General features: G+C 41.7%; 37 protein-coding genes (1 of these 37 only partly in view). 18 read left to right on the forward strand and 19 right to left on the reverse strand.

What is annotated here, in order from left to right; genetic code table 11:
- On the reverse strand, window positions 1-246 hold the 5' portion of the coding sequence (locus tag DMZ48_RS15295) for an ABC transporter permease (RefSeq protein ID WP_143956037.1). Its footprint begins 990 nt before the window's first position; only the first 246 of its 1236 coding nucleotides appear in the window; the start codon lies at window positions 244-246; the stop codon falls past the left edge of the window.
- Window positions 247-249: 3 nt separating this feature from the next.
- Between DMZ48_RS15295 and DMZ48_RS15300 the strand changes: the two genes are divergently transcribed.
- Window positions 250-1512 (forward strand): exo-beta-N-acetylmuramidase NamZ family protein, encoded by a 1263-nt coding sequence (locus DMZ48_RS15300; protein ID WP_143956038.1) that lies wholly within the window; start codon window positions 250-252, stop codon window positions 1510-1512.
- Here the strand turns inward: DMZ48_RS15300 and DMZ48_RS15305 are convergent.
- Together DMZ48_RS15305 and DMZ48_RS15310 are read right to left on the reverse strand one after the other, a co-directional pair.
- Window positions 1503-2351: a sterol desaturase family protein gene (locus DMZ48_RS15305; RefSeq protein ID WP_143956039.1), complete on the reverse strand. Its 849-nt coding sequence runs from the start codon at window positions 2349-2351 to the stop codon at window positions 1503-1505. The two genes, DMZ48_RS15300 and DMZ48_RS15305, sit on opposite strands and share 10 nt — an antisense overlap.
- Before the next feature lie 24 nt (window positions 2352-2375).
- Entirely contained in the window at window positions 2376-2870 is a 495-nt protein-coding gene (locus DMZ48_RS15310; RefSeq protein ID WP_143956040.1) for a YkgJ family cysteine cluster protein, read from the reverse strand.
- A gap of 419 nt (window positions 2871-3289) precedes the next feature.
- Between DMZ48_RS15310 and DMZ48_RS15315 the strand changes: the two genes are divergently transcribed.
- From DMZ48_RS15315 to DMZ48_RS15325, 3 genes are read left to right on the forward strand one after another with little or no spacing between them, the layout of a single operon-like run.
- Window positions 3290-3970: a hypothetical protein gene (locus DMZ48_RS15315; protein ID WP_143956041.1), complete on the forward strand. Its 681-nt coding sequence runs from the start codon at window positions 3290-3292 to the stop codon at window positions 3968-3970.
- A gap of 9 nt (window positions 3971-3979) precedes the next feature.
- Window positions 3980-4663 (forward strand): hypothetical protein, encoded by a 684-nt coding sequence (locus DMZ48_RS15320; protein WP_143956042.1) that lies wholly within the window; start codon window positions 3980-3982, stop codon window positions 4661-4663.
- Window positions 4664-4665: 2 nt separating this feature from the next.
- Window positions 4666-5373, forward strand: a complete 708-nt coding sequence (locus tag DMZ48_RS15325) for a class I SAM-dependent methyltransferase (protein ID WP_143956043.1) — start codon at window positions 4666-4668, stop codon at window positions 5371-5373.
- Window positions 5374-5476: 103 nt separating this feature from the next.
- On the opposite strand, the gene DMZ48_RS15330 is transcribed toward DMZ48_RS15325, so the two are convergent.
- Complete coding sequence (locus DMZ48_RS15330; protein ID WP_143956044.1) at window positions 5477-6109, reverse strand: 7-carboxy-7-deazaguanine synthase QueE; 633 nt, start codon at window positions 6107-6109, stop codon at window positions 5477-5479.
- A gap of 141 nt (window positions 6110-6250) precedes the next feature.
- Here DMZ48_RS15330 and DMZ48_RS15335 point away from each other — a divergent pair, with 141 nt between their 5' ends.
- From DMZ48_RS15335 to DMZ48_RS15350, 4 genes are all read left to right on the forward strand, one after another.
- Entirely contained in the window at window positions 6251-7765 is a 1515-nt protein-coding gene (locus tag DMZ48_RS15335) for a helicase HerA-like domain-containing protein (RefSeq protein WP_143956045.1), read from the forward strand.
- Between the two features lie 173 nt (window positions 7766-7938).
- Window positions 7939-9777, forward strand: coding sequence for a sodium:solute symporter family protein (locus DMZ48_RS15340; protein ID WP_143956046.1), 1839 nt, complete (start codon window positions 7939-7941; stop codon window positions 9775-9777).
- 46 nt (window positions 9778-9823) lie between these two features.
- Window positions 9824-11071: an ATP-binding cassette domain-containing protein gene (locus DMZ48_RS15345; RefSeq protein WP_143956047.1), complete on the forward strand. Its 1248-nt coding sequence runs from the start codon at window positions 9824-9826 to the stop codon at window positions 11069-11071.
- An 82-nt stretch (window positions 11072-11153) separates the two neighbouring features.
- On the forward strand, window positions 11154-11522 hold the full coding sequence (locus DMZ48_RS15350; RefSeq protein WP_143956048.1) for a cupin domain-containing protein: 369 nt from the start codon (window positions 11154-11156) through the stop codon (window positions 11520-11522).
- 406 nt (window positions 11523-11928) lie between these two features.
- Here the strand turns inward: DMZ48_RS15350 and DMZ48_RS15355 are convergent, their stop codons facing one another.
- The 3 genes from DMZ48_RS15355 to nrfH form a co-directional block, all read right to left on the reverse strand.
- Entirely contained in the window at window positions 11929-15039 is a 3111-nt protein-coding gene (locus DMZ48_RS15355; protein WP_143956049.1) for a cytochrome c biogenesis protein, read from the reverse strand.
- 71 nt (window positions 15040-15110) lie between these two features.
- A complete protein-coding gene (gene nrfA / locus DMZ48_RS15360) occupies window positions 15111-16607 on the reverse strand; it encodes an ammonia-forming cytochrome c nitrite reductase (protein WP_143956050.1) in 1497 nt (498 codons plus the stop codon).
- 10 nt (window positions 16608-16617) lie between these two features.
- Complete coding sequence (gene nrfH / locus DMZ48_RS15365; protein ID WP_143956051.1) at window positions 16618-17214, reverse strand: cytochrome c nitrite reductase small subunit; 597 nt, start codon at window positions 17212-17214, stop codon at window positions 16618-16620.
- Between the two features lie 129 nt (window positions 17215-17343).
- Between nrfH and DMZ48_RS15370 the strand changes: the two genes are divergently transcribed.
- The 4 genes from DMZ48_RS15370 to DMZ48_RS15385 all read left to right on the forward strand — a co-directional run bounded on the left by DMZ48_RS15370 (window position 17344) and on the right by DMZ48_RS15385 (window position 21271).
- Window positions 17344-18612 (forward strand): alginate export family protein, encoded by a 1269-nt coding sequence (locus DMZ48_RS15370; RefSeq protein WP_143956052.1) that lies wholly within the window; start codon window positions 17344-17346, stop codon window positions 18610-18612.
- A 168-nt stretch (window positions 18613-18780) separates the two neighbouring features.
- A complete protein-coding gene (locus DMZ48_RS15375; protein ID WP_143956053.1) occupies window positions 18781-19563 on the forward strand; it encodes a patatin-like phospholipase family protein in 783 nt (260 codons plus the stop codon).
- A gap of 202 nt (window positions 19564-19765) precedes the next feature.
- On the forward strand, window positions 19766-20533 hold the full coding sequence (locus tag DMZ48_RS15380; protein ID WP_143956054.1) for an exodeoxyribonuclease III: 768 nt from the start codon (window positions 19766-19768) through the stop codon (window positions 20531-20533).
- 246 nt (window positions 20534-20779) lie between these two features.
- Window positions 20780-21271, forward strand: a complete 492-nt coding sequence (locus DMZ48_RS15385; protein WP_143956055.1) for a hypothetical protein — start codon at window positions 20780-20782, stop codon at window positions 21269-21271.
- A gap of 4 nt (window positions 21272-21275) precedes the next feature.
- Here the strand turns inward: DMZ48_RS15385 and galB are convergent, their stop codons facing one another.
- Window positions 21276-24026, reverse strand: coding sequence for a beta-galactosidase GalB (gene galB, locus DMZ48_RS15390; RefSeq protein ID WP_143956056.1), 2751 nt, complete (start codon window positions 24024-24026; stop codon window positions 21276-21278).
- Between the two features lie 270 nt (window positions 24027-24296).
- Between galB and DMZ48_RS15395 the strand changes: the two genes are divergently transcribed.
- The 4 genes from DMZ48_RS15395 to DMZ48_RS15410 all read left to right on the forward strand — a co-directional run bounded on the left by DMZ48_RS15395 (window position 24297) and on the right by DMZ48_RS15410 (window position 31061).
- On the forward strand, window positions 24297-25325 hold the full coding sequence (locus DMZ48_RS15395; RefSeq protein WP_143956057.1) for a LacI family DNA-binding transcriptional regulator: 1029 nt from the start codon (window positions 24297-24299) through the stop codon (window positions 25323-25325).
- Window positions 25326-25457: 132 nt separating this feature from the next.
- Window positions 25458-26417, forward strand: a complete 960-nt coding sequence (locus DMZ48_RS15400) for a glycoside hydrolase family 43 protein (protein WP_143956058.1) — start codon at window positions 25458-25460, stop codon at window positions 26415-26417.
- 10 nt (window positions 26418-26427) lie between these two features.
- Window positions 26428-28722 (forward strand): GH92 family glycosyl hydrolase, encoded by a 2295-nt coding sequence (locus DMZ48_RS15405; RefSeq protein WP_143956059.1) that lies wholly within the window; start codon window positions 26428-26430, stop codon window positions 28720-28722.
- Between the two features lie 20 nt (window positions 28723-28742).
- Window positions 28743-31061: a GH92 family glycosyl hydrolase gene (locus tag DMZ48_RS15410; protein ID WP_143956060.1), complete on the forward strand. Its 2319-nt coding sequence runs from the start codon at window positions 28743-28745 to the stop codon at window positions 31059-31061.
- Between the two features lie 46 nt (window positions 31062-31107).
- Here DMZ48_RS15410 and DMZ48_RS15415 read toward each other — a convergent pair whose 3' ends face one another.
- The 5 genes from DMZ48_RS15415 to DMZ48_RS15435 form a co-directional block, all read right to left on the reverse strand.
- Window positions 31108-32538 (reverse strand): glycoside hydrolase family 125 protein, encoded by a 1431-nt coding sequence (locus DMZ48_RS15415; protein WP_143956061.1) that lies wholly within the window; start codon window positions 32536-32538, stop codon window positions 31108-31110.
- A 120-nt stretch (window positions 32539-32658) separates the two neighbouring features.
- On the reverse strand, window positions 32659-34365 hold the full coding sequence (locus DMZ48_RS15420) for an arylsulfatase (RefSeq protein WP_143956062.1): 1707 nt from the start codon (window positions 34363-34365) through the stop codon (window positions 32659-32661).
- A 29-nt stretch (window positions 34366-34394) separates the two neighbouring features.
- On the reverse strand, window positions 34395-35570 hold the full coding sequence (locus DMZ48_RS15425) for an aldose epimerase family protein (protein WP_143956063.1): 1176 nt from the start codon (window positions 35568-35570) through the stop codon (window positions 34395-34397).
- 26 nt (window positions 35571-35596) lie between these two features.
- Window positions 35597-37654: a beta-L-arabinofuranosidase domain-containing protein gene (locus DMZ48_RS15430; protein ID WP_143956064.1), complete on the reverse strand. Its 2058-nt coding sequence runs from the start codon at window positions 37652-37654 to the stop codon at window positions 35597-35599.
- Entirely contained in the window at window positions 37651-38682 is a 1032-nt protein-coding gene (locus DMZ48_RS15435) for a glycoside hydrolase family 43 protein (RefSeq protein WP_143956065.1), read from the reverse strand. The genes DMZ48_RS15430 and DMZ48_RS15435 overlap by 4 nt, the downstream gene beginning before the upstream one ends.
- Before the next feature lie 451 nt (window positions 38683-39133).
- Between DMZ48_RS15435 and DMZ48_RS15440 the strand changes: the two genes are divergently transcribed.
- Together DMZ48_RS15440 and DMZ48_RS15445 are read left to right on the forward strand one after the other, a co-directional pair.
- Entirely contained in the window at window positions 39134-43120 is a 3987-nt protein-coding gene (locus tag DMZ48_RS15440) for a hybrid sensor histidine kinase/response regulator transcription factor (RefSeq protein WP_242009233.1), read from the forward strand.
- A gap of 18 nt (window positions 43121-43138) precedes the next feature.
- On the forward strand, window positions 43139-44164 hold the full coding sequence (locus DMZ48_RS15445) for a family 43 glycosylhydrolase (protein WP_143956066.1): 1026 nt from the start codon (window positions 43139-43141) through the stop codon (window positions 44162-44164).
- A 54-nt stretch (window positions 44165-44218) separates the two neighbouring features.
- On the opposite strand, the gene DMZ48_RS15450 is transcribed toward DMZ48_RS15445, so the two are convergent.
- The 6 genes from DMZ48_RS15450 to DMZ48_RS15475 form a co-directional block, all read right to left on the reverse strand.
- Window positions 44219-46663, reverse strand: coding sequence for a glutaminase family protein (locus tag DMZ48_RS15450; RefSeq protein ID WP_143956067.1), 2445 nt, complete (start codon window positions 46661-46663; stop codon window positions 44219-44221).
- Between the two features lie 98 nt (window positions 46664-46761).
- Entirely contained in the window at window positions 46762-47460 is a 699-nt protein-coding gene (locus tag DMZ48_RS15455) for a DUF3823 domain-containing protein (protein ID WP_143956068.1), read from the reverse strand.
- A 15-nt stretch (window positions 47461-47475) separates the two neighbouring features.
- Window positions 47476-49362, reverse strand: a complete 1887-nt coding sequence (locus DMZ48_RS15460) for a RagB/SusD family nutrient uptake outer membrane protein (protein WP_143956069.1) — start codon at window positions 49360-49362, stop codon at window positions 47476-47478.
- Between the two features lie 19 nt (window positions 49363-49381).
- Window positions 49382-52528: a SusC/RagA family TonB-linked outer membrane protein gene (locus tag DMZ48_RS15465; protein ID WP_143956070.1), complete on the reverse strand. Its 3147-nt coding sequence runs from the start codon at window positions 52526-52528 to the stop codon at window positions 49382-49384.
- Between the two features lie 807 nt (window positions 52529-53335).
- The gene (locus DMZ48_RS15470) at window positions 53336-55162 is read right to left on the reverse strand and encodes a glycoside hydrolase family 2 protein (protein WP_143956077.1); all 1827 of its coding nucleotides are present in this window, start codon (window positions 55160-55162) and stop codon (window positions 53336-53338) included.
- Window positions 55163-55569: 407 nt separating this feature from the next.
- Entirely contained in the window at window positions 55570-56880 is a 1311-nt protein-coding gene (locus DMZ48_RS15475) for a sugar MFS transporter (RefSeq protein ID WP_143956071.1), read from the reverse strand.
- Window positions 56881-57113: the final 233 nt, after the last annotated feature.

Consider the following 57113-nt stretch of genomic DNA (forward strand, 5'->3'; position numbering starts at 1 on the left):
AACCGGGTTAACGGAGACATCAGAGGTGTTATTATCATAATTAAAGATCTGAATATGACCGTTGAAGGCAGAAACCTTTTCTCTGATCTTTTGCTGTAATCCGATACCCGTTGCCACGGCGATCATCATCATGATGAGTCCGAGTGCAATTGCCACGATAGCAATTTTTATAATTGGTGCCGAAATACTACTTTTATGCTCCTTACCTCTAATCAGGCGTTTGGCGATAAAGAATTCTAAATTCAATTTATGATCAGATTTAACAGCTTCAAAAATACATTTTTATTCTTGTTTTTGACATGTATCGCATGTGGCAATACCACAACCCAAAAATCCGGAGCTAATTCCGATTCCCGAAACGAAGGTGAAACATCGGTCACAGAGAGCACCGTAGTCGATCCTATTGTAACTGGTGCTGAAAGAATTGCAGCATATTTGCCGTTACTAAAAGATAAGAAAGTTGGAGTTATTGCCAACCCCACATCGATAATTCAAGGTTCAAAGGAAACCGATCCCCCTACCCATCTGGTCGATTCGTTACTGGCTTCAGGAATTGATATCGTACGTGTATTTTCACCGGAACACGGCTTCAGAGGCAATGTAGATGCTGGCGAGGAAATCAGTGACGGAAGCGACAGCAAAACCGGACTTCCCATAATTTCATTATATGGAAAGAACAAAAAACCACTACCCGATCAATTAAAAGGTCTCGATATTCTGGTTTTTGACATTCAGGATGTTGGGGTACGATTCTATACGTATATCTCTACCCTCCATTATGTGATGGAAGCCTGTGCGGAGGAAGGTAAGAAATTGATCGTTCTTGATCGTCCGAATCCCAATTGCAGCTATATCGACGGACCGGTACTCGAAAAAAAACACAGCAGCTTTTTGGGAATGCATGAAGTCCCGTTGGTCTATGGCATGACGATCGGAGAATATGCGCAAATGATCAATGGCGAAAAATGGTTAAAGAATGGTGTTCATTGCGATCTCGAAGTGATAACCTTGAAAAACTATAACCGGGAAATGAGTTACAGCCTGCCGATCCGCCCCTCTCCCAACCTTCCAAACGATCAGTCTATCGCTTTATATCCGGGGCTTGGACTCTTCGAAGGTACAACGATCAATGCAGGACGAGGAACTTCCTATCAATTTCAACGATACGGAGCACCGGAACTCGATCCGGAAGTTTTTGAATTTTCCTATGTTCCCGAACCGAATTTCGGTTCAAAGAGTCCGAAACACCAGGGAGAAAAATGTTATGGTGAAGATCTCAGTTCGATAACTCCCCCTCAAAAGGTAAACCTGGGATGGATCATGAAAGCCTATAATCACAGTAACGATAAAGAGAAATTCTTTCTTACCGCTTCCTTTACCAAACATGCGGGAACGGAATCACTTCAGGAACAGATTGTATCGGGAGTTAGTGAGACGGCGATACGACTTACATGGAAACCTGCAATCGATAATTTTAAAAAGATACGCGCAGCTTATCTTCTTTATCCCTGAGCGTCCTTTTTTTCGATCGTTTTTTCGAGATGCTTGTTACCTTTGAATGGAAGGGTAAGTAACCTACCGATCCGGGTTTGAGAATCCACTTCCGGACAGGTATCAACTCCATAGATGATCTTTTTGGGTTCCAAAACTGAAAATGTTCCAAAAATACGATCCCAAAAAGAAAAGATATTGCCGTAATTCGTATCGGTATATGGAAGCTTATAATGATGATGAACCTTATGCATATCGGGAGAAACGATAACCCAACTGATCATACTGTCCAGAACATCCGGCAATTTAATATTGGCATGATTGAATTGAGACAACACTACTGAAACCGACTGATAAAGTAATACATAAGCAACGGGTACACCTCCCAAAAATACAGCAAGTGTAGTACAGGCAAACCGGATTACACTTTCTCCCGGATGATGTCGGTTTGCGGTTGTGGTATCAACGCACGTATCGGTATGATGAATTAGATGAAGTCGCCAAAACGGTTTGATCTTATGTTGGATCCAATGGGCGAACCAGGCACCGACAAGATCAAGAATCAGTAAGGCGATACATACCTGCACCCATAACGGAAGCTCAAACCATTGCAGCACACCAAACTTATGCTGTAACGTCCAGTTACTGGTCATAAACAGCAAAAATGCAAGAATGAAATTTACGATAATAGTGGTCAGTGTAAAAAAGAGGTTAGGCCATGCATGTCTGAATTTCCGGTAATCGAACCGGAAAAGTGGAATGATATATTCAAGAACCCAAAAAAAGGTAATCCCTCCTACCAGAATAAGGCTGCGGTGAGAAGAAGGAATGGTTTCAAAATATGCGATAAGATTTTCCATCGCTAAAAGATAAACAGAAATTATCTACTTAGGGATACGCTTTTTCATTTCTTCCACTATGCGATAAGCAGCAGGACAAATTGCGACGTTCTTCAACGTAAGGTTTGCGATCTGATGAAATTTCTTTCGGTCGGTATGCGGATATTCCCGACAAGCCTTAGGGCGTACCTCATAGATCATACAAAAATTATCGTGTCCAAGAAATGTACAGGGTACTTGCTGTAAGACATAATCATTATCTTCATCGACTCTGAGATACTGATCTATGAATTGCTGAGGCTTCATCTTCATAAACTTTGAGATTCTTTCGATATCTGCATTGGTAAACAAAGGTCCCGTGGTCTTACAACAATTCGCGCATTCCAGGCAATCGGTATTTGCAAAGGTTTCATCGTGAAGTTCCTGCATGATATAGTCGAGATCCTTTGGCGGCTTTTTTCTTAGCTTGCTAAAGTATTTCTTATTCTCGGTTTGTTTTACCGCTGCCATTTTAGGCAGGTTTTCGATCAGGTCCTTCATATTTTCTCGCATACTTCCGGATCAAGGATCCGAATTGATGTAACAAAATACAAATTTAAGAAAGTTTGTTTCGGCATCAATCAGGAAAACAATGTAACATGTTACATCGTTACATTGTTACGCTGTTACATGGATACCCTGTTGCATTGTAAAAAATAATGCAGAAATCAGGAAAGCGTAAAACAGGGACACCGGCAACCTAAGTGATTACCGGTGTCCATTCTAAACTAGAACTAGAACTAATAACTTATAAACGGCACGATTTATGTGGCATAATTGAAGGTCAACTCCTTATATTTAAGGGATTTTCGAAGATTTTGATAAAATTTTAACACCATGTTTTAGGAATAAAAATCTTAATTTGCAGTATTCAAAAAACCTTTTAAACTAGTATTTACTTTAAAATGATTAACTTAACAATGATGAAAAAAGTCAGCTTGCTCTTATTACTTAGCCTATTTGTATTTTCCGTTAATGCTCAATCTGAACAATGGTCTGCAGGCACGAGTTCCACCTTGCTAAACTTAAAGGAAAAAAAATGGGATGATGTGGACGGTACGCCTTATTTGAATAACGGAGAATTTGTAAAAGGTGAGATCATACAAAATGGGAAGCATATTAAAAATCAAGACTTACGTTACAATGCTTATCAGGATCGCATGGAAATTATGGTAAGTAAAGATGAAGTTTATGAAGCTTCCAAGGATGAGGATATTCAATTCGTTTTACAGTATCAATTATTAAAACAAGTGAAGTATTCCAAAGATGATTCGGTAAGAAACGGATACATGTTTTGCCTTTCCTGTGGTGATGAAGTAAGCTTATTTAAAAAGATATCCAAGGTATACCTGCCGGCTGAACAGGCTCAAACAGGTTATCACAAAGATAAGCCTGCCCGTTTTAAGGATCAGGAACAATTATATCTGAAAATTCCGGAATACGATTATGCCATTCCGTTAGAGAGCTCTCAAAAGAAGATCCTCAGTCAGTTTGAAGGCGCGGAAGATAAGTTAAAAGCTTATGTGAAGTCTGAAAAACTAAAATTAAGAAAAGAGGAAGACCTTATTCAACTTATTGATTATTATAAAATGATAAAATAAAAGAACAACATGAAACGCATCGCCTTATTACTGGTTTGTAATCTATTGGTCCTTTCTGCCTTTGCACAATCGGAACAATGGAGTGTGACCGGAAACTCGACCCTCCTGAATCTTAAGAACAAAAACCTTGAAAACGTTGAAGGATCACCGTACCTCAAAGAGGGCAACTTCACCAAAGGAACGATCATAAAGAATGGAAAAGAGATCAACAATATGGACCTTCGTTATAATGCTTTTCATGACAGGGTTGAAGTGTTGGTTAAGGAAGATGAAGTTTATGAGACGACCAAATCGGACAATATTGAATTTATGATCGACGGACAACTTGTAAAAGCTATCCCCTATCTTGTTCGTGGTAAGGTCAATACCGGTTTTCTATTCTGTCTTTCCTGCGAAGATGGCATCGATCTTTATAAGAGATATTACAAAGAATATCTGGAACCGGAAACCGGTGCCACCGGATATCATAAAGACAAACCTGCCCGATTTATAGAACATGAGGAACTCTATATCAAAACACCAGAAATGGAGTATCCACAAGCGCTGGAACATTCTAAAAGGAAGATCGCCAGACAATTGGGAGGTAATGAAGATCAACTCACTGCATTTATAAAATCAGAGGATCTGGATCTTAAGGAAGACATCGATAATATCAAACTTGTCAATTATTACAGAACTATTCAAATAGATTAAACTTGAAAGACCTGTTAGGCAAAGCCATTTACGATTACCATCTCGGTAAGGATACCGGGATTTTATATACGGAAACATCCATCTCTGAAACTGAGGAAATGGATGTTTCCTATTTTTTTCGCCCTTTTAAAGATATGCCGGAACTCGAACAGAAAGCGCTTCAACTTGCAAAAGGTAAAATTCTGGATATCGGTTGTGGTGCAGGGAGCCACGCATTGTATTTACAAGATGAACGGGAACTGGAAGTAAAAGCTATCGACATTTCACCGTTGTCGGTGAAAACAGCTAGTTCCAGAGGAGTTAAAAATGCTGAATGTATTGACCTTTTCGAACTTGAGGAACAACAATACGATACCGTATTATTACTTATGAACGGTTCCGGGATTTTGGGGTCCTATGAAGGACTCTACACCGGACTGAACAAATTGCGATCTTTAATTGCACCGGGAGGACAAGCACTTATCGATTCGTCTGACCTGATCTATATGTTCGACGAAGATGAAGATGGTGGGAAATGGGTGCCTGGAGATCAATACTACGGACAACTGGAGTTTACCATCACGTATGATGATGAATCTGAAACCTTTCCATGGCTATACATCGATTTTGATTCCCTCGCTCAGGCCTGTGCACATTGTGGACTTTATTGCGAAATGATTCTGGAAGGCGAGAATTACGACTATCTGGCGAGGATCACGGCGGCGATATGAATTATGGATAATGGATTAAGGATTTATTGACAATTCAATCAAATATCATTTAGAACTTACCACTTACAATTGACCACTCCCTCTCCGCAATCAAGGCTGTACGCTAAGGTATATTCAGGTATTTATGGGTTTGAAGTGAAACTTTCCATTTCGGATTTTTCATAACATATTCCACGATCTCCGGAATCATTTTCTCTCTTTTACTCCATTCCGGTTGCAGATAAAGAATACATTGTTCACCTACTCTCGCCGCTTGTTCCTCTGCGAATTTAAAATCATGCAGATTATACACGATCACCTTGAGTTCATTTGCCTTTTCATAAACCTCATCAACAGGCAATTTCATTTTCTTTGGAGAAAGACAAATCCAGTCCCATTCACCGGTAAGTTTATAGGCTCCCGAGGTCTCAATATGCGTTTTTAACCCTTTAGCTTTGAGTCCGGCTGTTAATGGCCCCATATCCCAGGTAAGTGGTTCCCCACCAGTGATAACAATGGTATCAGAATAGGCTGCTGCATTTTCAATGATACTGGTGATCGGGGTGGGTGGGTGGGTCTCGGCATTCCAGCTTTCTTTGACATCACACCAATGACAGCCCACATCACAGCCTCCTACCCGAATAAAATAAGCTGCAGTTCCTTTGTGATATCCTTCACCCTGAATGGTATAAAATTCTTCCATCAAAGGAAGCCATTCTCCTTTTTCAACCAATGGTAATATCGCTGTTTTTGTCATGCGGCAAAGATACGTATAGTTTATCGCTCAGAAACACTTCGAAAGGAATTTCTGATGATATCCCTCAAATCCGGTATATTATTGAATTCTTAATGTTTACAATCTTCAAATTAATCTTATTTTAGAATAAAATTTACAGCAATGTCCAATACCGAAGCGTTCAGAAACATTATAGAAGAAGGGTATCAATGTAAAGGAGATGCCATTATCGTAGGAGCAGCCATGCTTGATAATAGTCCACTCACCAATGCCCATGTTAAGATACCATTGAAAACCCTGAATCGCCACGGACTTATAGCCGGAGCAACCGGTACGGGGAAAACAAAATCACTGCAGGTACTCGCTGAACAACTTTCACAAAAAGGGATCCCTGTACTTCTTATGGACGTAAAAGGTGACCTGAGTGGATTGGCAGCTGCTGGAAAACCACATCCCAAGATCGATGAACGTATGAGTCATATCGGACTTGAATTTGAACCTAAAAAATTTCCTGTTGAAATTCTCAGTCTTTCGCAACAAAAAGGCGTTCGGTTAAGAGCTACAGTTTCCGAATTCGGACCGGTACTTCTCTCCCGTATCCTCGACCTGACAGAAACCCAACAAGGGATCGTTGCGGTAATTTTCAAATATTGCGACGACCAAAATCTACCCTTACTGGATCTTAAGGATTTTAAAAAACTATTGCAATACGCCACCGATGTAGGAAAAGATGAATTCCAGGAAAATTATGGCCGCATCTCAACTGCTTCCACCGGAGCGATTCTCAGAAAGATTATCGAACTTGAACAACAAGGAGCAGAACTATTTTTCGGCGAGCGTTCCTTTGAAGTAGAAGACCTTACCCGTATCGACGAAAACGGTATGGGAATGATCAATATTCTCAGACTTACCGATATCCAGGACCGACCAAAACTGTTCTCCACATTCATGCTGAGTCTCCTTGCCGAGATCTATGCCAAATTCCCTGAAAAAGGAGATAGTGAAAGACCCGAGCTCGTTCTTTTTATCGATGAAGCCCACCTGGTCTTTAATGAAGCATCCGACGCATTGCTCGATCAGATAAACAGCGTCATAAAACTTATACGTTCTAAAGGAATAGGAGTTTATTTTGTCACGCAGAACCCAAGTGATATACCGGATGATGTATTATCACAGCTCGGACTCAAAGTCCAGCACGCACTTCGAGCGTTTACTGCTAAAGACAGAAAAGATATTAAACTGACGGCACAAAACTATCCGCTTTCAGACTTCTATGATACTGCGGAAGTGCTAACTGCACTGGGAACAGGCGAAGCACTCATAACCGCTCTTGACGAGAAAGGAAGACCTACTCCCCTTGCCGCTACCCTTATGAGGGCACCGGAAAGCAGAATGGATATCCTATCTGCGGAAGAACTGGATATACTAATAAATAACTCGAAACTGATCGAACGTTATAACGAGGTCATCGACAGAGAAAGCGCCTATGAGATCCTTACAGAAAAGATCAAAGTAGCCCAGTCAGAAGAAATCCAGGAAAAAGCGCGTAAAGAACGTGATAAAATGAACAAAACTACCACCCGCAGAAGTACTCGGATGAATCCGATCGTCAAAGTGCTCACCAGTGCCACCTTCATCAGGGGAGTAATGGGAATACTCACCAAAGCGATGAAATAGCGAAATATATAGCAAGAGTACGTTGGTCGATCTTCTGACTTCGCTCAGACATTCACATCAGGTACTGGTCTAATTATATTCCGGCAAAGCAAAAATTTACATATATTCACCGGCAACATTAAACAACCGGCATACCGCTGCCCGAATATCAACCAATATTAGCACCAGACACTATGGTTTTTCTGAACACCCTGGATTACATTTTTATTTTCGGACTCTTCCTGATCATTCTATTTGTAGGAATCTATTTTTCACGTAAATCCGGTAAGGATTCATCGGAATATTTCCTTTCGGGAAGAAGCATGCCATGGTGGTTGCTCGGACTTTCCATGGTAGCAACAACCTTTTCCACAGATACACCAAACCTGGTTACGGATATCGTACGTTCGAATGGAGTTTCCGGAAACTGGGCCTGGTGGGCCTTCCTGATCACAGGGTTGCTGACAGTATTCGTATACGCAAAGCTTTGGAGGAAATCGCAGGTTTCTACGGATATCGAGTTCTATGAACTTCGATATGGAGGAAAACCGGCTAAATTTCTGAGAGGCTTTCGTGCAGTTTATTTGGGAATCCTGTTCAATGTACTCGCTATGGCCGGTGTAACACTTGCCGCCATTAAGATCGGACAGGTAATGTTGGGAGTATCCCCAATTACCGTGGTTGCTATCGCAGGAAGCATCACAATGGTATTCAGTGCAATCGGAGGTTTTAAAGGAGTAGTATATACTGACTTTCTTTTATTTTTCGTCGCTATGGCAGGGACCATCGGTGCCGCCTATTATTGTGTGAATCTACCTGAGGTTGGTGGACTTGAGAACTTATTTGCCAACCCTAATGTTAGTGATAAACTTTCCATATTACCTGATTTCAATGATAAAGAAGCCCTGATCACCCTCTTGATCATACCATTGGCAGTACAATGGTGGAGTTCCTGGTACCCGGGTGCTGAACCAGGTGGTGGTGGCTACATCGCTCAACGAATGCTTGCTGCCAAGAATGAAAATCATGCCATCGGAGCAACCTTCTTTTTCAATATTATGCACTATGCACTTCGCCCATGGCCGTGGATCCTGGTGGCACTAGCCTCCCTGATCATTTTCCCGGATCTGGAGAGCATAAAAACTGCTTTTCCTAATATATCTGCTGATAAGTTGGGGCAGGATCTTGCCTATTCAGCCATGTTGACTAAACTTCCAAACGGACTTCTCGGCATAGTGATGGCCTCACTTGCCGCTGCTTATATTTCAACGATTTCTACCCACCTCAACTGGGGTTCTTCCTATATTGTAAATGACTTTTACAAACAACAGATCAATAAGAATGCTTCCGAAAAGGAATTGGTGAACGTAGGTAGGATATCCACCGTAGTACTTATGATATTCAGTGCAGTTCTTGCTCTTGCCCTTACCAATGCAAAACAGTTATTCGACTATATTATCATGTTTGGAGCCGGAACGGGACTCATCTTTATCCTGAGATGGTTTTGGTGGCGTATCAATGCCTGGAGTGAGATCACCGCTATGTTTGCTTCCGGAATTATTTCGATCATCTTCAATCTACCAGCGATGGAAGGAGTTCTGTTTGATTATAATGTGATACAGACCGGAGCCTTACAGGAAGGCGTTTTCCCTGCCTGGGCCAAATTCCCGCTGATCGTATTGATCACAACGGTTATCTGGATCACCGTAACCTTCCTTACCAAACCTGAGAAAAAAGAAACGCTTTTTAAATTCTATAAACAAACCCAACCCGGTGGCCCCGGATGGAAAAAAATACTTACCCAGGCAGATGCCGAAGGAGTTGCCATCGTTTCCGATACCCGTAAATGGTCTGTTCCGTCAGGAATTGCCGCCATGTTCTGGGGATGTATCCTGATCTATTGCTGTATGTTCGCAACCGGATACTTTATCTATGGAGATCTGGAATGGGCAATACCGATGACAGTAATCGCTGTAATCTCAGCCTTTATTTTGTTGAGGATCTGGAAAAAGATCCGGGTTAACATCTTTTAAAGGAAGTTCTTGAGTATTTTTGGGCAAAGAAAAAATTAACCTGCCCATGTACCCAAATGAACATCGTGTGATAATGACGGGAATCCATTCAGGAAAGAAACGATTTATAGAAGAATTTCATCGTGGAAGATTACCTGAAACCTTAGCATACCTAACCGATAAAAAAGGTGCTTTCTTTTCCAATCAGGATCTGGATAAATTCATCGATGAAGAAGAATTACATGACCGGAAAATACTTACTGATGATCCGAAGACTCCTTTAAAGAACATGTCCGGAGGTGAGCAACGGCGTGCCCTACTCAATTATTTGCTTTCCCAAAAACCGGATTATCTGGTTCTTGATAACCCTTTTGACCACCTCGATAAGCTGGCGGTAAAAGATTTCAAAGAACGTTTACATCAGGTATCCTCTGAGGTAATCCTCATTATGCTGCTCAACAGAACCGGAGATATCCCGGCATTTATCAGTGTAAAACTATATTTACAGCAGGGAATTCCACGAACTGATCCTGCAGATGAACAACACCTGACTTTTGATAGTTCTGAAGGTATTCCTGCCCCTGTTCACCCGATTAAAAATGAAGAGGAAACTCTGGTGGATTTTCGTAATATCCATGTGTCTTATGGAGATCGTACCATTCTTGACAATATCAATTGGACTATAAAAAAAGGAGAATTCTGGCATTTGATGGGTGGAAACGGAACTGGAAAGACTACATTGATGAATATGGTCACCGGTGATAATCCTAAGGGCTTTGGACAGGAACTCTATATTTTCGGAAAACGGAAAGGAAGTGGTGAAAGCGTATGGGACCTTAAACGATCGATCGGAATCTTTACGCCCAAACTGACACAACGATTCAAAGGAAGACCCACGATATCCCAAATGATCACCGGTGGATTTCATGATTCGGTCGGTTTATACCAGGTTCCTTCAGAATTGGAAAAAGAGGTAACCCGAAAATGGGTAAAGCTCTTAGGTATGGAAAAAAAAGCTGATTCCTGTTTTCAGGATCTGGGCGAAGTTGAACAAAGACTGATCATGATCGCCAGAGCCATGGTAAAACATCCTCCCCTATTGATCCTGGATGAACCCACCACCGATCTGGATGATCAGGCAGCTGCCTTGGTTGTAAAACTCGTTAATGAATTTGCAAGACATAGTACTTCTGCCGTGGTCTATATTTCACACAGAGATGAAGAAGGTCTTCTTCCACAATTATCACTTGAACTAATGCCTTCAGAATCGGGTTCACAAGGTAAGATCACCGAACATAAAAATATTCGCACTTAGCTTAAGAACTCGTAACAATATTTAGGAAGGGACTTTTAGGGGAAGTTTGATTACCTTTATTCAGTGAATAATAATCAGGTTTATGGATAAAAAGTATGTGATACAATCGAACCCGTTTAAAGTACCTACCACGGATGGAAAAACCATTCTGGAACATTTCGGTTTGGCAAGTACAGGCGATAGCGGTTACAGCATAGCACACATGATCGCTCCACCGGATTGGAGTGAACCCTTCCAAACTCCGGAGTTTGAGGAGATCACTTTCGTGATCAAAGGACGGAAACAATTTACAATTGAAAACAAACGCTTTGTTCTCGGACCCGGAGAATCTATACGCATTTCCGGAAATACCAGAATACAATACGCCAATCCCTTTGAAGAACCATGTGAATATCTTTCTATTTGCATTCCCGCATTTTCCCCGGAAACAGTTCATAGAGAAACTGATTAACCTGTAAAATTAAAATGTTAAATGTTTGATTTTATGATTGTTATATCAAATATTTTTCTATCTTTATAAGACTGTATTCGGGGTGCTTTAAAAATTAAAAGCTGAGATTAAACCCGTCGTATTCGGTAGGTAATTCTAGCGAAAAAGATATGGTATCAAAGGGAATATAATGGAAACGTTGATATTCCCTTTGTTTCTTTAATACCTCCCCGTATTCAGATAACTTTACCGTAGTTTTCAATTTACTTTTTTTAAGTCACGCTGTTACATGGCGAAACAGTGAAGCAGTAAACCGTTTTCTGTTTAATTATGGTTATTTGTTACAATGTAACATGTTACGCTGTAATGCTTTCACCTGAAGATGACCGTTATCTGTTTTCTGTACTCTAAATTCATAAGTCATAACTCACGTTTCAAGTTCGGTGTATATTGTTCTGTATTTCAGATAAGCCACGGATACCAGAATAATCGTGCTGATCGCAATGATATACACAAAAGAAGGAATCGGCATGGGGTCTCCGGCAGCATAGCTATGCAATCCTGATAGAAAGTAGTTAACCCCAAAAGAAGTCATTACAATGGACCAAAATGCAAAAATACTCGCTGTATTCAAGATGAAATAACTATTCAGTTTAGGAACGAATCGCAGATGCAGGACAATAGCGTAAACGATAATACTGATAAGAGCCCAGGTTTCTTTCGGATCCCATGCCCAATATCTTCCCCAGGATTCATTTGCCCAGACACCACCGAGAAACGTTCCTACAGCAAGAACGAACAAACCTATGGTCATAGATATTTCATTGATATAGGTGAGTTCCTTTATCCGGGTATCGATCGCCTCCGATGAAACCGAGGTTCGTATCAAAAGAAGAATCATTACCATCAATCCGAGAATGGCCGATAAGGCCAGCGGCGCATAACTACTCACAATGGTAGCAACATGCACCTTGAGCCAATAAGACTTAAGTACCGGCATTAAATTCGTGATCTCAGGATTGATCCAATCAAGATAACTAACAAACATCAGGGTTCCGGAAAACAAAGTAGCGAGGGGTAAGGCAAAATCTGATTTCCTGAATACAATAAGGCCACACAGTAGTAATACCCAGCCTACAAAAACCAGCATTTCATATCCATTACTCCATGGAGCATGGCCCGAGACATACCATCTAAGAATCAGGTTTCCCGTAAATACAATGAAACTGATCAGAATTAGAATAACTGATAGATTCCACAGTATACGCACCCATTTCGGATTATGAAAAATGCGGTAAACCGCCAACAGAAGAATACTGAAACCCAGAGTAAATAAGATCTGGAACATCCAGAAATTCACATTCATTTCATTATACCATAATTCCGCATTGACCCTTTCTTCCCCGGGAATGATGTTTTCCGCCAGCACCTTCTGATAAGTACTGATGTAACCAACCTTTTCATAGGCATCGGCCCAGGCACCCCGGTTTATATCATCATAAAGCGCCGGAATAATATTCTTTGCAAAATTCCCATCCTCCCGCGGAAAGTCATGAAAATCATAATTATACGAATACCAAGTATCCTGATCATCGTTACGGTTTGGGAATATCTTCAGATAATTACCACTGATAAGATTGAAGAATATATTAAATCGTTCGTCGACCTTCAACACTTCCTTATCAGTCTCATTTCTTTGGGCAGGATTTTTCCTGTTGGCATTCTCAACAGCTACCGATAACAGATAATCTCCATTTTCCGCGAGCAGATCATTGAATGCAACTTTATCAGAATCAAAAGCATTTGGCAGTTCGATATTATTCAGAAGTTCAGGATCTATCTTCAGAACAGGCTGCTCTCTCCAGTAATTTGGAAACAGCATCATCGATAAAAAAACCTGATCGGAAGATAATTTGATCTCTTCTTTCTTGTAATAGGTCTTTCGGGAAATCTTCCTCAAGAATTCCGAACTCAGCGTATTGACCGGTTTAATCCTGCCATCGAGATCCTGAACTAACAATCGTCCGAAATAAGTAGCTAACTGGGGTTCAACCGGAGGAATTTCCTGAGCCGTATTCTGAGCAGGGAGTACCCAAGTCGCCAGTAAAATAAGTCCCACCGCCATATCAGTGTGCTTCTTTTTAAGATTCTTCAATTTACGATTGATCTGACTATATCTTGAATTCCTGCCAAAAAGTGTGAAGAACATACCCAATCCCATCAACATATAACCACAATAGGTGACATAAGTACCCGGGCGGTCTTTATTCACAGAAAGTACCGTACCGCGTTCATCGGTATCATAACTTGCCTGATAAAACCTGTATCCTTCATGATCAAGTACATGATTCATGAATATTCTAAAAGGTTCTCGATTGTCATTCTCAACGATCACTACGTCACTGGCATAGGATGAAGGACTCGTAGAGCCAGGATATCTTACCAATTCAAAATCTTCGAGATACAGAGCAAAAGGTAAGGGTATTGCTTCCGCTCCATACGAAATATCAATGCTCACCCCATTTATCTCAACACTATGACTTGTCGGTATATGTCCATCTCTGTACAAAACGCTCAAGGTTTGTTCTGATTCACCGCTAATCACACGGAATCTCAGAATATCATCTTTGGCTGCATCGTTATCTCCTGGTTTTTCACTGCTGCTTTCAAAAGATATTTTTCCCTTTTGATGATAGGCAAGCGGGACAAAGGCAACATCATTCCAACGAAATAAAGTGCGTAATTCAAAGGGCTGAATACTATCGGTCGTCAGCACTCCTCCCTCTTGTCTTGACATTACAAAAAAATTGAGTGGTTCAGGACTTCCTATTTTAAATTCACCTTCTTCTTCATATATCGAGATCAGTTTATCTCCATAAGTCTCAAACCCCACTTTCAAAGAGTCCTTTCCAATGATCTCCACCTCGCCTTGCTTTAAAATCAGATTTTGTCGGCCTTCTCCTTCGGTAACAACCAGTTCGAGTAATGGTTCTCCATCCGGCTGATCATCCAGAATCTGTAGCGATGCATCAGGCACAAAAGAATCAAGGACGATCGCTACCGGTTTTCCATTGAATTCACCCTTCCAATGGAATTCGTTATCGCTGAGTGGAGAAAACGCGATTTCCGTGCTATAAGCCTGATGAGCTTCGCCGGAACTCAGATGAAATTTCAAATAGTTCTCGTTGGAAATTATTGTTGAGGAAGCATTGCCTTCGCGTATTCTCATCACACCACCGGTAGCGGTGTAACGGGTTATCCCGGCTCCAAGCAGTATCACAATAAAGGCAAGATGGAATAGTAGAATTGACCATTTTGATCTTTTATAAAGCCGATATCTGAATATATTGGCTATAAAGCTCAATCCTAGTCCGATCATAATCACTTCAAACCACCAGGAATCATAAATGATCTTCCAGGCGGTTGCCGTACCAAAGTCGTTCTCTACGAAGGTGGCAATTGCCATGCTTGCCGCAAAAGCAAGCAATAGGATAAGTGCCAGAACAGGAGAGGCAATGATTCGGAAAAGATTACGCATAACTCTAAAAAGTTCTTTAGTATTACAGGATCAAAAGGAGCAGTTCTTCAATTCGGTTTCCCTTTCAGTTATTAATTCGTGGTAGCGACTTCTTTAACTTCCATCTTGGCCTCGCGCTCTTTTGCAGCCTTTAACCATGCCGGAAGTAAGTTCTTTTTAAATTCTTCTTTCTCCTTCTCAAGAACTTCCATATCGAGACCGATAAACTCCTGAGCTTTCGCCTTTGTGGAAATATCCGGAACCGGAACCGGTTCATTAAATCCGAGCGAAGCTAAAGTTCTTGCAAGTTTAACTCTGGCTTCCTGGGCAATATCAAGAGCTCCTCCGATGACTCTGGAAATCTCTACCGGGGAATGGAAAGATCCACCATGAGCTGCAGCCGCATAATCCCATCGCCATTGTGCATGACGAATATCCATGAGAATAGGCTTCATTTGTTCTTCACTCGCTCCAAGATCCCAACACTTTTTAGCTTCTACATGTGCCTTAACCAACAGATTCTCCAACTTTAACCTGTTCTCGGCAACTTTCTGCTGACGTTCATAGACATTCGCCCTCAATTTTTCAGCCTCTTCCCTATGACATACCTGACAACTGTTGGCTACATTGTTTAGAGGAGACTGTATATGATGGTCGGTGAATTTTTGCCCTCCTTCACTCTTATATGGCATATGACAATCTGCACAAGAGACGCCCCGGTCTGCATGAACTCCGGTGAGATAGGTCTCATATCCCGGGTGTTGCGCTTTTAACATTGGTGTCTTACTCATGGAATGTGTCCAGTCAGAAAATTCGATATCATCATAATATTTTTCCATATCCTCAGCAGTCATTCCATCTTTCCAGGGAAATACGAGATAAGGAACTCCTTCTTTTCCGGGAAGGTCTTTATTGAAATAATATTCTACATGACATTGTGCACACACGAGCGAGCGCATTTCCTGGTGGGTAACTTTGGTAATATCTTTCCCCATCGCATCAAAAGCCTCTACTAATGCTGGCCTGCTTATCCTTAATTTCATAGAGGTGGCGTCATGACAATCTGCACAGCCGATTGGGTTCACGATCTCTTCTCCCTTATCTGCCCATTTACCGGAATAGAATTCTGCAATTCCAATCTCATTCATCAACCTGGGTACATCCGGACTTTTGCAAGTCCAACAGGTGGCTGGCATAGGACCGTCTCCAGGACCTTTAGGCCCTCCGGTTCTCAAGGTATTGTAGATATCCTGAACGGAATAGAAATGTCCTCTTCCCTGGTTATAATCCTTTGAAAATCCATACCCTGCCCACAAGACGACTAACATCGGATCTTCTTCCAGCATATCTCTCATTTCCGATCCACCCTGATAGGAAACAAAATCTGTTTCAGAGGTTTGAAGAAAGGACTGATATTGCTGTTGAAAGTTTTCTCCCCAAACTTCATTACGGGGTTCATTCTCATCGATTACCACTTGCGGTACATATTTATACTTCGCCTCATTCTTTCTGTTCAGAATACTGGATGCCAGTAAACCAAGCAGAAAAACGACAACTATAGTCACTATAAACAGCACTTTATTTTTCATACCCCTTTGTTTATTTTGTTGTTGCTTCTTTAATCCACTCAGGAATTACCATTTCTTCAGTATTGGTAGGTATAGGGGCAATATTATAGCGCACGGTTGAAAGTCCGTGAACTTTTCCATGAGGAACTTCGCGGTGACAACTCCAGCAAGTTCTTCCAGTTCGATCTTCTGTATGAGACGCCAGCCATCCTGCATATCGTGTCTCAGTCACCTGCTGAATATGACAGCGAACACAGTTCGCCTGTACTACTTTCTGAGACTCTTCCCTCATAAAAATCACTTCCGGCTCGGCACGAGCTGTAAAAACAGAAGCGTGATACAATCCATCCTTGGCCTTAAAAAAATACTTGTTCACCACATTGTTATGAGGGACGTGGCAATCATTGCAGGAAGCGCGCTCCCTATGCGAACTATGCATCCAACTGTTGTATACCGGTGTCATTACATGGCAATTCACACAAGCCAGAGGATCATCAGACATATAAGATATCACTTCAGATTCTTTTGCGGTAAACGCGGCTAACCCTATAAAGACAGCTAGAAGAAATACAGCAATGGTTCGCCACCGAGAATGCTTCGAAGGAAATATTTTGTCCAGAATACTCAAGTTGGTCTTTTTATAACGTTTATCTCAAATTTATAAATTTTAATCAATTAATTTACAACGAGTTACGGTTATTTATTTATTTTTAATACACAATCAACAACCACAAAGGCAACTTAATTCGAAATAATAATGACACGATATTTCTTATTGATCATCACGTTAGTATGCGTTGTATCGCAAATGAAAGGACAGGAATTTAAAATGGATCTGGATTTCAGGGATCGTTTTGAATACCGTCATGGGTTTTCCACTTTGTTCCCCGATGATGCTGATCCCGCAGCTTTCGTTAGACAAAGAGCACGATTGAATTTAGATTATCAGACCGAATGGCTTGAAGCCTATCTCAGTGTACAGGATATCAGCACCTGGGGAGATACACGGCAGATTCTGGCTGCAGACGACAATCATTCCTTTATGTTATTTCAGGCATGGGTAGGAATCTCCATTGGTCAAAACTGGGGGCTCAAAGCCGGACGTCAGGTGATCTCTTATGATAATCAGCGAATTCTAGGTGGACTCGATTGGGCTATGCAAGGTCGTTTCCATGATGCCTTACTCATCAAATATTTAAAGAACGATTTCCTATTCGACCTTGGTTTCGCCTTTAGTCAACAAAATGAACCCGTGATCGGAACAGGATACGACATTACAGGTTTCTTTACCTATAAGACAATGCAATATGGGTATTTCAAAAAAGTCTGGAATAAATCCGTTACAAGTTTTCTGTTCATGAATAATGGTTTCCAGGCCTATACAGGAGAAAATAACGATATTCCGGACGGGACCTATAATATGCAAACCACCGGAGTATTCTTTAATTTTCCGGCGGGTAACTTTTCATTCGAAGGAAATGTATATTATCAGTTTGGAAAAGCAAGTAAGAATACAGATCTGAGTGCCTACGACCTTGCTTTGGAGGTAGGATTCAAACCAGGTAGTACCCTCTTTGCCATTGGCTATGAAATGTTGAGTGGTACGGATCAAACCGGAGAATCAAAAAGCCATTCCTTTTTTCCTCTTTACGGTACGAATCATAAGTTCAATGGTTATATGGACTACTTCTACGTGGGTAACCATGCCAATAACGTAGGACTCAATGACCTTTATGGAAAGATCATGTTAAAACCAGGAGTCAACAATTCGCTGTTGATAAAAGCTCATTATTTTTCATCAAATGCCGAACTTACCGATGATGCCGACAAGTATTTGGGTACAGAGGTAGATGTGGTATTTACCCAGAAACTTATGAACAATGTAAATCTAAACGTGGGATACTCCCATATGTTTGCAGGTGACAGCATGAGTCTGATCAAGGGAGGAGCTCCTACTGATAATACCAATAATTGGTTCTACCTGCAACTCAATGTTGATCCCGTGCTTTTCACCCATACTTTTTAACCCGAAATTATCGTATTTAAATTGCTGGATAAGAAAATTCTATATTAACCGGAATAATTGGATTATTATTACGAATCGGTTAAACTATGAAAACGAATATCTCTTAAAGTTAGTTTACTCAAAAACTTTTTATAAGTTTACTTCGCTATTCAACCCGATTTCCAGCTAATGGACCTTACCCATTTCGATAGAAAACAGATCAGCCTTGTGCTTTCCGGAGGAGGAATCAAAGGAATGGCACATATTGGAATAATCAGGGCCCTGAATGAATTTGAAATAGTACCAAAATCAATTTCAGGGGTAAGTGCTGGAGCCTTAGTGGGAGCGCTTTATGCCAAAGGTCTGGCTCATGATGAAATGATCACTTTTTTCAAAGAGACCCCATTATTCAATTATAAATTGATGACCATCAATAAACCCGGGTTCTTTGACTCTGACAAGTATATGAACTTCTTGCTGGAATATTTTCCAGAGAACAGGTTTGCCGCTCTCGAAAAGAAATTATACATCACCACAACCAATCTGGAACTTGGTATTCCCGCCTATTTTGATTCCGGAGAGCTTTTGCTTCCGCTGGTAGCCTCTGCTGCCCTCCCTCCTGTTTTTAGTCCTGTTCTTATCGATGAACATCTTCATGCTGATGGTGGAATTATGAATAATTTCCCCAGTGAGCCCGTTTATGATAACGGATCCTTTCTGATAGGAAGTTATACGTCTGCAATGGGAGTCGTCAATGCAGGTTCCATCAAGAACTCAATTCAGGTGTCTCAACGTGCCAATCTATTGTTGATTCATGCCAATTCAATGGATAAGCTAATGAAAGTGGATCTGTTGTTTCGCCCTGAAGGATTAGATCAAATTGGAATTCTGGATAAAAAAGGGATCGATAAAGCCTACCTTCTCGGCTATGAATATGCATGTAAAAAAATTGAAAAACTCTTAGTAAGCTGATCTTTGATTGAACTTCATAAAGAATAGAAGATTCCAAGGGCGAAGACAATAGCAAGAGTATACCTTATTATTATTTCAAACAACAACCATTAAGGTTTACTAGAAAAATCACCGGACAAATAATCACTCCTGTCCTTAAAATCCAATTTCACCAAATCAGGGATATGTAGTATCTTCATGCTTTAATTAAAGCGAGAGCAGTATGAAAATAGTAACCTGGAATGTCAACGGTATCAGAGCGGTCATGTCAAAGGATTTTACAGAAACTGTAAAGCAAATAGATCCGGACATACTATGCTTACAGGAAACCAAAGCACAATGTCATGAAACAGAGAATGCTCTTGAACCCTTATCTTCCTATTATCAGGGCTGTTATAGCGCTGCCGAACGGAAAGGATATTCCGGAACTGCACTGCTTTCGAAATCACCCTATGAGAGTATTAGTGAAGGTATTCAAATCGAGGAGCACGACAATGAAGGCCGTACGCAGTGTGCCGATTTCGGCAGTTTCTATTTGGTTAACGTATATGTTCCTAATTCCGGACAAAATCTTGTTCGCCTCGATTACCGAAAGCAATGGGATGCCGATTTTTTAACATACCTGAAAGAACTCGAAAAAGATAAACCGGTGATCGCCTGTGGTGATTTCAATGTAGCCCATCAGCCAATAGATTTAAAGAACGACAAATCAAACTATAACAAAACTGCCGGATATACCCAGACCGAGATCGACGGGATGACCAACTTCCTCTCTAATGGCTTCGTGGATACTTTCCGACATTTTCATCCGGATACCGTCGCCTATACCTACTGGAGTTATCGATTCAGTGCCCGTAAAAAGAACATCGGTTGGCGACTGGATTATTTCCTGATCAGTGAAGCCTTAGTCGAAAAGGTAAATAAGATAGAGATTCTTTCAGAAGTGCTGGGTTCTGATCATTGTCCCGTACTACTCGATATAGAAATTTGATGTGTGATTAGTAGAAAGTTTTACGTGGTAAGTGTTGGATTATAATTTTAATTGCCAGTTTCAAAGCTCAATCAATTCATAATCCTTTATTGAAATGCCTCTAAGGATTGAAGCCGTATTCCGCCTAAATCGCTTTATCATAAATTTAAGTTATTTGACAATTCTTTAACCCCGTCAGATCTTGACATTCAAGGCCTAAGCATGTAACTTGCATCTTGTTTTCAGAATGTATAAAATGCTTTAGCCATGAAAAATTTAATGATTTGTATGTTGCTGGCCTCAGGATTTTTAGGAGGCTGTCAGGCACAACAAAAGGACCATGAAGCATTGGCCCAGAACTTCAGAAAATTTCAGAACGACACCATCAAACCGGAAGGTAAATGGACAGTGAACAAGGAAGTTGATGAGCATGGAAATATCATCAGATACGATTCTATATATACATGGTCTTCTTCCCGGGGATTTAATGGATTCAGTCAGGCTCAGATAGACAGTATTATGGGGTCCTACTCTTCTATTTTTGAACGTCACTTTTCTTCCATGGATGGCTCTCTGTTTGAAAATGATTCCATCATAAATGACTTTTTTGGCGATAATTTTTCCGGTCCGAATTCCGGAATGCCAAATTTCGATCAAATCCGTAATATGATGCAAAAAATGGAGGAACGTTTCATGAGAAACGCCCCGGGCAGACCTTTACTTCCTGCTGAACCAGACGAAAAACCAGAGAAGTTATAACCTGCTAAGGACTTTCTTTCACATTGATCAGGACCTCTGTGGATTCAGTAGCAGTGGAACTTATGTTTATTTTCAACGGACCTGAGGCATCCTTATCAAATTTCACGATCACCAATGCTTTTCCGTTGAAAGCCTTACGTTTCGTATCACGAAAGGAGGTCATATCGGTGGGGTCTCCATTATCGGTTGCCACGATACTTCCGGGACCTTGCAGTGTAAATGTGAGCAAATCACTTGCATCAGGTACGGTTCGCCCTTCTGTATCCGTGATACGAACTTCGATAAAGGCGATATCGACCCCATCAGCAGCTATGTGATCACGATCTACGGTCGTCTTAATACCGGAAGATTTACCTGTTGTAGCTATAGTCGTCTCGGCCCATTGTTCTCCATTTTTGTAAGAAACCGCACGAAGTATTCCCGGTTCATATACCACGTTATCCCATCGCAATCTGTATTGAAAAGGCTTCCTTGATCGTTTGCCCAATGACTTCTCGTTGAGAAATAATTCTACTTCGTCACCTGTGGTAAATACATGTACAGGAGTGATCTTACCGATACGGTCAGGCCAGTTCCAATGCGGTAATATATGGACCATGGGGAGGTTGGGACGCCATTTAGCCTGATAGAGATAAAACCTGTCTTTTTCAAACCCCGCCAGGTCTATGAGTCCGTAGTATGAACTTCTGGAACTGTAATAAGGCGTGGGCTCTCCAAGGTAATCCCAACCACTCCAGACAAACCCTCCTGCGACATAAGGATGTTTATCCAGCGAAGCAAATACTTTATCTGCAGAAGAACCGAAAGGAGCTGTGTAAAGTTCAAAGGCACTAACGTATTTATGAATCGGATCACCTCCGGTTGTATCACTGACAGGTGCACTTATTCCCGGGGTTACCGGAAAAATATACGTCCCTCGGCTACTGAGCGCAGCTGCATTTTCACTGCTGATTATCGTCTTATTCGGGAATTTTTTATGAAATGCAGGATATAAGGGTGCCGTATTGATTCCTTTGAGATGAGCATAAGCCGTAGCATTCCTGATTCCTTCTCCCTGATAGTTTAAATTGATCACCTCCATTTCTGCTGTGATTGGCATTTCCGGCTTTGCATAGTTAAACGAAGCGGAAGTTAGGCGATACGGATCTTCTTCATGTACAATCTTCCTGAGTCTTGCGGCAATTTTGGCTCCTGCTGAATCAGTATATTGTTCACCGACTTCATTCCCGGTACTCCATAATATTACAGATGGGGAATTACGATCGCGTCTTATCCAGGCTCTGACATCCTGTTCATGCCATTCCGGGAAAATAAGATGAAAATCCAGAGGGGTCTTCTTTCGCTCCCAGCCGTCATAGATCTCATCAATAACCAGAAAACCCATTCTGTCTGTAAGTTCGAGCAGTTCAGGTGCCGGAGGGTTGTGCGCCATACGAATGGCATTGGCTCCAAGCTCCTTCAATTTAAGGAGTTGCCGTTCAGCTGCTCTTTCATTGAAAGCGGCCCCTAATGCACCGAGATCATGGTGTTGATTCACCCCCTTCAAATAGATCTGCTCTCCATTGACGATCAATCCCTTTTCAGCATCAAAAATAATTTCGCGTATACCAAAGCTCGTGTGATAACGATCCGTCACTTTGCCGTTTGCAAATACCGTTGTAACCGCTGTATACCGATTAGGGGATTGATTTGGAGGCGGACCCCAAAGTTCTGGATTCTTCAATTCAGTTTCCAATCGGATCCGGTTTGAAGAGCCTTTCCGTAATATCAGCGTTGTATCCGGAAACTTCCCTTTTGACGCTCCTGAAGTATCTCCCATAGAATCGGCCTTAAAGATGCTGGTTTCTACACGTACTTCCTGATCGACCTTTGTCCTATTTTCAAGAGTTACCTCAAGTTCCAGTTTGGCCTGATCATCGATAATCGCTTTTGTGGTCAAATAGGTTCCCCAATGAGCTACTCTTATTTTTTCATCGATCGTCAACCATACATTACGATATAAACCTCCTCCGGGATACCAGCGCGAAGAATTGGGCGGATTATCCAGTCGAATTGCAAGTTGATTTTCACCTCCGAACTCGATATAAGGAGAAAGATCAACTCTCCAGGAAGAATAACCATAGGGCCATCCTCCGGCTAAATGACCGTTGATCCAGACCATAGCATAAGACATTGCCCCATCGATATCCAGAAAAACCGATCGTTCTGAAAGCGATGCGGGAATCTCCAGCTTTCTTCTGTACCACGCGATCCCGGGACTTGGCAATCTGCCCATCCCTCCACCTACTTCGGTATTTGGACCTTCCTGAAATGGTCCTCCTATCGCCCAGTCATGTGGAAGATCAACAGGTTCCCAGTCACTGTCATCAAAGTCAGTAAAGGTAAATTCAAAATCAATACCGGGATCTCCTTCCGGACGTTTATAATGTCGGGAGGTCTCCTTAATGAAGGGATTACCGGTAGGCATTATCCAGGGTTTTAATCCGCTAATCTCATCCTGATCAGTGCGGTATGCTTCTGTAGGTTTGGCATCTGCCGGTTTATCGTCATTTCTGTCAATGATTTCGGGACGAAGCTCATAATATAAAGTATCCGCCTCTTCATTTGCAGAATATTTAAAGAAGCGCCATCCCTCATTGATCCGGATCCTGGATTCCGATACCAACGGGGTATCCTCTTTTAATTGGGAACAGGATGCGAACAATGCGGTTATGAAAAGTAATTGTATCGGAATTATGCTAAATCTACGGTTCATCTCGGACAGATTACGGGTAAAAATTAATAATGCAATCGATTGCGTAAATTAAAAATATTTTATTATCATTCAAAAAATTACGTAAAGATAAATACCAAACCTAACTATTGGATGTCATGGAGTTACCTTTTTAAGGCATAATGCGAGATGCAAAATTCTCCTGACAAATCATCCGGAGTGTATCAGGAAAATTCTTATCTTTTCAGTAATTATGCTATCTTAGCAGCGCGACTAAACCGATTTAGGCGAACATATAACCGATATTCCCAGATGAGTAAGACCAGACCATCCTTAAAAGACATTGCAAAAGAATTGAATATCTCCGTAACCACTGTTTCGTTTGTATTGAATGGAAAGGGTCGGGAGAAGAAAATCTCTAAGGAGGTAATCGAACGGATCGAGAAGTATATAGAATCCATCAATTATAAACCAAACCCGATTGCCAGAAGTCTTAGAACCGGCCGTTCTGGTATTCTTGTATTCATGGTGGAAGATATCTCCAACTATTTCTTTGCAAAGCTCGCCCGTATCATGGAAGATCTCGGTTATAAACATGATTATAAAATGATCTTCTGTAGTACGGAGAACAATGATCGTCGCTCCAAAGAACTCATTCACCTCTTTCGGGAACGCCAGGTAGACGGATTCTTTCTGATTCCGAGCTCTGGTATCGAGAAAGAAGTGAAGAACCTCATCAGGCAACAAGTTCCAGTAGTACTATTCGACCGCTATTTTCCAGGACTGGAAACCAATCAGGTCATGATCGATAATGGTGATGCAGCCTTCAGTGCAACAGAACACCTGATAAATCAAGGGTATAAAAGTCCGGCTTTTATCACTACCGATGTAAAGCAAACACAAATGACCGAACGTTTAGAAGGATATGAAAAGGCTTTAAAAAAATATGGCCTTACTCCTAACATTCTGAAGATTCCCTTTAGCGAGATACATAGTGCAGCCGGAAAGGAGCTCATCGCAACGTTCCTTAGTAATAATCCGGAAACCGACAGTATGTTCTTCGCAACCAACTACCTTACCCAAAGCGGACTCGAAGTTATCAAGTATAAATTTCCCGGATGGCTTGATTCAAATGGCGTATTGACCTTTGATGACAACGACCTTTTTCGTATCAATACCCCTTCGATAACGGCGATCGCTCAACCGCTGGAGGAAATCGGAAAACATCTCATGTCTATGATGATGACGCTGGTGAACAGCAGTAAACCCTCCGAGGTAGCCATTCAACAACAATGCCTTAAGGCAGAGTTGATTCAACGAGAATCCACGCAACGCCATTAGGTCCAGAACTCGCAGAAGTTCAAGTGTTAATGTAGCAAATATTTTAGCATATCTTATCTAATATCGTATATTTGAAAAATTAACTAAATCGATTTATTAAACTTTGAATTGAATACCATGTACCATCTATGTATGAAAACGTATGCCTTAGCTGCTGTGATCATTCTCAGTCTTTCGGCATGTGCTCAAACCAACAACCCGGTTTTTCCCGGCTGGTATGCTGATCCAGAAGGAATTATCTTTGACAATGAATATTGGATCTACCCTACATACTCGGCAGCGTATGAAGAACAGGTATTTTTTGATGCTTTCTCTTCCCCTGACCTTGTAAATTGGACCAAACATGAAAAAGTACTTGATACCTCTGCAATTAAATGGGCTAAACGCGCAGTCTGGGCTCCGTCTATTATAAAAAATAAGGACAAATACTTTATGTTCTTTGGTGCTAATGATATTCAAAGTGATGAAGAAACAGGAGGTATCGGAGTAGCAGTCGCCGACCAGCCAGCCGGACCTTTTAAAGATCATATCGGTCAACCCCTTATCGACCGATTTCATAACGGTGCTCAGCCAATCGACCAATTCGTATTCAAAGATCAGGATGGTCAGTTTTATTTATATTATGGAGGCTGGAGACATTGTAATGTAGTACGCCTAAATGACGATTTCAACAAGATATTGCCTTTCGAAGACGGAACAATGTTTAAAGAAATTACACCCGAGAATTATGTTGAGGGGCCATTTATGTTTATCCGAAATGGAAAATATTATTTTATGTGGTCTGAAGGTGGTTGGGGAGGTCCCGATTATAGTGTGGCATATGCCATTGCTGATTCTCCACTCGGTCCCTTTAAAAGGATCGGAAAAATATTGCAACAGGATCCTGAAGTTGCTACCGGAGCCGGACACCATAGTGTGATCCATCCGGAAGGTACGGATCAATACTATATTGTTTATCATCGTCGTCCACTCACCGAAACCCATCACAATTCCAGAGAAACCTGTATCGATGTGATGGAGTTCAACGAAGACGGTACCATCAAACCGGTCAAAATCACAGTGAACGGTGTAAAATCAAATCCTTTAAATTAAACCGCCAAACATGAAAAAAAATCTTCTTCTTTGTTGCCTTTTCCTGTATGTCTTAAATTTTGCCATCGCGCAGGATGCAGCAATTATCGACCCGAGACAACCTGTAGATTTTGCAGATCCATTAATGGGAACCGATTCAGATTACAGACTTTCCAATGGAAACGTTTACCCGGCGATCGCGCGCCCCTGGGGTATGAACTTCTGGACTCCTCAAACAGGAGAAATGGGTAATGGCTGGGCATATACCTATAACGCCACTAAAATAAGAGGGTTTAAACAAACCCATCAGCCTTCTCCCTGGATGAACGATTATGGTCAGTTCTCCATTATGCCGGTAACCGGGAAGATCCGTTTTAAAGAAGAGGATCGACAAAGTTGGTTCTCTCATAAATCGGAAAAGGTTACGCCCTATTATTACGGTGTTTATCTGGCAGACCATGATATTACAACAGAGATTACACCCACCGATCGTGCTGCGCGATTCAGATTCACTTTTCCGGAATCTGATTCATCCTATGTGGTTATCGACGCCTTCGATCGTGGATCACATGTGAAGATAGATCGGGCAAATAATCGAATAACCGGCTATACCACAAGAAACAGTGGTGGTGTTCCTGAGAATTTCAAAAATTATTTTGTAATCGAATTTGACCGACCGTTCGAATGGTTCAAAACCTTTTCTGATACTACCCTTACCGATACAGACGAAGTGACTTCTGCACACGCAGGTGCACTGGTAGGATTTAAAACCAAAAAAGGCGAGCAAATCAATGCAAAGGTAGCCTCATCTTTCATCAGCACTGAACAGGCCCTGATAAATCTGAAGGAGATCGGGAATCACGATTTTGAATCTCTTAAATCTGAAGGGAGAAAGACCTGGAATGAGGAACTCAGCAAAATAGAGATCTCAGGAGGTACACCCGACCAGTTCAAAACTTTTTATAGCTGTCTGTACCGTTCCTTATTATTTCCGAGAAAATTCTACGAATATGATGCTAACGGTAATGTAGTTCATTACAGTCCTTATAACGGTAAAGTATTGCCTGGCTATATGTTCACCGACACTGGCTTCTGGGATACTTTCAGATGTTTATTCCCTTTTCTGAACCTGATGTATCCTGAATTGAACGGACACATGCAGGAAGGACTTTCCAATGCATATTCTGAAAGTGGATGGTTGCCTGAATGGGCCAGCCCGGGCTTACGTAATATCATGGTTGGGAACAACTCAGCTTCTGTGGTGGCCGAAGCTTACCTGAAAAGTGGAGATGCTTATGAATATGATATTGAAAATCTGTACGAAGCGCTTATTCACGGAGCCAATAATGCTGGTCCGATGACTGCAGTGGGAAGAGCCGGTATCGATTATTACAAGGAATTGGGCTATGTTCCTTATGATGTAGGAATCAACGAAAATGCTGCACGTACATTGGAGTATGCCTATGACGATTTTGCTATCTATCAATTGGCAAAGGCACTAAATAAGCCAAAATCTGTGATCAAAGAATACCGTGAACGCAGTCTTAACTACAAAAAACTTTTCGATAAGGAAACCAATCTGATGCGTGGAAAGAACAAGAACGGTGAATTTATGGCTCCTTTTAATCCTTTTAAATGGGGTGATGCCTTTACCGAAGGTAACAGCTGGCACTACAGTTGGTCTGTATTCCATGACATTCAGGGACTCATCGATCTGATGGGTGGTAAGAAAGAATTCAATTCCCAACTGGATAAGGTATTTTCTCTGCCGCCAGTTTTCGATGATTCCTATTATGGTGGCGTAATTCATGAAATCAGGGAAATGCAGATCGCTAATATGGGTCAATATGCTCATGGAAACCAACCTATTCAACATATGACCTACCTGTATAATTTCTCTGGAGAACCTTGGAAATCGCAGTATTGGGTTCGTGAAACCATGGATCGAATGTATCTTCCGGGTCCTGATGGATATTGCGGGGATGAGGATAATGGTCAGACTTCCGCATGGTACGTTTTCTCGGCAATGGGCTTCTATCCTGTAGCTCCGGCAACTGATCAATATATACTCGGTACCCCTTTATTCAAAAAAATGACCCTTCATCTGGAAAATGGAAATAAAGTGACCATCAATGCACCTGAAAACGATCATGAAAATCGCTATATTAACACGATGAAAGTGAATGGTAAGACTTATAACAAAAACTGGTTAAGTCACAAAGAGCTCATGAAAGGAATGCAGATCGATATCAAAATGTCTTCAGAACCGAACACTGAAAGAGGTACCGGAAAGTCTTCATTCCCATATTCACTTTCGAATGAATAATCCCAAAATAAGAGTAACAAATGATTAATAGAATAGTACGCAGCTTTTTCTATAGCATCTGCTTTTTTTATACTGCCCAAAACATACAAGCACAACAGGTCTCAGATCCGGCCGATTATGTCGATCCGCTTATAGGTTCTGCCCGAATGGGCCATACATATCCGGGAGCAACCGCCCCTTTCGGAAGTGTACAACTCAGTCCGGACACAGATACTATACCTTATGCTTATGATGGTAAATATACCGGCGATGTCTATAAATATTGTGCGGGATACCAGTATGAAGACCATACGATAACCGGATTCAGTCATACTCACTTCAGCGGAACGGGACATTCCGATCTTGGAGATATCCTGATTATGCCAACGGTAGGTACCCTGCAATTGAATCCGGGTACCGAAAGTGAACCTGAAAAAGGATATCGTTCCCGATTCAGTCATGACCGGGAGGTTGCAAAAGCCGGATATTACCAGGTAATGCTGGATGACTATAACATCAATGCCGAACTCACAGCAACCACCAGAGTCGGCGTACACCGTTATACCTTTCCCCAAACGGAACAGGCTCATATCATTCTGGATCTGAACGCTGGAATCTATAATTATGACGGTAAAAATATCTGGAGTGAAGTACGGGTTGAAAATGACACCCTGATAACCGGTTACCGCCAAACCAACGGATGGGCAAGAGACCGTAAAGTTTACTTTGCGATCAGTTTCAGTAAGCCTATTACCGCTTATGGTCAAAAACCACAAGAACGAAGTGTTTACCGTGGTTTTTGGGGAAGATTCAATCAGAATAAGAATTTTCCGGAAATGGCAGGAAAAGACCAGATCCTATACTTCGATTTTAATACCAAAGAGAAGGAACAGATCGTTCTGAAGGTTGCGATATCTCCGGTAAGCACGGCAGGTGCCCTGAACAACCTAATTCAGGAAACTTCCGGTAAAGATTTTGATCAGATCCGTGAAGAGACTAAAGAAGCCTGGAATTCTGAACTTGGAAAAGTAGAGGTGAGTACCATAACGCCTGATGATCTTACTAATTTTTACACGGCACTATACCATGCTTTTCTTGGTCCTACTATCTATATGGACTCCGATGGGAACTACGCCGGATTGGATCGAAATATTCATAAAGCCGATGGATTTGTAAACTATACCAGTTTCTCGCTTTGGGATACTTACAGGGCATTGCATCCTTTATTCAATATTTTGCAACCCAAAAGAAATGGAGACATGATCGCGTCTATGCTGGCACATTTCGATCAGAGCGTTCATCCCATGTTACCTATCTGGTCACATTATGCCAATGAGAACTGGTGCATGATCGGGTATCATAGTGCTTCGGTAATTGCCGATGCCATTGTGAAGGGAACAGGAGGCTTCGATGAAATCAAAGCTCTTGAAGCATCCGTAACCACGGCTAAGACTACCTATTTTGACGGAATAGGCGCCTATATGGAAAAAGGATATGTTCCGGAAGACGTTAGTGGTGCTTCGGTATCCAAGACCCTGGAATATGCCTATGACGACTGGGCTATTGCTCAGGCCGCTGCAAAATTAAACCGTTCGGATATCTATGATGAATTCCTGGAACGTTCAACCTATTACAACAATGTATTCGATAAAAAGAGTCAGTTCATGCGTCCTAAACTAAATAATGGGGAATGGAAAACGGCGTTCGACCCGTTAGATACCCATGGCCAGGGATTCATCGAAGGAAATTCATGGAACTACAGTTTGTATGTACCGCAGGATCCTGATGCTTTGATTGCTCTGTATGGGGGTAAACGAGCATTCAGCAAACATCTGGATGAACTTTTCACCATGGAGTTACCGGATAAATATTTCGAAAACACTGAAGATATCTCCAGAGAAGGTATTATCGGGAATTATGTCCATGGAAACGAACCTTCTCATCACGTTCCTTATCTCTATAACTGGACAGGTGATACTTACAAGACACAAGAAAAAGTAAGAATGATCCTGAAATCAAAATACCAGACAGGATCGGATGGCCTAAGTGGAAATGATGATTTCGGTCAAATGAGTGCCTGGTATCTTTTCAGTACCCTCGGATTTTATCCGGTAGCACCAGGGTCTGTAGATTATGCCCTGGGGAGTCCGGCCATAAAATCAGCTGTGATCCATTTGGAGAATGGAAATGATTTCAAGATCTTAGCCAAAGATCAGTCTGATAAAAATATTTATGTGGAAGCCGTAATGCTCAATGGAAAGCCACTTAAACGTCCGTTTATTACCCATCAGGAAATAATGGATGGTGGTACTCTGGAATTCAAAATGACTTCCAGCCCCAATAAAAGGCTATATCGGTAGTTCACCCCCTCGAACCCTGAAAGGCTATCCATCCGGATAGCCTTTTTTATTTTAACAACTCCGGATTCTGCTGATAGGTCTTCCAAAGGAATTCCCCGAACAATGTATTTGTCCATGCGAACCAGGATCTTGTAAAATTCTTTGGATCATCCTTATGAAAAGATTCATGCATGAACCCTGTATCTCCATGAGTTGCCTTCAGCATTTGTATACACTTTTTAATTTCCGAAGGTTCATCTGAAGTGAGTCCGTACATGGTAATTGCCATTGGCCAGATCATATCCATACCTATATGAGGACCTCCAATCCCTTCTGCTATCTTTCCTTTGAAGAAAAATGGATTATCTTCCGACCATACAAATTTTCGGGTATTCAGGTAAACAGGGTCCTTGGCCAATTCAGGTTCTAGATAGGGCAGTGAAAGTAAACTGGGGACATTTGCATCATCCATAAGCAGTTTATTACCATATCCATCTACCTCATACGCATAGATTCTGCCATATTTCTCATGATCAGTAGTTCCATATTTCTGAACCGCTTCTGCTACTTCTACTGCAAGTGTTCGCAGCTCACCGGACAATACCTCATCGTTCATTATTTCCGATACCATCTGTGCAGCCTGTTTCAGACTGGTTACCGCAAAAACATTGGAAGGGATCAAAAATGAGAACACGGTTGCATCGTCACTGGGCCTGAAAGCACTGCAGATCAACCCTACCGGCTTAACAGGATAGCCACGACCATCCATGGCCCTCGTATCGGAACCTCTTCCGGTTACGCGTTGAAAGGCATAACTTCCCGGACCTTCCTTTTGCTGTTGCTCTCTGAATACTTTAAGTATATTTCGCATCGCCATTTTCCAGTGCTCATCGAAAGGACTTGTATCCCCGGTACTCTTCCAGTAATGAAAGGCTAGCCGAATCGGGTAGCACAGAGAATCGATCTCATATTTTCTTTCATGAACCCCTGGTAACATTTCGGTATTATCCTCCGCCCACTCTCCTCTTTTATCGGGGTCATTGTAGAAAGCATTGGCATAGGGATCCTTAAGGATACACCGGGTTTGTCGATGGATCAATCCGGCGATCATCTTTTGTATGGTCTTATCCTCATCGGCAAACTGTAAATAAGGCCATACCTGAGCAGAACTATCCCGAAGCCACATGGCATCGATATCTCCGGTAATGATGTATGTATCCGGCACTCCACTTATTTCTGTATAGGTTACAGTCGTATCCAGTGTATTTGGAAAACAATTATGGAACAACCACCCTAACTCCTTATCTGGCACCTTCTTATTGAATTCTGATATCGCTGCCTCTACAGACCTGCTTTTAAATTTTCGTTCACTCTCACTTACTCTAACTACAGGAAAGTCCTTAAAAACAAAAGCATTGGCAGCAGAAAGAATAGGTGTTTGCAACAAGGCAAAACCTCCTGCCATACCGGTATTTTGGATAAATTTTCTTCTTTTCATGAGCTTAAATCGGTTAACGGAATATAGCCTTTATAATACCCGGAACATTGCATTCTAAAATACACATAGTCCGGCGAATTTTCCATTTTAAATACATAAATCTGTGATGCTGTCATAGAATCACGGTTTAGGGAATACCTGTGTTGAATCGGCCATTTTTTGCCATAATCCCTGCAGTTCCTCTAATCGTTCGGGATAGTTTTCAGCCACATTGTGCATTTCGGTACGATCCACACGTAAATCGTACAATTCCCATGGAGATGAATGGTCCAGTCGCACAAGTTTCCAATCCCCTTTTCGCAAAGCAGCAGCACCGAAATGCTCCCAGAACAGAACCCTTTCGGTATCGGTTGGCATTTCCCCGGTGATTGTCGGCATAATACTGGTTCCCATAAAGGGTGCGATATCCTGTCCTTTATAAGTTTTCGGATAAGCAGCACCGGCCAGTTCCATCACGGTAGGCATAATATCAATTATATGGGCCGTGGCAGAATTCACACTCCCTTTTTCCTTTAATCCTTCCGGCCAATGCATAATAAATGGCGTAGTGATACCACCTTCAAAGACTCTGGCTTTCCAATATCTGAATGGGGTATTCAATACATTTGCCCATTGCGGACCAATACCTGAATATACGGTCTCACTACCGGGAAGTTGCTCTATATCCTTCTGCACCGGATAATGTATGGTTTCTCCCTTTCTGGTTTGGCCGGGACGGTCAAATCCGGGACCGTATACCGATGGTCTTTCTGAACTGGCCCCATTGTCCGACAAGAACATAATAACCGTATTTTCAAGCGTTCCTGTTTCCTCAAGCCCTGATATAAGCTTTCCTATATTCTGATCGAGTACGTCAACCATGGCAGCGTGAACAGCCATTGCCCTTGAATCCCAGATCGTGTCATTATTTTCTTCCCATTCGACATCTGAGAACATAAATTCAGACAACGCAGCTGTATCTCCCTGAAATATTCCGGAGTTGATCAATCTTTCATATCGGGCTTTTCTAATCGCTTTCCATCCGGCCTTATAGGTGTTCTCGTATTTTCTGATGACCTCCTCCGGAGCCTGTAATGGCCAGTGAGGAGCACAATGTGCGACATACAGAAAGAATGGTTCATCCTGCTTAGCCAATTCTTTGATATAAGTAACGGTAGTATCTCCGATCGCATCTGTATAATAAAAATCATCCGGAACCGACTTCACCGGCTTTTCCTGGCTTACTAAAGCAAAAGGATCGAAATAATCGACGACCCCCCATATATTCCCATAGAACCTATCAAAACCTCTTGCAACAGGATAGGTATCAGGATCCGAAAACCAAAGATGATCCTCCTGATGTGCCAGCCATTTAAGCTGATCCTCTCCTCCGAGATCTTCGGTTTCCGATACATGCCACTTCCCAACCATTCCCGTATTGTAGCCTGCATTTTTCAATACTTCTGCAAGCGTTACTGCATTGGTAGCTAATGTACCCCGATACCCCGGTTGATGTTGGTCCATGGTCATTTGCCCGATGCCTGCCTGATGAGGATACCTTCCTGTTAACAAGGCAGCCCTCGACGGGCAACATCGTGAAGTATTGTAGAAGGAATTCATCCTTACACCATTTGCCGCCAGATAGTCCAGATTCGGCGTATGGATCTCGCCCCCATAACTTCCCAGATCCGAAAAACCGAGGTCATCGGCCATCACTATGATTATATTGGGACGTTTTTTTTCAAATGAACCGGGATCCGGGGAAGTGTTACAACTGATACAAAAGCATATCAGTGAGTATAGAATAATTTGCCATAGATATATAATTCGTTTTTTAAGAGAATGCATGCCTATTTTTTGGTTTGGAGGTTCAAGGGTTATTTGACAGAGAAACTATAGATCGAAACCGTATGATAAGTCTGTTCCGGATCAAGACGAATCGATGGAAATTCAGGTTGATTAGGAGCATCCGGAAAATGTTGGGTTTCCAGTGCAAAGGCAGTTCTGAAATCATCAGTTACACCAGACTTAAAGGTATTCTTTCCCTGCATGAAGTTACCGCTGTAAAACTGCACACCAGGTTCATCGGAAACAACATCCATTATGATACCAGATTTATCTCCGGTAATCGTAGCGACATGGTTCATCCCGTTCTTTTTATTTCCGTTCAAAACAAAATTATGATCATAACCCATTCCATTCTCTAATTGCTCATTTTCAGCTTCGATTCGTTCCCCTATTGCATGAGGCTCTGTGAAATCAAAAGGAGTTCCCTGAACTGACCTCAGCTCCCCTGTCGGTATAAGTCCACTATCAACAGGTGTGAAACTATCTGCAAAGATCTGAACCTTGTGTTGCAGTATACTTCCGCTGCCTTCTCCATTGAGGTTAAAGAAGGCATGGTTAGTAAGATTAACCACTGTAGGGGCATCCGTATTTGCAGTATATTCCATACGTAATACTCCATTTTTCCCCAGGGAATAAATAACTTCAACATCCAGATTCCCAGGAAATCCTTCTTCTCCATCTGCTGAATGATAGGTAAAAACGAGCGTATGATCATCTGTCTTCTCAACATTCCATATTACATCCTGAAATCCTTTTATACCACCATGCAGGGTGTTTTCACCATTGTTCTGTGGAATGGTGTACTCCTTACCATCCAATTTGAACTTACCTTGGGCTATCCTGTTTCCTACCCTTCCGATCGTAGCTCCGAAATAGGGTTCCGTTGAATTTATAAATCCGTCGACACTGTTCATTCCAACCACAACATCGGTCATTTTACCCGTTGAATCCGGAACCCAAAGTCCAATGAGTCTTCCTCCATAATTGGTGAATGCCGCTTGTATTCCTTCATTTTGAATACGATATAATGCCACTTTTTTTCCATTGATCAGCGTATCAAAATCAGCTGCCTTCAAAACTGATGCTCCTGCAGGAGTAAATTCTTTGCTGATATCGGTTTTATTTTTCTTTTCTCCCGGATCTTTGCAGGAGGTAGTCAAACAGGCCATTACGCCTGAAAGGGCCAAAATTGTAAAATATCTCATTTGCTTCATTATTTAGTTTAGTTTAATTATCTCACTACGGGAAATGCCATGATACGCAACTTGGTGAATCCTACTGGTATCAGGGTAATCTCTTCTGTTTTTTCTGCAACGTTTCCTTTATAGAAACCGTCGCGACCATTTACCGGCAGATGGGCTAATCCGTTAACCGATCGCCAGTCAGGAATTCTTTTAGCCTGTACTTTCAATGCTGAAGGAGCCTGTATCTGTGTCCATTCAAAATCAGTATCAAGAACAGATTCTTCCACACGGATCAAACGCTCAGGATCTTTGGTGACTTCGTTCAGAATTCCAAAATTCCATGGATCCGGTGTTGATACAGTGAAATATTTTCCTTCGCTGTCTTCTTCTGCCTCCTTCCATTTCTCGCTTAATTTCAGACCATATACCAAGGGACCTCGTTCAACTGCTCTTGAATTCTCTGCCCATTGTGTCAAGCGTACCTTCATGGGTAACTTCAATTTTACCACATCCTTATCTTTCCATTCACCATTCAGGGTAGCTATATGGTTTTCAACGAGCGGATGCACTGCTTTCCCATTCAACGTAAATTCCGGCGAATCGCACCATTCCGGAATGCGCATCTCAAAAGGGAATTCTTCCGTACCTTCCAATGAAAACTCGAAAACAATTTGATCATCAAACGGATAATTCGTCTTCTCTTCAATGGATATTTTCTTTCCCTCATTTACTGTTGTGGTTACTGTATTAGGACCATAGACCAATGCTGATAGACCGTTCCCTGAATTTCTATACCATAAGTGCTGTACATATTTAGGCCATCCCTGATGCATATTGGCATAACAACAACTATAACCACTTCTCGCTCCCAATACATTGTTCATTTCACGATCGAAAGGCAGTGTAAAAGCATACACGCCTCGATCGATCTCGATCTGATTGGCAATCTGGAAATATTGTTTTTCATTGAAATCTGCGGTCGTTTGCGATGGAAAAGCATTAAAAGTCGTTCGCTCCAACGCATCCATATAAAATGGGTCACCCGTGATACCGATCATTTCCTCCAGGGAATACATCGTCTCTACCACCGCACATAGTTCTGAACCTTGTACGGGTGCATTCCCATGAAGGTCTTCATCTGCGGAAAAGATTCCGTTAGGTAGCCCATGCAAGCTCAATAGATCTGTAAATCCCGTTTTTGCATATTCCAGAAAAAGAGAATCTCCGGTTCGCTGGAAGTTCACGGTTGGCTCTTTCAAAGCCATCGCCACATTCACTCCATGACGTTTCATCCAGTCTCTGCCATCCGGGTTCACCGCGGCATTGATCACCCAATCCCGGTTCCCCAACAACTCACTCCATTCAAAGGACTGTTTGCGTATTTTTTCTGCCAGGGTCAATAATTCGGGATCTCCGTTTATCTGGTATAACCATTGTACTGCATTCATATTTTCCACACCTCTGGATTCCGCCCAATCCGTCCAGGTTCCTATCGGGCATTTATCCAGTGTTTCCGATTGATATTTAAAGTATTTCTCCAGAAAAGGGATCACCCTTTGGTCATGGGTCGCTGTATAATATTGGATGATCACCTTTAACATGATCATTCTGGGCCACCAGTCTTCACCTTTTTCACAGTTCTCAGCATCTACAGAATTACCTGTTTCCAGCTCCCATTGCGTTACGGGCCCAAAATAACCTGATGGCCGCTGATGTTCAATACTCCAGTCTATATATTTCTTAACCTTCCCAATAAGTACTTCATCATCCAACTGATATGCAAGAGGAACCGCACCATCAAGCCAATAGGGTGTCTCCTCCCAATCATCGCCATCTCCTCCAAGCCAGCCATTGTTGCTTTCACTGATTTTGGCATGGATCTCATCCAGATGTCCGGTACTGTTTTTAGCCATTATCAACGATTGAGATTTTAACCAACCATCGGGTTTAATGCTTCCAAGGTCAAGCTCTTCGTATACAGGTTTGACATAGGAAGTTTTGATCGGTTGGTGTTCTCCTTCAGAAGCAGAAGGGTCACAGCTTTGCAAAGCGAGCAATGTGAATGCTCCCCAAATAGTCAGGGGTATGAATTGATATCTTTTCATTTTTGAGCAGGTATTTCGAGTTGTACACCTTCGGGAACAGGTACTCCAAACCAGGGCGTTCCATCCTCCTTCCAGTATATTCGTTGCATTCTGGGTTTCCTTAAATTACCACATCCCTGATTCGGTTCGGAGTTTCCATGATAGAGAATCCAGTCTTCCGTACCATCTGGTGATCTGAAAAAGGAATTATGCCCGGGAGCATACACGCCATTGATCGAATTCTGGGTGAAGACCGGCAGATTACTTTTGTGCCAATTCGCTGAATTCAGGAGATCTTTTTCACCATTAAAACTGAGTAATCCTAAACTATAGAAATCGGTCCAGCAGCCACTTGCAGAATACACCACGAATAACCTGCCATCATGTTCCAAAAACTGAGGACCTTCATTTACATAAACATGTGGAGGATTCACGTCATCATTAAGATCACCATGTTTCTCCCAATCAAATACGGGTGACGAGATCAATACCCGATCTCCTTCGATCTCCAAAGGATTCTTCATAGCCGCCAGATAGATATTCTGCTGGCCATTTTCATCCCCCTTCCATCCAGACCAAACCATATAGAATTTCCCTTTATATCGGTAGACATTCCCATCGATCGCCCATTTATCGGTCTGGGCAGCGATCTTACCTTTAAAAGACCAGTTATCACTGAAAGGATCGCTATTATCATTTTCAAGCACATACATACGATGCGTATTGTTATCGCCGTTATCTGCTGCGAAATACACATACCATTTGCCATCATAATAATGTATTTCAGGAGCCCAGATATCTTTTGAATACAGTGTACCTGTGGGTGGCACCCAGATCGTTTTACTTTCCGCATCCTGAAGATGTGCAAGATTATCGGTTTTCCAGATCACGATCCGGTTTCCCATAGTATGAGTGTAATAATACATCCCATCGACATATACACTAAATGGATCCGCACCGGAAGGCAATAATGGATTCACAAAAGTTTCGGTCTGTGACCATGACACGACTCCTGTAAACAGTAAAATAATACATAAGATGTTTTTCATGTTGCTCAATTTAACAGAACCCTCCTTTATTCTCAAACAAGAAATAAAAGACGGTTTTCTGAATACATATTCATGCTTTTATTCTATGTGTTGCTGCATCATATTGCACAGGTCATCTATTTGTGTCTTTCTATACAAAAAATACATTTTGTCGAACGGAACGAACAAGAACAACCGTGTTTCTATGAATTTACTGCTTTTAGAATATTGCAATTACAATTACTAAAATTTGTGATAAATTAATTTTAGTATACAAATTATTATCAATTAGTTTGTTTTATCAAATTAGGTCATTTCCTTTATCATGAAGTGGATTTGATTGTGTCATTCTTTCGCTGAAATCATGCATAATCAAAAAAATCAGGTATTCACTACTATAGTTGAATCAAATTAGAGAAGTGTGAAACATTCTGTAGATAGATAATTATTACTTTTTCCAAAAATTTTCAGATTGAATAAACTGCTATCCATAGTATCGATTTTCCTGATTTTCACCGCTGGTCTAAGCGCTCAGGAATACTATCTGAAACATCTTCAGGTTGAAGATGGCTTATCACATAATTCGGTTATTTGTTCACTACAAGACAGTCATGGTTTTCTGTGGTTCGGAACCAAGGATGGACTTAACCGATATGACGGATATACCTTTAAACTATACCACAGTGATCCTAATCAGAAAAACAATATCGGAAGTAATTTCATCCAGAATCTACTGGAATTCGATGGTTATCTTTGGGTAGGTACCGATAACGGACTTTACCGTTTCGATCAGGAGGCTGAAACCTTCACACTTTTGGAACCTACAAGAAATCAATCCATTCATGATCTGGAATACGATGATTCAGGACATCTGTGGTTTATCGCCGGATCTACCATGTATCGTTATAATATAGAATCCGGTAACTACAAGACCTTTGACACCTCCGATTATTTTTGGGCCGTTAGCCTAACTCGCGGTCAGGATAACACTTTATGGGCAAGTTCTTCCGTCCAGATCTACAAGTTCGACGAAGATCAAAGTACATTTATTCCAATGAGTCTCAGACCTGCAGATGATACCGAATTCCCTTTTATGATCTCAACGATCTATACCTTAAATCCTCATACATTGCTTGTAGGAACACAGAATCACGGAGCACTCCTCTATGATGTACAAACCGGAGAACAGCGTCCCCTACTGATCCATGATCAGGAAGAACCCCTATTCGTGAGGAATTTTGCTGCCAAAGGTTCGAACGAGGTCTGGATCGCAAGTGAAAATGGCGTCTATATTTATGACATTGAGAAAGGTACCTACGACCATATCAAAAAGGAATTACGCGATAATTATGCCTTATCCGACAATGCTGTTTATACCATTACTGTAGATAATGAACAGGGCGTATGGATGGGCACCTATTTTCGTGGTATTAACTATTATCCGAAACAATACACTCCTTTCAGGAAATTCTACCCCAAACAAAAAGTGAATTCCATCGGAGGTTATGTGGTCAGAGAAATACAGAAAGACGATCATGGCAATCTTTGGATCGGCACGGAAGATGCCGGACTTCAGCAATATAATTTCAATACCGGACAATTCACCAATTATAACCCACTCAAGAATAACACAAAACTCTCCTATTACAATATTCATGGAATCTATCCGGATGGAAATAAACTCTGGGTTGGAAACTTTGAGCATGGTATGGATGTTATGGATATCCCCAGTGGAAAGATCCTCAGACATTACGGAATGGGAAATAAGGGAAATCTTAAAAGCAATTTCGTGTTTTCGATTAAAAGAAACCGTGAAAACAAATTGTTAGTGCTTTGCACCGGAGGAGTTCAGCAATATGACAGCATTCAGGATTCCTTTGTCGATTATCCACCATTTACCGAGCATTATTTCTTCAATTCAATGCTGGAGCCCAATGATGAGGAAATATGGATGGGTACCTATCGAAACGGTCTTTTGTATTATAACAAGAAAACCAACACTAAAGTCACTTATAAATATGACAGCGCTGACTCTTTGAGTATCAGCAGTAATGCGATTAATAATATTTTCAAGGACCATTCAGGAACTATCTGGATTCTCACTGAAAATGGTGTCAACCGATACTTGCCCGAAACCGGCAAATTTGAACGCTTCAATACCGAGGATGGGTTCCCTACCAACGTGACCTATTCCGTATTAGAAGACAAGAATTTCAATCTTTGGATAACTACTTCTAAGGGGCTCGTAAAATTCAATCCGGTTGAAAAGAGTATTCGTACCTATACCACCGCAAACGGACTTTTAGGAAATCAGTTTAATTATAGTTCGGCATATAAGGATACTGATGGCACAATGTACTTCGGAACTATCGACGGAATGATCGCCTTCAATCCGGAAAATTTTATAAAGAATACCTATTCACCACCGATCTATATTACGGGAATACAAATCAATAATAAAGAAGTAAATGTCAGTAATGCTGAAGAAGGTACAGTATTGCCGGTTGCTACGATCTTTCTCAGGGACATTGAACTCCCTTATAATGAATCTTCCTTCAGTATAGATTTTGCTTCCCTCAGTTACAACGCCCCCCAGGCAACGGAATACTGGTATATGCTGGAAGGCCTGAACGAAAACTGGATCGAGACTGAGAAAGATCACAGAGCATACTTCACCAAAGTTGCTCCCGGCAACTATACCTTCAAGGTAAAAGCGATGAACAGTAATGGTTCATTAAGTTATACCGATGATCTGACGATCAGAATTCAGCCACCGTTCTGGGCAAGCAATATGGCGTATGTACTATACGCTATACTCGTCGGCTCTCTGATATACTTTTCCCTGCGTTTCTACCACCATCAGACTGAAGAAAAGAACAACCGCAGGATCAAACAGCTGAATAATAAAAAGGAGAAAGAAATCTATCAGGCTAAGATTGAATTCTTTACCAATGTAGCGCATGAAATACGAACCCCACTCACACTGATTAAGAGTCCGCTGGAAAAACTCTTAAAGACTGAAACCCGTACCTCTCCGATCAAGGAAAATCTGATGATCATGGAGCGAAACACATCGCGAATGCTGGATCTTGTCAATCAATTACTCGATTTCAGAAAGACAGAGATCGAAGGGGTGAAACTTACCTTCGTCCGTTGTAATATCACTTCAATTCTGGAGAACACCTATGAAAGGTTCAGCCATGCGATCAAGGAAAAAGACCTTCATTTCGATATGTCGTATCCCGATTCAGATATCTATGCATATGTAGATGCTGAAGCCTTTAAAAAAATACTGAGCAATCTGTTGAGCAATGCCATCAAATATGCGGAAACCAAAATTTTCGTAACACTTAAAAGTGAAGATAACCGAATCATCATCATCGCAAAAAATGATGGGGAACTCATCCCTGTCGATCTTAAAGAGCGTGTGTTCGAACCATTTTTCAGAGCTCCCGAAGTGGTACATCAGACAGGAACGGGTATAGGCCTTTCCCTGGCTCATTCACTGACGGAACTGCATAAGGGCAAATTATATCTCGACAATACAGACGCCGTGATGAATACATTCATACTGGAACTGCCTGTCCATCAGGAAATGGAATTCGAACTTTATCCGGAAAACGGTGAAAAACATGCTGCCAGGAAAGATGAACTTATGGACTTCGAGATAGAACAGCCCTTCATAAATGGAGAGGAGATCGAATTTCACAAACCTACGGTTCTACTGGTCGAAGATAATGAAGATCTGCTTGATTTTATTGCGAAAGATCTTCGGGAAGATTACTACGTACTGAAATCCCCTACCGCAGAAAAAGCACTTGAAATATTACAAAATGAAAACATCCATCTGGTCATCAGCGATGTGATGATGCCGGGTATGAACGGATTTGAACTATGTAAAAAGATAAAGACCTCCATCGATACGAGCCATATCCCGGTGATCATTCTGACTTCCAAAAGTGCGATACAGGCTAAGGTTGAAGGTCTGGAATCTGGTGCCGATGCATATATTGAAAAGCCATTCTCCATTGAATACCTGAGATTACAGCTCAAAAACCTCATTGAGAACCGAAAGCATATCATGCAATTCTATTCCAGTACTCCTCTGGCTCACATACGCAGTATAGCTCATTCCAAAACCGATGAGTCATTTATCAAGACGTTGGATAAGGTTATCTATGAAAATATTTCAGATAGCAACCTGAGCGTAGAAGTACTTGCAGAGATCATGAATATGAGTCGTTCCACACTCTATAGAAAGATCAAGGATATCTCGAATATGAGTCCCAATGAGCTCATTAACATCACCCGATTGAAAAGAGCTGCAGAGTTGCTGAAATCGGGAGATTTTAAGATTTATGAAGTAGCAGAAATGGTTGGTTATAATTCACAAACCAGTTTCGGTCGTAATTTTCACAAACAGTTTCAGATGACACCGACCGAATACATGAACAGTTAGATTTGTAAATAATAAAACATGGTAAAAAAAATCAGAAAAACCCTGGTGCTCGCAGCACTGGCAGGGGTGACCTGCAATACGGTAATTTCACAGAACAAAGAGCAGATCAGGGAAGCTCCGGCTCCTTTATTTAATGATCCGTTCTATGATGGCGCGGCAGATCCGGTATTGGTCTGGAATCATCTTGAAACTAGTTGGTGGATGCTTTATACAGCCCGACGTGCGAATATGCCTACTCCCGATGTATCTGCTTATTACGGGAATGATATCGGCATTGCTTCCAGTGATGATCATGGTCAGACCTGGGTCTTTCGTGGATATCTGGATCTGGAATTTGAAAGAGGTCGAAACACGTTCTGGGCACCTGAAGTCGTATACGAATCGGGTGAGTATCATATGTTCGTTTCCTATATCCAGGGAGTAAGGAACCATTGGGGAGGACAATCAAAGATCGTGCATCTCACCAGTAAAAACTTATGGGACTGGGATTATAAGGGTGAGGTGAAGGCCTCTTCAGGAAAAGTAATCGATGCTACCCTGTTTAAAAAACCGGATGGGCTTTGGCGCATGTGGTATAAGGATGACGCACTTGGAGGAATCACCATGATGTCAGAATCTAAAGATCTTATGCAATGGACACCTGTCGGTGAGCCTGCGATAGCAGGAGAGGCACACGAAGGTCCTAATGTATTCCGATTCCACGATTACTACTGGATGCTGACCGATGAATGGCATGGATTACGTGTCTATCGATCCAAAGACCTTGAAAACTGGGAAAAACAAGGTTTGATCCTTGAGAATGCCTCTGAAAGAAAGGATGACAGCCCCTCTGGAGCCCATGGCGATGTGGTTGTAAATGGCTCCAGGGCCTTTATTTTTTATTTTACACATCCCGGCAGAGATAAACATCTGGAGACTAAGTCAGAAAATTCCTATTACGACAATCACCGTACCAGTATACAGGTTGCTCCACTCACTTTTGAGAGAGGAACTTTAAAAGCGAACCGAAATAAGCCTTTCGATTTTTGGCTGGATAATGAGTGATAAAGCAAAAAGCCCGGAACTAACTCCGGGCTTTTTAAATTCCTGACACTTAAATCAGTTATTCCATTTATCATTGAGTAGTTTGATAAAGTAACCACCTACGACACTCCGTGCCTGAAAGCCACGCATCTTACCTGTAGAGGTAAAATGCCAGTCAGACATCGGAACACGATCCGGTGTTTCCTTTGCAAACTTATAAACAGGCTCGGTCAATGCTTTAAAATCTTTATCGGAATCTGACAATGTTGCTGTCCAGAGAATCCAGTCAGATTTGGTATAATCCGATCTGCTATCCAGCGGTATACCATATCGGTTATTCTTATTCAGATAATATGCGATCTCCTTTTGATACACGCTCTCGGGAAACAGATCGAGATCGATCACCTTATCCCAAACCAGATTATACTTTTGACTCCAGGTATTTTTATCGTCGAAAGTAAGTGCATAATGATCCCCGCTATCGGCCAGCTCCATCCACTTCCCTGCCATTTCTCTCGCCATTCCGAGATATTTATCCGCTATATCATCTTTGCCCAGCATACTTGCCATATATCCATAGCTTCCCAAGGCTGCGATCGCCTTCACGGAAAGGTTGGCATTTCGGGCGAGATGACCTGCAAAGTCGTCTGTACATAACTGATTCCCGGGATCGAAACCTTTTTCAGCGAGATAGTCAGCCCATAAAGTAAGTGTTTCCCAGTGTTTTTCAGCATACGCGGCATTGTTCTCCGCTTTGGTGATTGCCGCTGTAAGGATGATCATATTACCGGATTCTTCCACTGGCATCGGCTCACCATACACCAATCCGTTAGCTTTTGGATACGTACCGATATCATGTGCCGCGAAGGGCTCGTTATAGCGACCACTCTCTGTATAATAAAAAATCCCGTTCAGCATTCCCTTGAGTAGGTCCGGATTATAATACAGGTACAATGGTGCTGAAGGATAGGTTACATCCACTGTATTAATACAGCCATTACTGAAATTCTCCTTGGAAAGAAATAAGAGTTCTCCTTCCGGACTTTCTACCAGTTTATGTGCGGCGATGCTTTGACGATAGCCGATCTCACACAGCTTAGCATAAGCTTCACCTCCGGATCTAACAGCATTCTCATGCAATTTACGGTCAAATGCCTCACATCGGGTAATAATATCCGCATGGGTTTGCCAGGATCTGTCTAATATTTCTGTGATCTTAGTATTTCCATCCTTGTTCCACCAGGGACGTAGTCGTGTACCGAAATATTCTATGGAGTAAAGGTCATCGTAACCGAGCATCACTACCGTTTCCTTAAGACTGTTAATTGTTTCTTCAGGGAATATCGTATTCAGAAAAAGGCGGGTACCCTTTTCTTCAGATCCTCTTTTCTTTGAGTTGACAAAGGAACTAAAGGCTTCCTTTTCTGAGGTAATGGTCTGTGTGGCACTTTGAGACTTTGGAACCGCTACGTATAAATAACCCCAGTCAATACGCAGGTTGTCACCTTTCTTTTCCAATATCGGTTGTTCGGTAGACCCTGCTTTCAGATAATCTACAATATTGGTTGAACCCGATTCAGCCTGTACTTCCTGAAAATCTTCATTTACCGCAAGATTCGTGGATGCCCCGAAGTACACTTGAACCTTATGTTGTTTCCCATCATTGGGTTTTGTACCGATCTTAACATAGGATACCGGCCTGGAAAATACCTCCAGATCATCCATGAGTAACGGAGAAATAAAATTCACAGTAACATCAACTCCTCCGGCTCGTAATTTATATTCCGTTTGGGTGGCACTGATAGATACTCCGGTTTGAACTGCCGGGGTAATCTGAAATTCCGGTTCTGACTTTTCTACAATTCCGGCGTCTAATGCCTGACCTCCTGCAGTATTTCTGACATGAATTGCCAGCAAGTTATTCTTCTTTCTAAGCACCTTCTTCACCTCATCAGAAATTGAGTAATAATCATAATTACCGTTCCAGCATTCACAGGAATAAACCGCTACTCCATTTATGAATACTTCAACATTATCGTCATGACGTAATCTCAGGAACATTTCACCATCACCGGAAGATCTGAGATCGAATTCTCGTCGGTACCAAAGATCATCAGAGGTCCATTTCGTTCCTGCATTATCCATGTCCCCGAAAGGAGGAGTTGCCATTCGCCATGTATCGTCTTTAAAACCTGTAGTCTCCCATCCTTTACCAGGGTTCTTTTCTGTGATCTTTACCTTGTAAGGCTCTGTTTCAGCCGTAGGCACAAGTACCTTATATACCGGTGCTTCCTCACCGAGAAAACGGTAGGTTGTACCATCTACTCTGACCAAACCGATCAATGGCTGTGCCGCACCGGTCCAATGCCTGGTTGGCGACCCATTGATTTCATCTGAATTACTCCAAATACTGAAGTAGGGATCATGAGTGATCAACGGATAGGCCGGAGCTTCTCTTTCCTGACACAAACCCGGCACAATCGCCATAAGTGTCATTATTAATGAATAAAACTTTTTCATGGTTTTGATTTTTAAGAAAAAGTGCCTGACAGGATAGATCAGGCACTTTAATAAAACTAACTCAAACTTAATTCTAATTTACCTATTCGGGAACGCTATTATAAGGATAGTTCTTCCACCTGAGAATACAGCATATCCTCTACTCCGGCGATTTTTACTCCAATACGGGCATATACATAATCGCGTGGTGGATTCAGCTGCGGAACACCAAGACTTACTGAAACAGAAGAAAGATCACTGATATCGGCATCTCCTCTGGCCACATTTGCATCGCCGTTATCAGAAACGAACTGACCGTCATTAAGGTAAAGGGTTATTCTTTCGATAGTACGCTCATCATCACCTGTAATGATCTGTTCGAGGCTACAAGATGCAGAAACGGTCCCGCCACTTTGGGAGAATTGAACATTCCTTATCATATAATAAGGTTCTACCTCGATATCTAGTTGCTGATCACCTCTCAGGTTCACTAATATCGTATCACCCTGCTGAGCATTTACCTCCGGAATCCGAAAAGGCCCCTGCCCGGGAATGAATTTCAATTTATAATCTCCATCATACAATCGTGCACTATAACTACCATCCTGATCGATGGCAACACCTATGGGTGTCAATAATCCGAAACCGGGTTGCCATAGTTCAAAACCTACTTCATTATACCCCACTCGTACAGGCTCACCGTTATACATGATCGTACCGGAAAGGAAACTATCCGGTTCGTCATAGTTATCTTTCTCACAGGATGCTGTAATAAAAAGCAATCCCAGTAATGCTATTGAATATTTAAATTTCTTCATCGCTCTTCTGATTTCTTATTGATTAGGATTTCTAACGATCAATGGGTTATTACTGATCACATTATCACCGATCCTGGAATAATAATTACCGAACTGGAATCGGTCTGCACCGGTCACCCTGCTTAACTTCCTGGTCTTATAGATGAACTTACCATCATTTGCACTACCTGGCTCATATACTTTGTATGGCCAGATAGCCAACGGCTGTGTCTCTCTGCGGGTCGCTGAACCGATATCATCGGATACTGTATTTTCATCAACTGGAACACCGTCAAGCACGATATGCGCTATCCTCCAACGCTTCAAATCGAAAAAGTGAAGTCCTTCAAAAGCCAATTCCACATATCTTTCATGAGCGATTCGATCGAAATCAACATCCCCTGCTGTTAAAGGGGTCGTGATTCCTGCCCGACTTCTCACCTGATTCAGGTAATCAGCCGCTGTTGATGTATTCCCCAGTTCAAAGGCTGCTTCGGCAGCATTGAGTAAAACTTCAGCATACCGGTAACGCATTTGATAAACATCACTTTGTACCCCTCGCTGGCCAGAACCGGCCTTCGGATCCTGAAACTTACGGATGTAGAATCCGGTTTGAGCCGTAAATTCCAAACCATCGATAGGACCGTCAAATCCAACAACCTGAACATTTCCCAGATTTCCGACTTCTTTTTGTTGACCTCTTGAATCTCCGGAGACCACAGAACCGTCAGGCATCTGATATCCTGCGAAAATATCCACTTGTCTCCCTTTAAAGGATGACCCCGGAAGAATAACAGTTCCTGACAGACGGGCATCGCGACCTTCAAAGATATCGCCTACATTCTCATAGTAAACCGGATTCCCGGAACCATCGGTAGCGGCTAAAGGCTGATAGACTCCATCAAGAGTTTCAAAGGACTGAACAAACTGAAGTGAAGGATTTATTCTTCCTCCTTCTTCTTCTTCTGCTCCGAATCTCGGTTGATTCACAATGGTAAAATTATGAACCTTACCACTTTGCAATTTATAATCCTCGACAAAAATCACTTCCGGATTTTCGATCTTATCATAGAAGATACTGGCAAAGTTTTCCGCAAGATCTGGTTTCTTTTGATAGAGCGCATAGCTACCCGCTTCTCCATTGATGATTTGCTGTGCAGCATTCAGGGCTTTCGTATAATATCCATTGGCCTTATCAACCGGGATACCTACTTCATTTCCCGGAAGGGAGACCTGAGGCGTATTGGCACCATATTTTGCAATAGATCCTGCATACAATGCAGCACGAGCTTCCATAGCCAATGCAGCGCCTTTGGTTGCTCTTGACTTCGTTCCGGAATTGGACGGAAGCATATCTTTGATCGCTTCTGCTTCAGAGATCACAAAATCGTAGATTGCAGCTTCGGTTTCTCTGGGTTGACGCAAATAGGATGCATCCCCACTGAAATCATACTCCTGTGCTTCCAGAATAAGTGGGACTCCCCCCATTCTTTTTACCAGTTCAAAATAATAAGAAGCTCTAAGGAAACGTGCTTCCGCCAGAAAGCGTTGCTTATCAGCTTCATCCAGCTCCGTTGCCGGCTCACAACGTTCTATAAAAAGGTTGATCTCCCTGATATAAGCATAATCCCAGGTTCCCCAGGCGCCATAATCATAGGTGGAATTCTGAAATGCACTATAACGACCCAATTCAGACCAGAATGCAATGTTAAAATCTGATAGGGTCCACCAATCCTGGATCCATCCAAAATCATAATATCGGTCATAAAGATTGGCCAGTACAGAGAGGGTTACCGAAGGATCGGAAAATACCTGCTCCTCGGTTAGAATATTTGTCGGTTCGCGATCGAGAAACTCTTCATCATTGGTACAACCGGTAGCCAGTAGTGCCATTGTGATCGCAGTATATAGATACTTTTTCATTACTGTTTATTTTTTCGGTTTAGAGTGAAAGGTTAACACCAACATTGATTACTTTATTCTGCGGATATTGTAGTGAGTTATCATCAACTACTTCCGGATCCACCCCATATTCCTTGAGATTATCAAAAGTTGCGAGGTTATATCCGTTCACATAGATCCTGAATTTTTGGAAACCGATCTTATCCAGAACAGCTTGTGGCAGGGAATACCCTAACTCCAGTGTTCTCATTCTAAAATAGGTTACGTTATGCAACCAGAATGTTGAATTCCAGTTATTGCTATGCCAACCATTATTATACCTCAGTGCAGGATATTTACCGGCAACCCAATCACTGTTGGGGTCGAAAACATCAGTACGATGCCATCTGTCGAGAAATATCTCGTTCAAAGCTCCATCATTGATATACGGACGTCTTCCTTCCCAGTTCTGATTCCAGGAATACCCAGAGGCTCCTGAGAAGTCAGCTACAAGGTCGATCCCCTTCCAGGAAAGGTTTATGCTGAGTCCGAAGTTCACCAGTGGTTGCGTATTGTTGTAACCGATCACCGTTTCATCCTGCCAATCGATCTTTCCGTCATTGTTCACATCCTTATACATGATATCTCCGGGCAGCATGGTGGAATTACCACGACCGTCATTATTGATCGTATAATTATCGATCTGCTCCTGAGACTGGAATTGGCCAATGGCGGTATATCCCCAGAATAGGTTGTTGTAACGATCTTCATAGGAATTTCTATAACGATCGTATGAGTTTCCGAATCTCGGTTTGTAGCTCTCCAGGAATTTGGTCTTGGTCAAGGAAGCATTTCCGGAAACATTGATGTTGAGATCTCCCACTTTTCCTGAATAGGCAAGCATACCTTCAATACCATAGACCGCATCACTATTCACATTCTCCTCCGGCAATGAATATCCCAGTTCATTCGGGATAAGAATATCATATTTTGATCCGCGTAACCCTGTTCTCTTTCTGTAGAAATAATCAAAAGATCCTGAAAGATGATTATCCAGCATAGCGAAATCCATTCCTATATCGGTAATATGGCTTTCAAACCACGAGAGGTTTTCAATAATCTGTCCTTTATCACGGCTAGCGATCACAGGATTTCCATCCAGGATCACGGGATCACTGACATTGTACTGATAACCTGGAATATAATCATAAGGTCCGATTCCGATATCATCATCACCGAGTACCCCGTAGGAAGCTCTGAATTTCAAATTGTTCAATACCGGATCTTCTCCCAGAAGATTCTGCATGAACTTTTCTTCAGTAATCCTCCAACCTCCGGAGATCGAAGGAAAGATTCCTACCCTTTTTTTAGGGGCAAACTTCCAGGAAGCGTCACGTCTTAGAGACGACTCCAGATAATATTTATTCTTGTAGTTATAGGTGAATTTCCCAACATATCCAATCCTGGCCTCTTCATCATCCCGATCGTCATAAGTATCCATATCAGCGAAATAAATCAACGGCAATACATTGGTCTTAGGAACAGAGTGAACCCATTGCTCCTGATCTCTTGATTCCTGACGTTCTACCAGAAATAATGCAGTGATATTGTGATCTTCGGCTATGGTTTTGGCATAGCTCAAAGACCCTTGAAAGATATTACGGATGATCTTACGTGTTCTTCTTTCTCTCCAGGGATTGGTACTTCCTCCGGTCACATTATAAGCATCATTATCAGCATCATAGGTATATGCCTCATAGGTATATTCATGACCGTTGAGTACCTGGTCTGCAATATAATAGGAGTACATACCCTTTGCCTTTAGCCCAGGAATAAAGCCGAAATCATATTCTGCATTGAAATTATTCTGAAGTACTCTCCAGATATCTTCCTGGTATCCACCGATCTTGAAATTATGTAAAGCCCAGTTTGTCTCGTTATGTCCTATATCATTAAGATATTCAGGATTGTCATTGGCATAAGGACGTTCAAATGGCCGGTTTCTCAAAATAGCAAATCGCGGAAGCCAGTAATCATCGTATCCGGGAATTCCAGGATTCTTTCTGGTTTCCACTCTACCATTGATCTGTACTCCAACCTTGAGGTTATCGGTTATGAAGGCATCTACATTACTCTGAATATTACTTCTGTCAAAGGTAAATTCATTTCCTAAAACAGATTCCTGGTCCAGTTTGGTATAAGAGAGATAATAATTTATCTTTTCAGAACCTCCGGTTGCATTGACATTGATACTGGTCACCGGAGCATCCTTTTTTACGATGAAGTTCTTCCAGTCAAAAGTCTGATAACCTCTTTCTGTTCCCTGTCTGTATTTCTCGAGTTCCTCCATGGTGATGGCCGTACTTCCGTATTCGTTCACTTCCGCTTCGGCCTTACCTAACATCCATTGGTAAGAATCATTTACGGTAGACGGAAAACGCGACCAGTTCTGCCATCCCATATACGCATCTACATTCACGGTATTTCGGGTACCCCTTCTTCCTTTCTTGGTCGTTACCACCACAACTCCATTTGCAGCGCGTGAACCATAGATCGCAGCAGAACCATCTTTCAGAATGGTGATACTCTCAATATCATTAGGAGAAAGGTTGTTGAATTGTCCGGCATCCTGCTGAACACCATCGATCACATACAAAGGATTACCCATGTTACGGATCTGTATATTCGCACTGGCTCCCGGCCTTCCATCTGGCATACGGAAACTCACACCGGGCATCTTACCCGCGAGTCCGGAACTAACGGTAGCACCACCGTGCACCTGTGCGATATCTTCACTGGTGATCGTTGCGATCGCAGCTGTTATATCCTCTTTTTTCTGGGTGGAATATCCCACCACCACTACTTCGTCCAGTGCTGCCACATCCTCCTGCATCTGTACATTGACCTCGGTCTGTGTTCCGATAATCACCTCCTGCGCAAGAAAACCTACAGAACTGAACAATAATGTTGCTCCCGGAGAGACACTGATCTGATAGGTACCATCAAAATCGGTACTGGTACCCACTCCGGATACGCCTTTGATTGTTACTGAAACATACGGAATGGGCAAACCATCGGCAAGTCCGGTTACCTTCCCTCTTACAGTCACTTCGCCTTGTGTCTGAGCAAACATACCTGAAATGCTCAGCATAAAGACCAGAATAGTGACATTCCATCGCTTCATTACCTGCTTAAGAATTGTTTTCATTGAAATTCATTTTTTAATGATTTTTATTAGTTAGCTGTTCATACCTGAGAATTCATATGCAGTTCTCAAAGCGTAGTGCACGAAATCGATTTAGTAACTCGATTCTACGATATCACGATTTCCAATTTTCAGACATCTGTTTCAGACGTAATTATTTTAGTGTTGTAGTCTTCTTCCTTCGTTGATAAAATATGCATTCAACAATGTGAGAGGTATAAAATTGTCAATCGATCAAAGATTACTGTCAAAAATTATCGATATGATCGTTTTTCAAAGTAGGACAATAATTATGGTTTCCTACCGATTCAATTGTACCAATCTTTCATACAAATAGTTCAAACTCTAAATAAATCTTAAAATTGAGGCTGAAATACAACAAATTGAACACTAATGACACAATTTGAATATTTGAATAATTCTCATTTTTAACATATTGCAAATGAGTAATTGACATTATACGAAAGAATATGAACCATAAATATGTCAAATTCATATTTATGATCGAAAACATCCCAATTAGGTCATTCTATTAAGAGAATATTCAAAGTAACAACTGTAATTCTGTGGTGATCAAATCATTTATACGTATCATACCTGGAGGGATCTGTGCGAATACATAAATATTACTATGGTTCTCAGCCTGGATACTATTAAAGCTATTTCTTACTTTATCCCGGAACATAGCTATAAAAAAAAGGCTACCCACAACAGGCAGCCTTTTGACCGGATTCATTACAAACGGTAACTACTTGAATCTAACTAACCGATCCTAACAATAAACATATTTAAACTAACTAAACTCTAATTTTAATCGATCGCTTCAATCACCTCGCGATTAGCGGCCCGAACTTTCTGAAAGTCCATTTTATCTACTTTTCTATCATAGGTCATAAATCCGTTGACCTCTCCTTCCACATCCGTGGTCTGGGTATAAACCGCTGCTGAAAAGCCACTCTTTACAAGATTCAGCAGTTTCTTGGCGTATTTGAGATATTCATCGGTTGTTTCTTCAGAATTTTTAAATCGAATATAACCCCAGTTATTATCCGGCTTCCATAGATGTCCTTCGAGGGGCAATCCAATCCCTCCATATTCACCCAACACGGTTACACGATTAGCATCATACAGGTAGAGGTCGGGATCAGGATAATTATGGAGATCCAGTATATCTCCGGTTTGAAAATGATTTCCACCACTCGCCGAATTGATCAGTCTGGAAGGGTCATAAGCGGCGGTCCATTCGGTAATCTCAACCGTTTTAAACTGCCCCCATGCTTCATTGAAAGGAACCCAAACTACAATACTCGGATAGGAATACAGATTATCCATAATCTCTTTCCATTCCTTGCGATAGATCGCTTCCGAGGCTGCGGTTCTTTGTAATTCATTTGCGTTGAAATACTGATGATGCTGCCAGATAGGCTGTGCATCTCCGTTCGGCATATCCTGCCATACGAGAATTCCTAATTGATCACAGTGGGTATACCAACGTGCAGGTTCTACTTTTACATGCTTTCGGATCATATTAAAACCGAGTTCCTTGGTCTTTATGATATCATATTTCAAAGCCTCGTCGGTGGGTGCTGTATATAAACCATCAGGCCACCAACCCTGATCTAAAGGACCAAACTGGAAATAATCCTTATTGTTAAGCTGCATCCTTACAACACCATTAGCATCACGTTTTTTAGAGATTTTACGCATGGCAAAATAACTCTCAACTACATCAGCAACTTTCCCTTTGCTGATCAGTTTTACAGATAGATCATATAAAAACGGTGATTCCGGTGACCATAATTTTTGATCCTTAATAGCGATCTCCACCGGCTGCCCTGCAGCTGCTTTAGCAGAACTGATCACCTGTGCTCCATCCTTTACGGTAACTTCAATAATATCTCCTGACGTAGATCCGCTTAATTCAGGAACAATGGAAATAGTACTGTTATCGATATCGGGTGTTGTTCTTAAATTCTCAATATGAGTCTTTTGTACCGGTTCCAGCCAAACGGTCTGCCAAATACCGGTAACCGGTGTATACCAGATTCCTTCAGGATTATTTACTTGTTTCCCCCGAGGCTGCGTTCCAGCGTTGGAAGGGTCCCAGACTTTAACGGTCAGGGTTTGAGATTTTCCCTTGAGATAGGGCGTTATATTAAAGTTAAAAGGAGAATAACCTCCGGTATGAGCCCCAATTTTAATGTCATTCAACCAGATCTCTGCCTTCCAGTCTACCGCACCAAAATGCAATAGTATATCTTTTTTATTCCAGCCGGAAGGAATAGTGAAAGAGGTTTCATACCACAATTCATTCGCCTCTCCTACGGTTTTCATAACTCCTGACAAACTCGATTCTATCGCAAAAGGAACCAGGATCTCGCCCTCCATCTGTGCAGGTTTCGATGCACCTTTAGGCGTTATGGCATAATCCCATAATCCATTAAGGTTCTTCCAATCGCCGCGTTTCAGGATTGGGCGAGGATATTCTGCCAATACATTATTCGCATCGACCTTTTCCGCCCATTCAGTTTTGATCTTGTCTCCCGCAGGTTTCCATTGCTGTGCATGTACCCAAATAGTACCGAGCATTACTGCTCCGAACAACAAACAGCTTCTGAATTTCTGTCTTTTAATCATCAATTTTACAGTATTAAAATAGTTTACTAAAGGCATCCCTAAATTTGAGGATGCCATTTGTTGCATCATCGAAAATATCTCAAATTCAACCTATACATATTGAATATAATTCAATTAAATACTCATGAATTTGCAAATACCTCAAAACAAAGCAAAACATTTTGAACTATTTCAAACCTACTATTTGTATCATAATTTCCATTTTATAAGTCAAAAATGATCAGTACTGAAGAAATCGCATATCATTTGCATCATTTTGTATAGAAACGAGACAAAACGTAAAACTCCAAAAATGTTTTAAAGGGAGTCCTTAGAAAAGCGAAAGCGATTTAATGCATTTACGCATAATCCTAAGACCGTGAAGAAAAATAAAAATTCTGTTATATAACAGATAGAAAGGTTTAAACCTAGACTGTAGCAGTGCTATTCTTATTTCTATAGGCATAGAATGCGATATAGGCGTAACTGGCGATCACCAGGAAGAAAGCAGTTTTAAAATCGAAGGCATCGGTAAGATAACCAAAGGTTGGTGGAATAACAGCACCTCCTACGATCATGGTACACAGAACACCTGAACCCTGAGGTTTATCATCTCCAAGTCCGTCAAGTGCAAGACTAAAAATTGTAGGAAACATAATAGAATTGAATAAGCCTATTGCTATAAGGGTCCACATCGCAACCATACCGGTAGTAGCTCCGGAGATCAGCACCATTAATACCGCTAATGAAGCAAAAACGATCAGTACTTTGGCGGGGTTCAGGAATCGTGTCAGGAAGGAACCAATAAACCTTCCGATCATAGCTCCAGTCCAGTAGAAAGTTACGAATACCCCAACAACAGACATATCACTGGCTACTGATGAATCACCGGAAAGCACCCATTCTGCAATGGTTCGCATAAATGGAGTATTCCGGATCACTTCCGGCAGCCCCAGCGTCATAAAATAATTCACCATATAACTACCCAAGGCTACTTCCGCTCCAACATAAAAGAAGATTCCCAGTGCTCCAAGCATAAGATTCTTATTCTTTAATACACCTTTATAATCATTAGATGCTGCTGTATTACCGATCTTCGGGAGATTTACAAAAACAAAGACAAGGGCAATGATTCCAATAAATGCAGCGATTCCCAGAAAGGGAAGCTGAACAGCAGCCGCTTCATTTTCAAAATATGTAATTTTATCCACCTCGTTCAATGCATCGATCTCAGCGGTTGTCATCACTTTATCCTTAAGAATAAAAAGCGCTCCGATCGCGGGAGCAATCGCTGTCCCCAGCGAATTGAATGCCTGAGAAAGATTCAAACGGCTCGACGCCGTACGCTCCGACCCCAGAACGGTCACATAAGGATTCGCGGCAACCTGTAATATTGTGATCCCTGCAGCTAAAGTAAAATAAGCTAACATAAAAATACCAAACACCCGAAAAGAAGCCGCAGGATAAAACAATAAACATCCGGCCCCCATCACCAGAAGTCCTAGTATGATGCCTTTTTTATACCCGATTCGCGACAAGATGTAACCTGCCGGAATCGATAAAAGAAAGAAGGCTCCAAAGAAAGCAAACTGAACCATCCCAGCCTGAAAATAGGTCAGCGTAAAGACCTCCTTCAAACGCGGAATCAAAGAATCCACCAAAACGGTAATAAATCCCCAAAGAAAAAATAAAGCAGTAAGAAAGATAAATGCGGTACGGTAGTTTCGGTTTTGGTTCATGGTTTGGATGAAAAGTTTGCTTAAAATACTAAAACGTTTTAGCAAATATATTATTTAAAATCAATCTTCAAAATCACAATACCGTAAATTTCTTCATCATCCATTACATAAATTTGAAAAATTGTAAAATTAAGCAATGAGAAGCGAGCCCTCCAAAGGCAATACGAAGCGAGCAAAAAAAGCAACGCGAAGCGAGCAAAAAAGCAATGCGAAGCGAGCAAAAAAAGCAATGC

The sequence above is a fragment of the Robertkochia solimangrovi genome, from assembly GCF_007279655.1.
Lineage (GTDB): Bacteria > Bacteroidota > Bacteroidia > Flavobacteriales > Flavobacteriaceae > Robertkochia > Robertkochia solimangrovi.

Excerpts from the sequence above, each read along its gene's own strand:
- DMZ48_RS15415 (WP_143956061.1), bottom strand. The coding sequence starts at position 32,538 with ATGAAAAGAAGAAAATTTATCCAAAATACCGGTATGGCAGGAGGTTTT.
- DMZ48_RS15310 (WP_143956040.1), bottom strand. The coding sequence starts at position 2,870 with ATGAAGGACCTGATCGAAAACCTGCCTAAAATGGCAGCGGTAAAACAA.
- DMZ48_RS15370 (WP_143956052.1), top strand. The coding sequence starts at position 17,344 with ATGACACGATATTTCTTATTGATCATCACGTTAGTATGCGTTGTATCG.
- DMZ48_RS15335 (WP_143956045.1), top strand. The coding sequence starts at position 6,251 with ATGTCCAATACCGAAGCGTTCAGAAACATTATAGAAGAAGGGTATCAA.
- DMZ48_RS15350 (WP_143956048.1), top strand. The coding sequence starts at position 11,154 with ATGGATAAAAAGTATGTGATACAATCGAACCCGTTTAAAGTACCTACC.
- DMZ48_RS15445 (WP_143956066.1), top strand. The coding sequence starts at position 43,139 with ATGGTAAAAAAAATCAGAAAAACCCTGGTGCTCGCAGCACTGGCAGGG.
- DMZ48_RS15315 (WP_143956041.1), top strand. The coding sequence starts at position 3,290 with ATGATGAAAAAAGTCAGCTTGCTCTTATTACTTAGCCTATTTGTATTT.
- DMZ48_RS15400 (WP_143956058.1), top strand. The coding sequence starts at position 25,458 with ATGAAAACGTATGCCTTAGCTGCTGTGATCATTCTCAGTCTTTCGGCA.
- DMZ48_RS15375 (WP_143956053.1), top strand. The coding sequence starts at position 18,781 with ATGGACCTTACCCATTTCGATAGAAAACAGATCAGCCTTGTGCTTTCC.
- DMZ48_RS15430 (WP_143956064.1), bottom strand. The coding sequence starts at position 37,654 with ATGAAAAGATATCAATTCATACCCCTGACTATTTGGGGAGCATTCACA.
- DMZ48_RS15470 (WP_143956077.1), bottom strand. The coding sequence starts at position 55,162 with ATGATTAAAAGACAGAAATTCAGAAGCTGTTTGTTGTTCGGAGCAGTA.
- DMZ48_RS15405 (WP_143956059.1), top strand. The coding sequence starts at position 26,428 with ATGAAAAAAAATCTTCTTCTTTGTTGCCTTTTCCTGTATGTCTTAAAT.
- DMZ48_RS15420 (WP_143956062.1), bottom strand. The coding sequence starts at position 34,365 with ATGCATTCTCTTAAAAAACGAATTATATATCTATGGCAAATTATTCTA.
- DMZ48_RS15345 (WP_143956047.1), top strand. The coding sequence starts at position 9,824 with ATGTACCCAAATGAACATCGTGTGATAATGACGGGAATCCATTCAGGA.
- DMZ48_RS15475 (WP_143956071.1), bottom strand. The coding sequence starts at position 56,880 with ATGAACCAAAACCGAAACTACCGTACCGCATTTATCTTTCTTACTGCT.
- DMZ48_RS15410 (WP_143956060.1), top strand. The coding sequence starts at position 28,743 with ATGATTAATAGAATAGTACGCAGCTTTTTCTATAGCATCTGCTTTTTT.
- DMZ48_RS15300 (WP_143956038.1), top strand. The coding sequence starts at position 250 with ATGATCAGATTTAACAGCTTCAAAAATACATTTTTATTCTTGTTTTTG.
- DMZ48_RS15380 (WP_143956054.1), top strand. The coding sequence starts at position 19,766 with ATGAAAATAGTAACCTGGAATGTCAACGGTATCAGAGCGGTCATGTCA.
- DMZ48_RS15305 (WP_143956039.1), bottom strand. The coding sequence starts at position 2,351 with ATGGAAAATCTTATCGCATATTTTGAAACCATTCCTTCTTCTCACCGC.
- DMZ48_RS15425 (WP_143956063.1), bottom strand. The coding sequence starts at position 35,570 with ATGAGATATTTTACAATTTTGGCCCTTTCAGGCGTAATGGCCTGTTTG.
- DMZ48_RS15320 (WP_143956042.1), top strand. The coding sequence starts at position 3,980 with ATGAAACGCATCGCCTTATTACTGGTTTGTAATCTATTGGTCCTTTCT.
- DMZ48_RS15465 (WP_143956070.1), bottom strand. The coding sequence starts at position 52,528 with ATGAAAACAATTCTTAAGCAGGTAATGAAGCGATGGAATGTCACTATT.
- DMZ48_RS15330 (WP_143956044.1), bottom strand. The coding sequence starts at position 6,109 with ATGACAAAAACAGCGATATTACCATTGGTTGAAAAAGGAGAATGGCTT.
- DMZ48_RS15340 (WP_143956046.1), top strand. The coding sequence starts at position 7,939 with ATGGTTTTTCTGAACACCCTGGATTACATTTTTATTTTCGGACTCTTC.
- DMZ48_RS15460 (WP_143956069.1), bottom strand. The coding sequence starts at position 49,362 with ATGAAAAAGTATCTATATACTGCGATCACAATGGCACTACTGGCTACC.
- DMZ48_RS15385 (WP_143956055.1), top strand. The coding sequence starts at position 20,780 with ATGAAAAATTTAATGATTTGTATGTTGCTGGCCTCAGGATTTTTAGGA.
- DMZ48_RS15395 (WP_143956057.1), top strand. The coding sequence starts at position 24,297 with ATGAGTAAGACCAGACCATCCTTAAAAGACATTGCAAAAGAATTGAAT.
- DMZ48_RS15355 (WP_143956049.1), bottom strand. The coding sequence starts at position 15,039 with ATGCGTAATCTTTTCCGAATCATTGCCTCTCCTGTTCTGGCACTTATC.
- nrfA (WP_143956050.1), bottom strand. The coding sequence starts at position 16,607 with ATGAAAAATAAAGTGCTGTTTATAGTGACTATAGTTGTCGTTTTTCTG.
- DMZ48_RS15455 (WP_143956068.1), bottom strand. The coding sequence starts at position 47,460 with ATGAAGAAATTTAAATATTCAATAGCATTACTGGGATTGCTTTTTATT.
- DMZ48_RS15450 (WP_143956067.1), bottom strand. The coding sequence starts at position 46,663 with ATGAAAAAGTTTTATTCATTAATAATGACACTTATGGCGATTGTGCCG.
- DMZ48_RS15435 (WP_143956065.1), bottom strand. The coding sequence starts at position 38,682 with ATGAAAAACATCTTATGTATTATTTTACTGTTTACAGGAGTCGTGTCA.
- galB (WP_143956056.1), bottom strand. The coding sequence starts at position 24,026 with ATGAACCGTAGATTTAGCATAATTCCGATACAATTACTTTTCATAACC.